At 59.6% G+C, this 57,252-nt stretch carries 53 protein-coding genes (2 of these 53 running past the window's edge); 23 read left to right on the top strand and 30 right to left on the bottom strand.

What is annotated here, in order from left to right; genetic code table 11:
• A protein-coding gene (gene ettA, locus GPL81_RS21485; RefSeq protein ID WP_096515042.1) for an energy-dependent translational throttle protein EttA crosses the window boundary here: on the bottom strand, positions 1-440 show its start. Its footprint begins 1,225 nt before the window's first position; 440 of the gene's 1,665 nt are visible here — the first part of the coding sequence; the start codon lies at positions 438-440; its stop codon lies beyond the left edge, outside the window.
• A gap of 286 nt (positions 441-726) precedes the next feature.
• Here ettA and GPL81_RS21480 point away from each other — a divergent pair, with 286 nt between their 5' ends.
• Positions 727-4,575, top strand: a complete 3,849-nt coding sequence (locus GPL81_RS21480; RefSeq protein ID WP_160108362.1) for a sensor domain-containing protein — start codon at positions 727-729, stop codon at positions 4,573-4,575.
• Between the two features lie 248 nt (positions 4,576-4,823).
• Entirely contained in the window at positions 4,824-6,077 is a 1,254-nt protein-coding gene (glyA, locus tag GPL81_RS21475; RefSeq protein WP_008022534.1) for a serine hydroxymethyltransferase, read from the top strand.
• 91 nt (positions 6,078-6,168) lie between these two features.
• On the opposite strand, the gene yjiA is transcribed toward glyA, so the two are convergent.
• From yjiA to GPL81_RS21460, 3 genes are all read right to left on the bottom strand, one after another.
• Positions 6,169-7,140: a GTPase gene (gene yjiA, locus GPL81_RS21470; protein WP_160108361.1), complete on the bottom strand. Its 972-nt coding sequence runs from the start codon at positions 7,138-7,140 to the stop codon at positions 6,169-6,171.
• A gap of 163 nt (positions 7,141-7,303) precedes the next feature.
• Positions 7,304-7,501, bottom strand: a complete 198-nt coding sequence (locus tag GPL81_RS21465; protein ID WP_096515036.1) for a YbdD/YjiX family protein — start codon at positions 7,499-7,501, stop codon at positions 7,304-7,306.
• A gap of 14 nt (positions 7,502-7,515) precedes the next feature.
• Complete coding sequence (locus GPL81_RS21460) at positions 7,516-9,582, bottom strand: carbon starvation CstA family protein (protein ID WP_160108360.1); 2,067 nt, start codon at positions 9,580-9,582, stop codon at positions 7,516-7,518.
• A 157-nt stretch (positions 9,583-9,739) separates the two neighbouring features.
• Between GPL81_RS21460 and GPL81_RS21455 the strand changes: the two genes are divergently transcribed.
• On the top strand, positions 9,740-10,108 hold the full coding sequence (locus GPL81_RS21455; RefSeq protein ID WP_160108359.1) for a PilZ domain-containing protein: 369 nt from the start codon (positions 9,740-9,742) through the stop codon (positions 10,106-10,108).
• A gap of 101 nt (positions 10,109-10,209) precedes the next feature.
• Here the strand turns inward: GPL81_RS21455 and radA are convergent, their stop codons facing one another.
• Entirely contained in the window at positions 10,210-11,577 is a 1,368-nt protein-coding gene (radA, locus tag GPL81_RS21450; RefSeq protein WP_160108358.1) for a DNA repair protein RadA, read from the bottom strand.
• 567 nt (positions 11,578-12,144) lie between these two features.
• Here radA and mscL point away from each other — a divergent pair.
• Positions 12,145-12,558: a large-conductance mechanosensitive channel protein MscL gene (gene mscL, locus GPL81_RS21445; RefSeq protein WP_160108357.1), complete on the top strand. Its 414-nt coding sequence runs from the start codon at positions 12,145-12,147 to the stop codon at positions 12,556-12,558.
• Between the two features lie 42 nt (positions 12,559-12,600).
• Here mscL and GPL81_RS21440 read toward each other — a convergent pair whose 3' ends face one another.
• Positions 12,601-13,377: a ferredoxin--NADP reductase gene (locus tag GPL81_RS21440; protein WP_160108356.1), complete on the bottom strand. Its 777-nt coding sequence runs from the start codon at positions 13,375-13,377 to the stop codon at positions 12,601-12,603.
• A gap of 324 nt (positions 13,378-13,701) precedes the next feature.
• Between GPL81_RS21440 and GPL81_RS21435 the strand changes: the two genes are divergently transcribed.
• Both GPL81_RS21435 and GPL81_RS21430 read left to right on the top strand, forming a co-directional pair.
• A complete protein-coding gene (locus GPL81_RS21435; RefSeq protein ID WP_160108355.1) occupies positions 13,702-14,433 on the top strand; it encodes a helix-turn-helix transcriptional regulator in 732 nt (243 codons plus the stop codon).
• 165 nt (positions 14,434-14,598) lie between these two features.
• Positions 14,599-15,723: a methyltransferase gene (locus tag GPL81_RS21430; RefSeq protein WP_160108354.1), complete on the top strand. Its 1,125-nt coding sequence runs from the start codon at positions 14,599-14,601 to the stop codon at positions 15,721-15,723.
• Positions 15,724-15,799: 76 nt separating this feature from the next.
• Here the strand turns inward: GPL81_RS21430 and GPL81_RS21425 are convergent, their stop codons facing one another.
• The 3 genes from GPL81_RS21425 to GPL81_RS21415 all read right to left on the bottom strand — a co-directional run bounded on the left by GPL81_RS21425 (position 15,800) and on the right by GPL81_RS21415 (position 18,482).
• On the bottom strand, positions 15,800-15,967 hold the full coding sequence (locus tag GPL81_RS21425) for a DUF2474 domain-containing protein (RefSeq protein ID WP_096515022.1): 168 nt from the start codon (positions 15,965-15,967) through the stop codon (positions 15,800-15,802).
• Positions 15,968-16,047: 80 nt separating this feature from the next.
• A complete protein-coding gene (gene cydB, locus GPL81_RS21420; protein WP_160108353.1) occupies positions 16,048-17,055 on the bottom strand; it encodes a cytochrome d ubiquinol oxidase subunit II in 1,008 nt (335 codons plus the stop codon).
• Between the two features lie 2 nt (positions 17,056-17,057).
• On the bottom strand, positions 17,058-18,482 hold the full coding sequence (locus GPL81_RS21415) for a cytochrome ubiquinol oxidase subunit I (protein WP_160108352.1): 1,425 nt from the start codon (positions 18,480-18,482) through the stop codon (positions 17,058-17,060).
• A 482-nt stretch (positions 18,483-18,964) separates the two neighbouring features.
• On the opposite strand from GPL81_RS21415, the gene GPL81_RS21410 reads away from it, so the two are divergent.
• Positions 18,965-20,206 carry an MFS transporter gene (locus GPL81_RS21410; RefSeq protein ID WP_160108351.1) on the top strand — a complete coding sequence of 414 codons (1,242 nt, stop codon included), beginning with the start codon at positions 18,965-18,967 and terminating at the stop codon, positions 20,204-20,206.
• Between the two features lie 5 nt (positions 20,207-20,211).
• Here GPL81_RS21410 and GPL81_RS21405 read toward each other — a convergent pair whose 3' ends face one another.
• Both GPL81_RS21405 and GPL81_RS21400 read right to left on the bottom strand, forming a co-directional pair.
• Entirely contained in the window at positions 20,212-20,763 is a 552-nt protein-coding gene (locus tag GPL81_RS21405; protein ID WP_160108350.1) for a DJ-1 family glyoxalase III, read from the bottom strand.
• Positions 20,764-20,830: 67 nt separating this feature from the next.
• Positions 20,831-21,268, bottom strand: coding sequence for a DUF4879 domain-containing protein (locus GPL81_RS21400; RefSeq protein ID WP_160108349.1), 438 nt, complete (start codon positions 21,266-21,268; stop codon positions 20,831-20,833).
• 217 nt (positions 21,269-21,485) lie between these two features.
• On the opposite strand from GPL81_RS21400, the gene GPL81_RS21395 reads away from it, so the two are divergent.
• Together GPL81_RS21395 and trmA are read left to right on the top strand one after the other, a co-directional pair.
• Positions 21,486-22,781: an NCS2 family permease gene (locus tag GPL81_RS21395; protein WP_121105741.1), complete on the top strand. Its 1,296-nt coding sequence runs from the start codon at positions 21,486-21,488 to the stop codon at positions 22,779-22,781.
• The gene (trmA, locus tag GPL81_RS21390; protein ID WP_160108348.1) at positions 22,778-23,857 is read left to right on the top strand and encodes a tRNA (uridine(54)-C5)-methyltransferase TrmA; all 1,080 of its coding nucleotides are present in this window, start codon (positions 22,778-22,780) and stop codon (positions 23,855-23,857) included. The genes GPL81_RS21395 and trmA overlap by 4 nt, the downstream gene beginning before the upstream one ends.
• Before the next feature lie 59 nt (positions 23,858-23,916).
• Here the strand turns inward: trmA and GPL81_RS21385 are convergent, their stop codons facing one another.
• Positions 23,917-24,123, bottom strand: coding sequence for a tautomerase family protein (locus GPL81_RS21385; protein ID WP_096515004.1), 207 nt, complete (start codon positions 24,121-24,123; stop codon positions 23,917-23,919).
• 120 nt (positions 24,124-24,243) lie between these two features.
• Between GPL81_RS21385 and GPL81_RS21380 the strand changes: the two genes are divergently transcribed.
• From GPL81_RS21380 to GPL81_RS21370, 3 genes are all read left to right on the top strand, one after another.
• Positions 24,244-25,155, top strand: a complete 912-nt coding sequence (locus GPL81_RS21380) for a LysR family transcriptional regulator (RefSeq protein ID WP_160108347.1) — start codon at positions 24,244-24,246, stop codon at positions 25,153-25,155.
• Between the two features lie 138 nt (positions 25,156-25,293).
• Positions 25,294-25,734 carry a type II 3-dehydroquinate dehydratase gene (gene aroQ, locus GPL81_RS21375; protein WP_096515000.1) on the top strand — a complete coding sequence of 147 codons (441 nt, stop codon included), beginning with the start codon at positions 25,294-25,296 and terminating at the stop codon, positions 25,732-25,734.
• A 5-nt stretch (positions 25,735-25,739) separates the two neighbouring features.
• On the top strand, positions 25,740-26,594 hold the full coding sequence (locus GPL81_RS21370; RefSeq protein ID WP_160108346.1) for a shikimate dehydrogenase: 855 nt from the start codon (positions 25,740-25,742) through the stop codon (positions 26,592-26,594).
• An 86-nt stretch (positions 26,595-26,680) separates the two neighbouring features.
• On the opposite strand, the gene GPL81_RS21365 is transcribed toward GPL81_RS21370, so the two are convergent.
• Complete coding sequence (locus tag GPL81_RS21365) at positions 26,681-27,355, bottom strand: TetR/AcrR family transcriptional regulator (RefSeq protein ID WP_160108345.1); 675 nt, start codon at positions 27,353-27,355, stop codon at positions 26,681-26,683.
• A 102-nt stretch (positions 27,356-27,457) separates the two neighbouring features.
• Entirely contained in the window at positions 27,458-29,359 is a 1,902-nt protein-coding gene (quiC, locus tag GPL81_RS21360; protein WP_160108344.1) for a 3-dehydroshikimate dehydratase QuiC, read from the bottom strand.
• A 578-nt stretch (positions 29,360-29,937) separates the two neighbouring features.
• On the opposite strand from quiC, the gene GPL81_RS21355 reads away from it, so the two are divergent.
• A complete protein-coding gene (locus GPL81_RS21355) occupies positions 29,938-31,275 on the top strand; it encodes an MFS transporter (protein ID WP_160108343.1) in 1,338 nt (445 codons plus the stop codon).
• A gap of 125 nt (positions 31,276-31,400) precedes the next feature.
• On the opposite strand, the gene GPL81_RS21350 is transcribed toward GPL81_RS21355, so the two are convergent.
• From GPL81_RS21350 to GPL81_RS21340, 3 genes are all read right to left on the bottom strand, one after another.
• Complete coding sequence (locus tag GPL81_RS21350; RefSeq protein ID WP_096514993.1) at positions 31,401-32,279, bottom strand: DMT family transporter; 879 nt, start codon at positions 32,277-32,279, stop codon at positions 31,401-31,403.
• A gap of 113 nt (positions 32,280-32,392) precedes the next feature.
• Positions 32,393-33,208, bottom strand: coding sequence for a sugar phosphate isomerase/epimerase family protein (locus tag GPL81_RS21345; RefSeq protein WP_160108342.1), 816 nt, complete (start codon positions 33,206-33,208; stop codon positions 32,393-32,395).
• 279 nt (positions 33,209-33,487) lie between these two features.
• Positions 33,488-34,264, bottom strand: a complete 777-nt coding sequence (locus tag GPL81_RS21340; RefSeq protein ID WP_160108341.1) for an IclR family transcriptional regulator — start codon at positions 34,262-34,264, stop codon at positions 33,488-33,490.
• A gap of 174 nt (positions 34,265-34,438) precedes the next feature.
• Here GPL81_RS21340 and GPL81_RS21335 point away from each other — a divergent pair, with 174 nt between their 5' ends.
• From GPL81_RS21335 to GPL81_RS21320, 4 genes are all read left to right on the top strand, one after another.
• Positions 34,439-36,187 (top strand): FAD-dependent oxidoreductase, encoded by a 1,749-nt coding sequence (locus GPL81_RS21335; RefSeq protein WP_160108340.1) that lies wholly within the window; start codon positions 34,439-34,441, stop codon positions 36,185-36,187.
• Between the two features lie 117 nt (positions 36,188-36,304).
• Entirely contained in the window at positions 36,305-37,174 is an 870-nt protein-coding gene (ypfJ, locus tag GPL81_RS21330; RefSeq protein WP_160108339.1) for a KPN_02809 family neutral zinc metallopeptidase, read from the top strand.
• A gap of 148 nt (positions 37,175-37,322) precedes the next feature.
• Positions 37,323-38,216 carry a KPN_02809 family neutral zinc metallopeptidase gene (ypfJ, locus tag GPL81_RS21325; RefSeq protein WP_160108338.1) on the top strand — a complete coding sequence of 298 codons (894 nt, stop codon included), beginning with the start codon at positions 37,323-37,325 and terminating at the stop codon, positions 38,214-38,216.
• Positions 38,217-39,188 (top strand): alpha/beta hydrolase, encoded by a 972-nt coding sequence (locus tag GPL81_RS21320; protein ID WP_160108337.1) that lies wholly within the window; start codon positions 38,217-38,219, stop codon positions 39,186-39,188.
• Positions 39,189-39,240: 52 nt separating this feature from the next.
• Here GPL81_RS21320 and GPL81_RS21315 read toward each other — a convergent pair whose 3' ends face one another.
• From GPL81_RS21315 to GPL81_RS21305, 3 genes are all read right to left on the bottom strand, one after another.
• Entirely contained in the window at positions 39,241-39,834 is a 594-nt protein-coding gene (locus tag GPL81_RS21315; protein ID WP_160108336.1) for an HAD family hydrolase, read from the bottom strand.
• Positions 39,831-40,700, bottom strand: a complete 870-nt coding sequence (tesB, locus tag GPL81_RS21310) for an acyl-CoA thioesterase II (protein WP_160108335.1) — start codon at positions 40,698-40,700, stop codon at positions 39,831-39,833. The genes GPL81_RS21315 and tesB overlap by 4 nt, the downstream gene beginning before the upstream one ends.
• A 106-nt stretch (positions 40,701-40,806) precedes the next feature.
• Positions 40,807-41,376 (bottom strand): GNAT family N-acetyltransferase, encoded by a 570-nt coding sequence (locus GPL81_RS21305; protein WP_160108334.1) that lies wholly within the window; start codon positions 41,374-41,376, stop codon positions 40,807-40,809.
• A 91-nt stretch (positions 41,377-41,467) separates the two neighbouring features.
• Between GPL81_RS21305 and GPL81_RS21300 the strand changes: the two genes are divergently transcribed.
• Positions 41,468-42,388 (top strand): histone deacetylase family protein, encoded by a 921-nt coding sequence (locus tag GPL81_RS21300; protein ID WP_160108333.1) that lies wholly within the window; start codon positions 41,468-41,470, stop codon positions 42,386-42,388.
• A 291-nt stretch (positions 42,389-42,679) separates the two neighbouring features.
• A complete protein-coding gene (locus GPL81_RS21295; protein ID WP_160108332.1) occupies positions 42,680-43,921 on the top strand; it encodes a TIGR03862 family flavoprotein in 1,242 nt (413 codons plus the stop codon).
• A gap of 107 nt (positions 43,922-44,028) precedes the next feature.
• Here GPL81_RS21295 and rhlE1 read toward each other — a convergent pair whose 3' ends face one another.
• Positions 44,029-45,366: an RNA helicase RhlE1 gene (gene rhlE1 / locus GPL81_RS21290; RefSeq protein WP_096514969.1), complete on the bottom strand. Its 1,338-nt coding sequence runs from the start codon at positions 45,364-45,366 to the stop codon at positions 44,029-44,031.
• 55 nt (positions 45,367-45,421) lie between these two features.
• On the bottom strand, positions 45,422-46,363 hold the full coding sequence (gene yedA, locus GPL81_RS21285; RefSeq protein ID WP_160108331.1) for a drug/metabolite exporter YedA: 942 nt from the start codon (positions 46,361-46,363) through the stop codon (positions 45,422-45,424).
• Between the two features lie 165 nt (positions 46,364-46,528).
• On the opposite strand from yedA, the gene GPL81_RS21280 reads away from it, so the two are divergent.
• Positions 46,529-46,981, top strand: coding sequence for an Lrp/AsnC family transcriptional regulator (locus tag GPL81_RS21280; RefSeq protein WP_160108330.1), 453 nt, complete (start codon positions 46,529-46,531; stop codon positions 46,979-46,981).
• Between the two features lie 110 nt (positions 46,982-47,091).
• On the opposite strand, the gene GPL81_RS21275 is transcribed toward GPL81_RS21280, so the two are convergent.
• From GPL81_RS21275 to GPL81_RS21265, 3 genes are all read right to left on the bottom strand, one after another.
• Positions 47,092-47,703 carry a 3'-5' exonuclease gene (locus tag GPL81_RS21275; RefSeq protein ID WP_160108329.1) on the bottom strand — a complete coding sequence of 204 codons (612 nt, stop codon included), beginning with the start codon at positions 47,701-47,703 and terminating at the stop codon, positions 47,092-47,094.
• Between the two features lie 22 nt (positions 47,704-47,725).
• On the bottom strand, positions 47,726-48,205 hold the full coding sequence (locus tag GPL81_RS21270; protein ID WP_096514962.1) for an NYN domain-containing protein: 480 nt from the start codon (positions 48,203-48,205) through the stop codon (positions 47,726-47,728).
• Between the two features lie 225 nt (positions 48,206-48,430).
• A complete protein-coding gene (locus GPL81_RS21265) occupies positions 48,431-49,225 on the bottom strand; it encodes a DUF2076 domain-containing protein (RefSeq protein WP_160108328.1) in 795 nt (264 codons plus the stop codon).
• 179 nt (positions 49,226-49,404) lie between these two features.
• On the opposite strand from GPL81_RS21265, the gene GPL81_RS21260 reads away from it, so the two are divergent.
• On the top strand, positions 49,405-50,079 hold the full coding sequence (locus GPL81_RS21260; protein WP_160108327.1) for a YciC family protein: 675 nt from the start codon (positions 49,405-49,407) through the stop codon (positions 50,077-50,079).
• A 66-nt stretch (positions 50,080-50,145) separates the two neighbouring features.
• Positions 50,146-51,225: an endonuclease/exonuclease/phosphatase family protein gene (locus GPL81_RS21255; RefSeq protein WP_160108326.1), complete on the top strand. Its 1,080-nt coding sequence runs from the start codon at positions 50,146-50,148 to the stop codon at positions 51,223-51,225.
• Positions 51,226-51,324: 99 nt separating this feature from the next.
• On the opposite strand, the gene GPL81_RS21250 is transcribed toward GPL81_RS21255, so the two are convergent.
• The 3 genes from GPL81_RS21250 to GPL81_RS21240 form a co-directional block, all read right to left on the bottom strand.
• Positions 51,325-51,759 carry a RidA family protein gene (locus GPL81_RS21250; protein WP_096514954.1) on the bottom strand — a complete coding sequence of 145 codons (435 nt, stop codon included), beginning with the start codon at positions 51,757-51,759 and terminating at the stop codon, positions 51,325-51,327.
• 37 nt (positions 51,760-51,796) lie between these two features.
• Positions 51,797-53,077 (bottom strand): flavin-containing monooxygenase, encoded by a 1,281-nt coding sequence (locus tag GPL81_RS21245; protein ID WP_246218962.1) that lies wholly within the window; start codon positions 53,075-53,077, stop codon positions 51,797-51,799.
• A 347-nt stretch (positions 53,078-53,424) separates the two neighbouring features.
• Entirely contained in the window at positions 53,425-54,480 is a 1,056-nt protein-coding gene (locus GPL81_RS21240; RefSeq protein WP_160108324.1) for an extracellular solute-binding protein, read from the bottom strand.
• A 375-nt stretch (positions 54,481-54,855) separates the two neighbouring features.
• Here GPL81_RS21240 and GPL81_RS21235 point away from each other — a divergent pair, with 375 nt between their 5' ends.
• Positions 54,856-55,770, top strand: coding sequence for a LysR family transcriptional regulator (locus tag GPL81_RS21235; RefSeq protein WP_160108323.1), 915 nt, complete (start codon positions 54,856-54,858; stop codon positions 55,768-55,770).
• A 126-nt stretch (positions 55,771-55,896) separates the two neighbouring features.
• On the opposite strand, the gene argE is transcribed toward GPL81_RS21235, so the two are convergent.
• Both argE and GPL81_RS21225 read right to left on the bottom strand, forming a co-directional pair.
• Positions 55,897-57,060 (bottom strand): acetylornithine deacetylase, encoded by a 1,164-nt coding sequence (argE, locus tag GPL81_RS21230; RefSeq protein ID WP_160108322.1) that lies wholly within the window; start codon positions 57,058-57,060, stop codon positions 55,897-55,899.
• A protein-coding gene (locus tag GPL81_RS21225) for a DUF1028 domain-containing protein (protein WP_160108321.1) crosses the window boundary here: on the bottom strand, positions 57,053-57,252 show its 3' portion. Its footprint extends 478 nt past the window's final position; only the last 200 of its 678 coding nucleotides appear in the window; the start codon falls outside the window, past its right edge; the stop codon is at positions 57,053-57,055. The genes argE and GPL81_RS21225 overlap by 8 nt, the downstream gene beginning before the upstream one ends.

Below are 57,252 nucleotides of genomic sequence, written 5' to 3'. Positions count from 1 at the left end.
GCGACTTCCAGCTGACGCTCCAGGTTGTGACCGTCGCTGGCTTGCAGGATCGCTTCCAGCTTGGCTTGCTCGGCAGCCAGTTTGTCGAAGTCGGCATCCGGATCGGCATAAGCCGCGTAGACCTCGTCCAGACGCGCCTGGGCGTCCTTGATCACGCTGACCGCTTCCTCGACCACTTCACGCACGGTCTTGGTCGGATCAAGTTGTGGCTCTTGCGGCAGATAACCAATGTTCAGGTCCGGCATCGGACGGGCTTCGCCGTCGAACTCGGTGTCGACGCCTGCCATGATCTTCAGCAGCGTGGATTTACCCGAACCGTTGAGGCCGAGCACGCCGATCTTGGCGCCGGGGAAGAACGACAGGGAGATGTTTTTCAGGATTTCCCGCTTCGGCGGAACAACTTTGCCCAGCCGATGCATGGTGAATACGTATTGAGCCATGGAGAACCTAGGGTCAGTGACTGATGAATGAATAGAGCGCAGGCGATGCCTGGCCAGACCTTGCGCGTTGACCGCTTGATGGAAACCAATGCGTGCGCGCTGAAAAAAGCCTGATTTTAGGAACTGGAACGCTCCCGCGTAACCGGCAAAGCTACCTTAATGACGAGAGGCAGTCCAGCCGAGCGGGGCTGGCACTTTGCCACAACTCAAGGCATGCTAGCCGCCCTTCGGGCGTCCGGCTTATAGTGCATGTCGCGCCAGTCCAGCCAAACCGCAGGATTACAGTTTGTCCAATGTCCCTCCGTCCCTGACCCCCAGTGTACCGACAGCGGCACCTGGTTCGCCCCTGCGCGGGACTCTGAAAGGTGCGCTGGCGACACTCGTTCTGTTGTTGCTCGCACTGCTGTTCTGGCAACTGCTGGACCAACTGCGTGAGACCCGGAAAACCCAGCGGCAGTACACCATCGACTACACCGCCGACCTGGCCGCGCAAGTCAGCCAGAACATGGCGCTCAACGCGCAGATTGCCCTCAATCTGCTACCGATCGTTGAACAGCCGCAAAGTACCGACGAACAGCAGGAGCTCCTGCGCAAGCTGCAAAAATCCTTGCCGGACCTGACCAGCCTCGCCCTGCTCAGCCCCTCCGGGACCATCCTCAAGGACAGCGCCACCAATAGCGAAGACGCCGACTACTTGAGTGAACTGGTCCGGCGCAGTCATGCCCAACCTCATTACTTCAGCAATGCCATTGATGGCTCGGTGGTGCATCTACTGTTGCATCAGGTCAGCGGCAGCACTCGTGGCTACTGGGCCTTGCGCCTCAAACCAACGTTTTTTTCGTCATTGACCCGACTGAACGAGACCGATGGCCGTCCGCAGTGGCTGGTGGAGAACCGCTACAACCACCAAATCATCAGCCGCGATGAAGCACTGCCGCTGGTCAACCCGGGCACGCTGACCCAGGACGACCTGGGCAATAGCGTACTGACCGTTCCCCTGAGTAGCAGCGACTGGCAACTGCGCGGTCTGTTCGATCGCCAGCGTGTGCTCGAAGAGCTGCTGCCGGCCTTCATCGGCAAATGCCTGCTGGGCCTGGCCTTTTCCATGCTGCCGTTTATCGTCCTGCTGAACATGCGCCGACGTCAGCGCCAGTTGCATGAGGGTCGTCGGCGTTATCAGGAAATATTCGAAGGCACCGGCGTTGCGTTGTGCGTACTCGACATGTCCGGCCTCAAGAGCACCTTCGACAAGGCTCGACTGCAAGGCAATGAGCAACTGCAACCTTGGCTCGAAGATCCGCAACAACGCCTGCAGTTGCTGCTGGCGCTGCGTATTACCGAAGTCAACCAGGTGGCCTTGCAGCTGCTCAATGTCAGCACCTGCGGGCAAGCCTGGGACTTGCTGATCGACGGCAACCCGCTCGATGGCAGCGCCATCGGCAATCAAGTGCTCGAAGCGGTGTTCAACCAGCAGCAACAACTTGAGCTGGAGATCAAACTCCAGGATGCCACGGGCCGCGACCAGCACCTGTGGCTGGTGCTGCGCCTGCCGCAAAGCCCCGAAGACTATAAAGCGGTGATCCTGAGCATCACCGACATCACCAGCCGCAAGCTCATCGAGTTGTCGCTGCAGGAACGCGAAGGATTCTGGTCCGATGTGGTGCGCACCGTCCCCGATCACCTCTACGTGCAGGACGTGATCAGCCAGCGCATGATCTACAGCAACCACCATCTGGGCCAGACCCTGGGCTACAACCGCACCGAATTGCAGCAGATGGGCGAGTACTTCTGGGAAATCCTCCTGCACCCCGACGACGCCGACTACTACCACCGTTCGCGCCAGCACCAGCGGCAGGGTGGCTACAGTCAATTGATGCAATGCCAGTTGCGCTTCCGTCACCGGGACGGCGAATGGCGCCGCTTCGACATTCGTGAACAGGCGCTGGCGCGAGACAGGCACGACCAGGTGACCCGCATCATTGGCGTGGCCAAGGACGTCACCGAGCAGATCGAAGCCAGTGAGTCCCTACGCGACAGCGAACAGCGCTACCGGATGCTCGCCGAAAGCATCAGTGATGTGATTTTCTCCACCGACAACCGCATGACGCTCAACTATGTCAGCCCATCGGTGCAAGCCGTTCTGGGTTACGACGCCGAGTGGATTTTCCAGAACGGTTGGCAATCGACCATTGCCAACCCGCAGCAATTGACGGGCATCCGCAGCCTGATGGAGCGCGTCAGCAAAGCGCTTGATCAACCTGAGCAACTGGCACTGTTGCGCAGTCAGGTACAGACCCAATTGTTCCTGTTCGACTGCCTGCGGGCCGACGGGCGCAAGATACCCATCGAGCTGCGGCTGGTGCTGGTCTGGGATGAACACGGCGCATTCGAAGGCGTGCTCGGGGTGGGCCGCGACATCAGCCAGCAACGCCGCGCCGAAAAAGACCTGCGCATGGCCGCTACGGTTTTTGAACACTCGACTTCGGCGATCCTGATCACCGACCCCGCCGGCTACATTGTCCAGGCCAACGAGGCCTTCAGCCGCGTCAGCGGGTACGCGGTGGAACAGGTGCTCGACCAGTTGCCGAACATGCTGACCGTCGACGAGCAACAGGAAACCCATCTGCGCTACGTGCTCAAGCAACTGAACCAGAACAGCACCTGGGAAGGCGAAGTCTGGCTCAAGCGCCGCAATGGCGAGCACTACCCGGCGTGGGTCGGCATTACCGCGGTGCTGGACGACGAAGGCGATCTGGCCAGTTACGTCTGCTTCTTCAGCGACATCAGCGAACGCAAGGCCAGCGAGCAACGGATCCATCGCCTCGCCTATTACGACGCCCTGACGCATCTGCCCAACCGCACACTGTTCCAGGATCGCCTGCACACTGCGCTGCAAGCGGCCGACCGGCAAAAGTCCTGGGTGGTGTTGATGTTCCTTGACCTCGACCGCTTCAAGCCGATCAACGACTCCCTGGGCCACGCCGCCGGCGACCGCATGCTCAAGGAAATGGCTACCCGCCTGCTCGGTTGCGTCGACGATGACGACACCGTGGCACGCATGGGTGGCGACGAGTTCACCTTGCTCCTGCAACCGCGGGTCAACCGTGAGATCGCCTTGAACCGGGCCATTCACGTGGCGGAACAGATTCTCGCCAGTCTGGTGAAACCGTTCGTGCTCGAAGGTCGCGAGTTCTTTGTCACGGCCAGTATCGGCATCGCCCTGAGTCCGCAGGATGGCAACGAACTCAGCCAGTTGATGAAGAACGCCGACACCGCCATGTACCACGCCAAGGAGCGCGGCAAGAACAACTTCCAGTTCTATCAGGCGGACATGAACGCCAGCGCCCTGGAGCGTCTGGAACTGGAAAGCGATTTGCGCCATGCCCTGGAACAGAACGAGTTCGTGCTGTTTTATCAGCCGCAATTCAGCGGCGACGGCAAACGCCTGACCGGTGCCGAGGCTCTATTGCGCTGGCGTCATCCGCGCCGTGGTCTGGTCCCGCCGGGAGACTTCATTCCGGTGCTCGAAGAACTCGGTCTGGTCGTGGATGTGGGCGATTGGGTGATCAGCGAAGCCTGCCGCCAGCTCAAGACCTGGCATCAGGCCAAAGTGCGCGTCCCGAAGGTGTCGGTGAACATTTCGGCGCGGCAGTTCTCCGACGGCCAGCTCGGTACGCGGATCGCCACCATCCTCAAGGACACCGGCCTGCCGCCGGCGTGCCTGGAACTGGAGCTGACCGAAAGTATCCTGATGCGCGAAGTCAGCGAAGCGATGCATATTCTCGATGGCCTGAAGAACCTTGGGTTGAGTATTGCGGTTGACGACTTCGGTACGGGTTATTCATCGCTCAACTACCTCAAGCAGTTCCCGATCGATGTGCTGAAAATCGACCGCACTTTCGTCGATGGCCTGCCGTCCGGTGAACAGGACGCGCAGATCGCCCGGGCGATCATCGCCATGGCCCACAGCCTCAACCTCGCGGTCATCGCCGAGGGCGTCGAAACCCACGAGCAGCTTGATTTCCTGAGGGAGCACGGCTGTGACGAGGTTCAGGGTTATCTGTTCGGCCACCCGATGCCGGCGAACAAGTTCGAACTGCAGTTCAGCAATGATGCGCTCTTCATGTTTGACTGAGGTTTTGCAGTGAGGCGGCCGGCCTCATCGCTGGCAAGCCAGCTCCCACAGGGTCCCGCTGTGGATCAATATTCATGGCTGAAACACGGACATTGTGGGAGCTGGCTTGCCAGCGATAGGGCCTGCACAGGCGCCGCATATCAGTCATGAAGCCCACTTGTCTGCGACATGATGCCGTTTCATATGCCATCTAAAACCCGATGGGGTAGAATGCCCCCCTTTTCTGCCCCCGATCCTTGAGGACCGCCATGTTCAGCCGTGATTTGACTATTGCCAAGTACGACGCCGATCTCTTTGCCGCCATGGAGCAAGAAGCTCAGCGCCAGGAAGAGCACATTGAGCTGATCGCTTCGGAAAACTACACCAGCCCCGCGGTGATGGAAGCTCAAGGCTCGGTACTGACCAACAAGTACGCCGAAGGTTACCCGGGCAAGCGCTACTACGGTGGTTGTGAGTACGTCGACGTCGTCGAGCAACTGGCTATCGATCGCGCCAAAGAGCTGTTCGGCGCCGATTACGCCAACGTCCAGCCGCACGCCGGCTCGCAAGCCAACAGCGCCGTTTATCTGGCCCTGCTGTCGGCCGGTGACACCATCCTGGGCATGAGCCTGGCCCACGGCGGTCACTTGACCCACGGTGCCAGCGTTTCCTCTTCGGGCAAGCTGTACAACGCCATCCAGTACGGCATCGACGCCAACGGCCTGATCGACTACGACGAAGTCGAGCGCCTGGCCGTCGAGCACAAGCCGAAAATGATCGTGGCCGGCTTCTCTGCCTACTCGCAGATCCTGGACTTCCCGCGCTTCCGCGCAATCGCCGACAAGGTTGGCGCCTACCTGTTCGTCGACATGGCCCACGTGGCCGGTCTGGTCGCCGCTGGCGTCTACCCGAACCCGGTTCCGTTCGCTGACGTCGTGACCACCACCACCCACAAGACCCTGCGCGGTCCACGTGGCGGCCTGATCCTGGCTCGCGCCAACGCCGACATCGAGAAGAAGCTGAACTCCGCAGTATTCCCGGGTGCCCAGGGCGGCCCGCTGGAGCACGTGATCGCGGCTAAAGCGATTTGCTTCAAGGAAGCGCTGCAGCCTGAGTTCAAGGCTTACCAGCAACAAGTGGTGAAAAACGCCCAGGCCATGGCCAGCGTGTTCATCGAGCGCGGTTTCGACGTGGTCTCCGGCGGTACTGAAAACCACCTGTTCCTGCTGTCGCTGATCAAACAGGAAATCTCCGGTAAAGATGCCGACGCCGCTCTGGGCAAGGCATTCATCACCGTAAACAAAAACTCCGTGCCAAACGACCCACGCTCCCCGTTCGTCACTTCCGGCCTGCGCTTCGGCACTCCGGCTGTGACCACTCGCGGCTTCAAGGAAGCAGAGTGCAAGGAACTGGCCGGCTGGATCTGCGACATCCTGGCCGACCTGAACAACGAAGCGGTGATCGACGCCGTTCGTGAGAAGGTCAAGGCCATCTGCAAGAAGTTGCCGGTATACGGTGCTTAATTAGCCCCGCTAAACCGCAGCAATAAAAAAACCGGCCAGAGATGGCCGGTTTTTTTTGCTCGCGACAATTGCAGATCCTGACTATTTGACGCTACTCGGCCGCAACACGTGCAAAGCCTTCACGAATTTTCTCTTCCGGCAAATCATCGGCGATGAACACGATTACGCTTTCTCGCGCCTCATCGTTCTCCCACTCCGTGTCCCAGTCGAACCCATAAAGCTTCAGCACGCCCTGAAACACCATGCGGCGTGGTTCGCCCAGGATGTTCAGCACTCCCTTGTACCGCAGCAATTGCTTGCCATGGTCTTCCAGCAGCTCGTTCATGAATTCGCTGAGTTTGTCGATATCCAGCGGTTTGTCGGTGCGTAGCACCAAGCTGGAAATGCGGTCGACGGAGGGTGCGGTGCTGACTGGTCGCAAGCTCACACCTCCACCAAGGTCGGCATTGAGATTGAAACCACGCACGTCGAGCAGTTCGGCCAGATCGATCCTGCCGTGGTCTACCACACGAATGGGCGCGCGGCGGTTGATGCGGGTCAGGCGCTCACTCAATGCAGTGAATGTCGGCTCGTCCACCAGATCCCGCTTGCTGATTAGCAGGCGGTCGGCGAAACCGATCTGCGCCTGGGCGATGGTCTGGGTCAGGTGCGTGCCTGCGTGCGCCGCATCCACCAGGGTGATGATGCCGTCGAGGATGTAACGCTCGCGCAGCTCTTCGTCGATGAAGAAGGTTTGTGCGACCGGCGCCGGATCGGCCAGACCGGTGCACTCGATCACCAGACGGTCAAAAGCGATTTCCCCGCTGTCCAGGCGTTCGAGCAGCAGGTACAGAGCCTTTGTCAGGTCGGTGTGGATGGTGCAGCAGACGCAGCCATTGGACAGCGTCATCACTTGCACCGGCTCGTCACCCAGCAATTGGGTGTCGATACCGGCGTCACTGAATTCGTTTTCGATCACGGCGATTTTCAGGCCGTGCTCGGCTTTGAGCAGGTGGCGCAGCAAGGTGGTTTTGCCTGCGCCGAGGAAGCCGCTGAGGATCGTTACAGGGATGGGAGAGGACAAACTGGATCTCCTGTTTCGCAATAATTGGAAAGAAACACAAAACCAATGTGGGAGCGGGCTTGCCCGCGATAGCGACTTGACATTCAACATCATTGTTGACTGACAGTCCGCCATCGCGGGCAAGCCCGCTCCCACAGGGTATTGCGTCAACCTGGCTGCCGGATCAACAGCACTTCGGCCCACCCTTGCCACCGTAACGGGCTTCCTGGCGCTCGCGGAAGAACGCTTCGTAGCTCATCACCGGTTTGTCCGGGTGTTTGCTGTGCATGTGCTCGACGTAATTGTCGTAGTCGGGCATGCCGACCATCAGGCGCGCGGCCTGACCGAGGTATTTGCCGAGGCGACTCAGGTCATTGAACATGCTGCATTCCTCGATCAAGCATCCGGCAGCGCCTGGAAGGGCGATTCTTTATCCGTACGTTCTTTTTTACCCCAGGCGGCAATGCCGACCTTGAGTGCATAGAACAGGATGCTGAACACCACAAACAGGAACAGTGCGGTCAGCGTGGCGTTGGTGTAGGCGTTGAAGATCACGTGCTGCATCTGCGTGATGTCCTTGGCCGGGGCGAGGATCTGACCATTGGCCAGGGCATCGCTGTATTTTTTCGCCAGCGACAGGAAGCCGATCGCCGGGTTGGCGTCGAACAGCTTGATGAAGCCGGCAGTGGTGGTGCAAATCAGCAGCCAGACCGCTGGCAGCAAAGTCACCCAGATATAGCGTTGGCGTTTCATCTTGATCAGCACCACCGTGCCGAGCATCAGCGCGATACCGGCCAGCATCTGGTTGGAGATGCCGAACAGCGGCCACAGGGTGTTGATACCACCCAGCGGATCGATCACGCCCTGGTACAGCAGCCAACCCCACATGGCCACACAACCGGCGGTGGCGATCAGGTTGGCGGTCCAGGATTCGGTACGTTGCAGCGCCGGCACGAAAGAGCCGAGCAAGTCCTGCAGCATGAAACGTCCGGCACGGGTACCGGCGTCCACCGCGGTCAGGATGAACAGCGCCTCGAACAGGATCGCGAAGTGATACCAGAACGCCATGGTGTTTTCACCCGGCAGCACACTGTGCAGGATCTGTGCGATACCCACCGCCAGGGTCGGTGCACCACCGGCCCGGGCGAGGACGGTGGTTTCCCCGATGTTATGGGCCACCGCTTGCAGCGCCTCCGGTGTAATCGCGAAGCCCCAGTTGCTGACGGCTGTCGCCACTGCCACCACATCGCCGCCGACCACCGCCGCCGGGCTGTTCATGGCGAAGTACACGCCGGGCTCGATCACCGACGCGGCGACCATGGCCATGATGGCCACGAAGGATTCCATCAGCATGCCGCCGTAACCGATGTAACGAGCATTGGTCTCGTTATCCAGCAGCTTCGGCGTGGTGCCGGAAGAAATCAGCGCGTGGAAACCGGAGACCGCGCCACAGGCGATGGTGATGAACAGGAACGGGAACAGGCCGCCCTTCCACACCGGGCCGGTGCCGTCGACGAATTGGGTCAACGCCGGCATTTTCAGCTCGGGCATAGTGATCAGGATGCCGATCGCCAGGGCGACGATGGTGCCGATTTTCAGGAAAGTCGACAGGTAGTCACGGGGTGCCAGGATCAGCCATACCGGCAACGAGGCGGCGACAAAACCGTAACCGATCAGCATCCAGGTAATCTGCACGCCATTGAAGGTGAACGCCTTGGCCCACACCGGGTCGGCGGCAATCTGCCCGCCCAGCCAGATCGAACCCAGCAGCAGCACCACGCCGACCACGGAAATTTCACCGATGCGGCCCGGACGGATGTAGCGCATGTAAATGCCCATGAACATCGCGATCGGGATGGTCGCCATCACCGTGAAAATCCCCCACGGGCTTTCGGCCAGGGCCTTGACCACGATCAGCGCCAGCACCGCGAGGATGATGATCATGATCAGGAAGCAGCCGAACAGCGCAATGGTGCCAGGGATGCGGCCCATTTCTTCACGGACCATGTCGCCGAGCGAGCGGCCGTTGCGGCGGGTGGACATGAACAGGACCATGAAGTCCTGCACGGCACCGGCCAGCACCACGCCGGCGATCAGCCACAACGTGCCGGGCAGGTAGCCCATCTGCGCCGCCAGGACCGGACCGACCAGTGGCCCCGCGCCGGCGATGGCCGCGAAGTGGTGACCGAAAAGAATGTGTTTGTTGGTTGGGACGTAGTCCAGACCATCGTTATTGAGCACGGCGGGGGTGGCCCGTCGCGGGTCGAGTTGCATCACATTGTTAGCGATGAACAGGCTGTAGTAGCGATACGCGACCAGATAGATAGCCACGGCAGCGACCACAATCCACAAGGCGTTGATCGCCTCACCTCGGCGCAATGCCACTACCCCGAGGGCACAGGCCCCAACGATTGCCAGCACCAGCCAGGGTAAGTGGCGTAGCGGGCTATTATTATTTTTCATTTTATTATTCCAGCCAGAGTGGACAGAAAGACAACCACCCCGAGTTTAGCTCTCCTGACAACAAAGGCCATACCCCAACGTTGGTCTAGAGCCCTGTCCTGCTGGCAGGTTCTAACAAGGCGGGTCTATAGTCAGCGAACATCTAGAGGATTGCGCCATGAGCGAACACCCTGCCGATCGCCGCCGCTTCAAACGTATTGCGTTCGATGCCAAAACCGAGCTGAGCCAGGGGGCGTTCATCTGGCCGGTGAAGCTGATCGATCTGTCGCTCAAGGGGCTGCTGATCCAGCGGCCTGAACCGTGGCTGGGCAATCCGAAGCAAGATTTTTTTGTCGACATTCATCTGAGCGAAGACACCGACATCGAAATGGATGTGCAACTGGCCCATGAAGACCATGGCCAGCTCGGGTTTGTCTGCCGGCACATCAGCCTGGAGTCCATTGAGCGCCTGCGGCGATTGATTGAATTCAATCTGGGTGATCCGCAGGAGCTTGAGCGGGAGTTGGGTGCACTTATAGAGGTGTGAACGCCATCGTAGGAGCCGGCTTGCCGGCGAATAGGCCTAGAACCTTGTGGTGTTTTGCAGGCCGCTTTCGCTGGCAAGCCAGCTCCTACACAGAGGTGTGTTTATTCGAACAACGCGTCGAGCGCCTGCTCCAGCCGGGTGACCGCAATGATCTGCAACCCGGGCGGGGCTTCCTTCGGCGCATTGCCCTTAGGCACGATGGCACGCTTGAAACCGTGCTTGGCCGCTTCCTTCAGGCGCTCCTGGCCGCTTGGCACCGGGCGCACTTCGCCGGACAACCCCACTTCACCAAACACCAGCAAGTCATGGGGCAGCGGCCGGTTGCGCAAGCTGGACATCACCGCCGCCATCAATGCCAGGTCCGACGCCGTTTCCAGCACCTTTACGCCGCCGACCACGTTGAGGAACACGTCCTGATCGTGGGTGGGAATACCGCCGTGACGATGCAGCACCGCCAGCAACATCGCCAGACGATTCTGATCCAGCCCCAGCGTCACCCGACGCGGGTTGGCCAAATGGCTGTCATCCACCAATGCCTGGACTTCCACCAGCATCGGCCGTGTGCCCTCCCATGTCGCCATGACCACACTGCCGGGGACTTCTTCCTGCGCACGGGTCAGAAAAATCGCCGATGGGTTGGAGACTTCTTTCAGGCCCTTGTCAGTCATGCCGAACACACCCAATTCGTTGACCGCGCCGAAACGGTTTTTCACGGCCCGCAATAAACGCAAACGCCCGTCGGATTCGCCCTCGAAATACAGCACGGTATCGACCATGTGCTCCAGCACTCGCGGCCCGGCCAATGCACCTTCCTTGGTCACGTGGCCGACAAGGAAGATCGCCGTGCCACTCTGCTTGGCATAGCGCACCAACAAGGCCGCGCTTTCGCGCACCTGGGAAACGCCGCCCGGTGCCGATTGCAACTGCTCGGTGAAAATCGTCTGGATCGAATCTATCACCATGACCTTGGGTTTTTCCTGTCGGGCCGTGGCGATGATGGTTTCGATGCAGGTTTCGGTCATGACCCGCAGCTGGTCCTGAGGCAAGCCCAGGCGTCGGGCGCGCATGGCCACCTGTTGCTGGGATTCTTCACCGGTGACGTAGAGGGCCGGCATGCTCTTGGCCAGGTTGCACAAGGTCTGCAACAAAATGGTCGATTTGCCGATGCCGGGGTCACCGCCGATCAGCACCACGGAACCGTCGACGAGCCCCCCGCCCAATACCCGATCCAGCTCGCTGGATACGGTGGAAAAGCGCGGTATCTCTTCGACGCTGACTTCGGCCAGGGTCTTGATCTGCGCCTGTTGGCCGGCCCAACCGGTGCGCCCGCTGGGTGCCGCTGCCCCGCCGCTTTCCACCATGGTTTCGGTCAGCGTGTTCCAGGCGCCGCATTCGCCGCATTGACCGGCCCACTTCGGGAAGGTTGAGCCGCACTCGGTGCAGCCGTACATGCGCTTGGCCTTGGCCATCTGAACTCCCGGCAAAAACCGCGATGATAGCTCAGGTGAGACGGGTCGGCGCGACAGTGTTGCAGACGAGTCGTCGGTATTATCTTGTTTGGATGTCTTAATTTAGTTCATAAGTGGAAAGTTTCGAAAACCTGTACCACTGTACGGGCTGCCCCCTCAACTCCGACCCAAATAACTTGTACAAGCCTGCGACAATTACTGCTTTCACGTACAACTGAATATAAAAATGAATCCCAAACACTACTCATACTTAAACCCACCGGCCCGCTCTCGCTCAGACTTGAACTCCACGGGAACTTCAAGTGAAACTTGATTTATATTTTTGTTTATCCATTCACTCCAACCTCCTTATTTAAAAATCAAATAGTCCAAACTAAAAAAATAAACATGATCGTGAAATTATTATGCGAGTGCCTATCGCGATCGTCCTGCAGTGATGGCATTTTGTAAATTTTCCCAATGTACGGGTCGATGGCAGGCATCGTTGCAGGCAGGTGAATCGAGCAAGATGTGATTGGCTGATTTACACTGCCCTCACCAACCTCATCCGTAACAAGGAAATAACCTATGGGCGTGCTAAATGAGTTCAAGGCCTTCGCGGTCAAAGGCAATGTGGTCGACATGGCCGTCGGCATCATCATCGGCGCGGCCTTCGGCAAGATCGTTACATCGTTTGTGGGTGATGTGGTCATGCCTCCCATCGGGCTGCTGATCGGCGGGGTGGACTTCAGTGACCTGGCCATTACGCTCAAGGCCGCCAGCGGAAACGCCCCGGCGGTGGTGCTGGCGTACGGCAAGTTCATTCAGAGCATGATCGACTTCATCATCGTGGCCTTTGCAATCTTCATGGGCGTCAAGGCCATCAACCGCCTGAAGCGCGAAGAGGCTGTCGCCCCTACCCTGCCGCCAGTACCGACCAAGGAAGAAGAGCTGCTGGGTGAGATCCGTGACCTGCTCAAAGCCCAGAACAATCGACCTTGAGCGTTTGAGCGAAAAAAACGGCGCCTTGAGGGCGCCGTTTTCTTACCAGAAGTTTTCCACCGCCACCTGACCGGGTCGCCGGCTCAGGCTCAAGTGCATGTCACGCTGTTTGAGCAATTTGCGCGTGTCATCGATCATCTGCGGGTTGCCGCACAACATAACCCGCGAGTGCTCGGGTGTCATCGCCACCCCGGCAGCCCGCTCCAGCTCACCATTTTCGATCAGCGTGGTGATCCGGCCATTCAGCGCACCAGGATGTTGCTCACGAGTCACCGTGTTGATGAGCTGCAACTTGTGCGCGAATTCCGCCAGGTATTCACGCTGCCCGAGCTCCGCTATGAGCTTCTGATAGGCCAACTCCCGAGATTCGCGCACGCTGTAGACCAGGATGATCCGCTCAAACTTCTCCCACACCTCGAAGTCCTGGAGAATCGACAGAAACGGCGCCAGGCCAGTACCGGAGGATAACAACCACAGATCACGCCCCTCGGCAAAACGATCGAGCGTCAGGTAACCGAAGGCCTGGCGGTCAACCAGCAGTGTATCGCCGACGCCTAGCCGACTCAGTTCACTGGTGAACTCGCCTCCCGGCACGACAATGGAAAAGAACTCGAGAAACTCGTCAAAGGGCGACGACACCATGGAATAAGCACGCCATACGGTACTGCCATCGGCTTTTGTCACGCCCAACCGGGCAAATTGCCCTGCACGAAAACGAAAGCCCGAATCCCTGGTGGCGCGCAGGGTGAACAGGTTCGGGGTCAATGGCTGGACGTCGAGCAAACTCTGGCGAGTAAATTTCTCTTCGCTGGCAGTCATGGTGGGCTCCATTCAACAGATAACCGCAGTGTCTCGCAAAGCGAGCCCGATAAACACCGACGCTTTGTAGTGTCTTTGGCAAATACTCCGATTCTCATTACCTTGATATAAGCATTAACTGCTCAGTTCAAAATAAGATTAACACTGTCATTCAAATTAACTGCCTAGCGATGAATCACGGTTAGAACCATAAAATTTCATGAAAGACATTAATGAATTAAAAAATTCTCAACATACGTATCGGAAACATCCTACACTCCCTTTCTCGCTGATCATCTGGATCCAATCCGCGCCCTCAAGCTATCACGACTGTGGAGCCTCATGATGGAAAAATGGAAGGAGTCTCAACTTAAACAAATATCTTCTACTACCGAACTGGAGAGCGCTTACCGAATATCATTGAATTTCGTGAAAAATATCGGATTTAAATTTTTCGCCTTTTCAACGACTTGCCCAACAAAAACTGAGCACTTCCATACGGTGCGGTTCAATAATTACCCACAATACTGGAACACCGAATATGAAAAAAGGAAGTACGGATCCTTCGACCCAGTAGTGGCTCATTGCAATCAATCTATGCTACCCATTCTTTGGAGTGAAGAACTTTTCTGCGAGGTGCCATGGATTTGGGCGACACTTGAGCAGCAAGGAATACAGCATGGCTGGTCACAAGCCGTTCACGACGACGATAGCGGCTTCTGCAGTATTCTGAGCCTGGCCAGAAGCCATTGCCCGATCAGTCCGTGGGAGCTCTATGAAAACCTGGGTTTCTCCGTGTTCATTGGCCGTCACTTGCATAAGCTGGTCGTGCAAACCCTGCCCAAGGAACCGGCCAAATCGTCTACACCGCAATTATCGCCACGGGAAATCGACGTACTGAAACTGGCGGCAGCCGGCAAGACCGCTTATGAAAGCGCCCGGATTCTCAATCTCAGCGCCCGCACAATCAATTTCCATGTACAGGAAGCCATCCGCAAATTCGGGGTCAATAACAAGGTTTCTGCCGTTATCGCCGCCGTGAAGGCTGGTTATCTCAATAGCAACACGATGCGCTGAGCCGAAAAAACCTGCGAGTAATCCGATACAAAAAAACGTACTATTCGCGGTCCCATCCTGAGTGATGACGTGTGAGTTTCCCACGACGCAGTCCACTCGGACGGCCCCGCCCGCCAGGACGCCCCTGGGCACGGGATACCCGTTGATTACCCAGAGCCCCGCACCATGCCTTTGCTCGAAACACCTTTCGCCAGCCTTGACCTGATCCGCCAGCCCGAACAGCAGAACGAACCGCTGCAAGCTTTTGATGCGGCAGACGAGTACCTGCTCAATCACCTGGCCGAGCAGAAGCCCTCGGTCGACACGCGGGTCCTGGTGCTGAACGACAGTTTCGGCGCATTGGCCGCCAGTCTGGCCGGCAAGGTCAGGGTGACCAGTAGTGGCGACTCGTTCCTGGCCTTTCAAGGCCTGGAAAAGAACCTGGCCCGCAATGGCCAGGCGTTTGATGCGGTGCCGGCCATACCCGCCAGCGAAATACCGACGGGGCCGTTTGACCAGGTGCTGGTACGGGTGCCAAAGACTCTGGCGTTACTGGAAGAGCAACTAATCCGCCTGCAAGGCCAATTGGCTCCCGGCGCTCAAGTGATTGCGGGAGCGATGATCAAACATTTGCCACGGGCCGCGGGTGATCTGCTGGAGCGCTACATCGGACCGGTGCAGGCGTCACTGGCGGTGAAGAAAGCCCGGTTGCTGATTGCCACGGTTGAAGCCAAGGCACCGGCCTCGTCGCCCTACCCGACCCGATATCGTCTCGACACCCCGTCCATCGAACTGCTTAACCACGCCAACGTCTTCTGCCGCGAAGGCCTGGATATCGGCACGCGGGCATTTTTGCCGCACTTGCCGAAAAACCTTGGCGCGGTACGGGTTGCCGACCTCGGATGCGGTAATGGCGTGCTGGCCATCGCCAGCGCCCTGCAAAACCCCGACGCCCATTACACGCTGGTGGACGAATCGTTCATGGCGGTGCAGTCGGCCGCCGAAAACTGGCGCGCGGCACTGGGTGACCGCGATGTCATCGTGCGTGCCGGTGATGGCCTGGCCGGGCAGGATCCTCAATCGCTGGACGTAGTACTGTGCAATCCACCGTTCCACCAGCAACAGGTTGTTGGCGACTTCCTCGCCTGGCGGATGTTCCAGCAAGCCCGGGAGGCCCTGGTGGTGGGGGGTGCGTTGTACATCGTCGGCAATCGTCACCTGGGTTACCACAGCAAACTGGCGCGTTTGTTCCGCGGTGTCGAGCAAGTGGCAGCTACGCCGAAGTTCGTCATTCTCAAGGCCCGCAAGTAACGGGTTCGCAAAAAAAACCCTCCAGCCGGAGGGTCATCAATCCGCGCCTGAAGGCGACGGGACGGGATGTCGGTTTTCAGTGAGTGGTCAGGCCCGCGGCGTTCATGAACATGCGCATCAGGCTGGCCACGACGAACAACGCACCGACGCTGCCAACCCAGATCAGGGCCAGCCAGCCAAGCCGCTGCCACAGCGGCTTTTTTTCGGCTTCTTCAATGTCGTGCAGGGAATGTTTGCCGGTCATTGCTTAATACTCCGAGGAAGATGGCGCCTGTGAAGACGCCATCGCGAGCAAGCTTTGCTTCTACAGGTTTGATACGCGCTCTAGTGGTAACCGTCTCCGTGGGTAACCTTGCCGCGGAACACGTAGTAGCTCCAGAAGGTGTAGCCCAGGATGAACGGGATGATGAACAGCGTGCCCACCAGCATGAAACCCTGGCTTTGCGGCGGTGCAGCGGCATCCCAGATCGAGATCGACGGCGGCACGATATTCGGCCACAGGCTGATCCCCAAACCGCTGTAGCCGAGGAAGATCAGCACCAGCGTCAGCAGGAATGGCGTGTAGTGCGCATTGCGCGCCACCGCCCGGATCAGACCGTACAGGGTCACCAGCACCAGAATCGGCACCGGCAGGAACCAGAACAGGTTGGGCAAGGTGAACCAGCGCGCGGCGATTTCTGCGTGAGCCAGCGGCGTCCAGATGCTGACGATACCGATCACCGCCAGCAACACGAACGCCAATGGCCGCGCAAGATCATGCATCTGCTCCTGCAATTTGCCTTCGGTCTTCATGATCAACCAGGTGCAGCCAAGCAGCGCATAGGCCACTACCAACGCGGCGCCGCAGAACATCGTGAAGGGCGTCAGCCAGTCCAGTGAACCGCCGGCAAACTGGCGATCGACCACCGGCAGGCCATCGATGAAAGCGCCCAGCGCCACCCCCTGGAAGAACGTTGCAGCCAGCGAGCCGCCAATGAAAGCCTTGTCCCAGAGATGGCGTTTATCGTCCCGCGCCTTGAAGCGGAACTCGAACGCCACGCCGCGAAAAATCAGCCCGATCAGCATGAAAATCAGCGGTAGATAAAGCGCCGAGAGCACCACCGAATAGGCCAGCGGGAAGGCGCCGAACAACGCCGCCCCCCCCAGTACCAGCCAGGTTTCGTTGCCGTCCCAGACTGGCGCAACGGTGTTCATCATTACGTCGCGGTCACTCTTGCCCGGTATGAACGGGAAGAGAATGCCGATGCCGAGGTCGAAGCCGTCCATGACCACGTACATCATGATGCCGAAGATGATGATCACGGCCCAGATCAGCGGAAGATCAATACCCATGTTCAAATCTCCTTGGTCAGGGTGTGGTGCTCATCGTCGGCAGCGGACAGCGGACGCGCCGGTGTGCGCTTCTGGCCGGGACCTCCGTCGTTGGTTTCCTTGCCTTCGTCGATCTTCGGCCCTTTGCGTACCAGGCGCATCATGTAGCCCAGACCGGCACCGAACAGCGCGAAATACACCACGACAAACAGGATCAGGGTGATGCTCATCTGCATGAAACTGTGGTGGGAGGACGCATCCGCCGTGCGCATCAGACCGTAGACCACCCACGGCTGGCGGCCGATTTCAGTGGTGAACCAACCCGCGAGAATCGCGATCAGACCCGACGGCCCCATCCACAACGCCAGGTGCAGGAATGGCCGCGAGGTATAGAGCGTGTCGCGTTTGCGCAGCCAGAGGCTCCACAGACCGGTGAAAATCATCAGGAAGCCCAGGCCAACCATGATCCGGAACGACCAGAACACGATGGTCGAATTAGGCCGGTCCTGCGGTGGGAACTCCTTGAGCGCCGGCACCTGTTTATCCAGGGAGTGGGTCAGGATCAGACTGCCCAGGTAGGGGATCTCGACGGCAAATTTGGTCCGCTCTTCTTTCATGTCCGGCCAGCCGAACAGGATCAGCGGGGTCGCCTCGTTACCCTTGTTTTCCCAATGGCCCTCGATCGCGGCGATTTTGGCCGGCTGATGCTCGAGCGTGTTGAGGCCGTGGAAGTCACCGATGACCGCCTGAATCGGCGCAACGATCAGCGCCATCCACATGGCCATCGAGAGCATCTTGCGGATCGCCGGGTTGTCCTTGCCGCGCAGCAAATGCCAGGCCGCCGAGGCGCCGACGAAGAAGGCGGTCGCGACGAACGCCGCGGTGGCCATGTGCATCAGGCGATAGGGGAATGACGGGTTGAAGATCACCGCCAGCCAGTCGGTTGGAATGACCTGGCCATTGACGATCTCAAAGCCCTGCGGCGTCTGCATCCAGCTGTTGGAGGCGAGAATCCAGAAGGTCGAGATCAATGTGCCGATGGCGACCATGACCGTGGCGAAAAAGTGCAGGCCGCGGCCGACCTTGTTCCAGCCGAACAGCATCACACCGAGGAAACCGGCTTCAAGGAAGAAAGCCGTCAGGACTTCGTATGTCAGCAAAGGCCCGGTCACGGACCCGGCGAAGTCCGAGAAACGACTCCAGTTGGTACCGAACTGATAGGCCATGACCAACCCCGAGACCACGCCCATGCCGAAGTTGACGGCAAAGATCTTCGACCAGAAATGGTAGAGGTCACGGTAGGTGTCGTTGTGGGTTTTCAGCCACAAGCCTTCGAGTACCGCCAGGTAACTCGCCAGGCCAATGGTGATGGCAGGGAACAGGATGTGGAACGAGATGGTGAACGCGAACTGAATTCGGGCGAGATCAAGTGCCTCTAAACCGAACATAAGTCTTCCTCTGTCAGGTAATACGGCTGCTGGCCGGAAGCCTGCACCCACGGCCCCCACGGGTATGAAGTGTGGCAAATCTCTATTTGTTCTTTTTTTACACGCATCGCTACGCAGGGAATCTGGCCTTGCGACCGCCGGATCAATTCCCTTGAGGGGATTGATCTGGATCAAGCAACGTTGAAAGAGTAGTCCCATTTTTGGGGATGAACCGCGTGGTCTTTTGCCGCGTGACAAGTTGCCTCATGGTTGGGGTAACAGGCAGAAACACATCTCCCTGTGAGAGCGAGCCTGCTCGCGAATAGATCGGCACGTCCACCGTTGATGTTGACTGACACTCCGCCTTCGCGAGCAGGCTCGCTCCCACAGGATTTGTCTCGTTGCGGCAATCGATGTCTGGCTAACGAAATTTTCCGGCACCGCAACTTCCCGTTACAGGTTGGTGATAACCTCACCCTTCCTCTCCCCCAGACTCGCCTCAAATGCCCAGCCAAGAGCCTTTGCTGTTACGTCACCACCGTCCTTTCCTCGCGTTCTGGCTGGCCCGGATTTTTACCGCCAGTGGCTTTCAGATGCTCACCGTGGCCATCGGCTGGAATCTCTACCAACTGACCGGCAATGTGCTCGACCTGGGCCTGGTAGGGTTGGTGGAGTTCGCCCCACGTGTCCTGTTCATGCTGCACACCGGGCACGTCGCCGACCGCTACGACCGGCGCAAGGTCGCGGCGATCTGCCAGTCCTTGCAAGCGCTGATCGCCCTGTCGCTGGCTATCGGCAGCGCGACCGACCATGTCACCCGGGAAATGATCTTCATCCTCGCTTTCCTGCTGGGCGCCGCCCGCTCCTTCGAAATGCCGACCACCCAAGCCTTGCTGCCGAGCATTGTGCCCAGCGCCCTGTTCCCCCGGGCCGTGGCCGCCGCGCAATCGGCCCAGCAATCAGCGACCATTGTCGCACCGGCCCTTGGCGGTCTGCTCTACGCTTTCGGCAGCGTGTGGGTCTACGGCCCGACGGTGATCCTCTACCTTATTGCCTGCACCCTGATGCTCAATTTGCCGGCCCGCCAGACACCTTTGAACAAGGGCAAGGCCACGCTGGATTCGCTACTGGCCGGGATTCGCTTCATTCGCAGCAGGCCGGACATTCTCGGTGCGATCTCCCTGGACCTGTTCGCGGTCCTGCTCGGTGGCGCGACGGCGCTGCTGCCGGTCTTCGCCAAGGACATTCTGCTCACCGGCCCGTGGGGACTTGGCCTGCTGCGCTCGGCGCCGGCGGTGGGGGCGCTGTTGATGTCATTGTTCCTGGCGAGGTTTGCCGTGGAACGCAATGTCGGACGGGTGATGTTCACCGCGGTGGGCGTATTCGGCGTGGCGACCATCGCCTTCGGTCTGTCGACCTCGTTCTGGTTCTCGCTGGCCGTGCTGGTGGTATTGGGCGCGGCCGACATGATCAGCATGGTGATCCGTGCCTCTTTCGTGCAACTGGAAACCCCGGACGAAATGCGCGGCCGTGTCAGCGCGGTCAATGGTCTGTTCATTGGCGCCTCGAACCAGCTGGGCGAATTCGAATCCGGGCTGACGGCCCACTGGTTCGGCACCGTGCCGGCGGTCGTCATGGGCGGCATCGGGACGCTGGTGGTGACCGGCACCTGGATCAAACTGTTCCCGACCCTGGCCCGGCGCGATCGAATGCACGTACCGGTTGAGGAAGAAGCGAAGGCCTGAAGGGTCTAAACAACCAACTCCCCCGTCACTGTCGCCCGCATGGCTTGGCCGCACAACTGTTCCACCAGGGTCAGGGCAAATGCCAGCGCAGCGCCTGAACCCTGGGCAGTGATGCAGTTGCCATCGACCACCACCGGTTGATCCACAAAGTTACACCCCGACAGCTGATGACTGGCCGAAGGCAGGCACGTCATGCGCCGCTGACGCAGCACGCCATAGCTTTGCAGCGCCAGTGCCGGGGCTTCGGCGATGCCCGCGAACAGGCGACCGGCCGCGGCCTGGTCCTTGATCAGTTGCTGCAGGGGTTGATGGGCTGCCAGGTGTTGCGCCCCCACGGCACCGCCAGGCAGGACGATCAGGTCGAAGGGCTGGGCCAGCAAGTCCACCAGCATCGCATCGGTGGTAAGGCGGGTCCCCCGGGCGCAGGTGAGCATGCGCCGTCCTTCAATACTGGCTACCACTACTTCCACCTTGGCGCGGCGCAATACGTCGACCAGGGTTACGGTTTGCAGGTCATCAATGCCCTCTGCAAGGGTAATCAAAGCTCTAAAGGTCATGAGTGCAATCCACAGAATGATCCTTTAAGCGTAGTCAGCTTTCCTTACCCTTGTTCGAGGGCCGCCCTTACTTGATGTAAAGCTGTGTCGACATCGTGTTGCCCGGTGCATTGATCGACGTGTTGCTGAAGGTGAACGTGCCTTCCTGCTTGCCAGCCAGATCGAAAACGTACAGGTTGCCGACCGTTTTTCGACCCGCGACGCAATCGGTGAGGTTGCCGTTATCGAAGGCGCACACCGGCGTGCGGGATCCGTTCACCTCGAAGCCATCCAGCGCGACACGGGGCTGGCTGCCACCGTAGCCCACTTCCAGCACGAAAACCCTGATGTTCGGGCCACTGTGATTGCAGCGGGTCTGTGTCTGCCCTTCTTCAATGGTTTCAAAACCACAGCCCGGCGACTCGACCTTGAGCACTTTCAGTTGGGTCAGCGGCGGTGCCGAGGCCGCCGAGGCGGTTTGTGCCCCCAGGACCATGGCAATCAAGATCAATAGACACTTTTTCATGCAACCCCCCAAAAAAACCAGCGCGCAGTATGGCTGACTCAGGTTAAACGCAAAACATCGACGACGTTCACTGCCATAAGCAGCCATAAACCCACGCGGCTGGTATGATGCGCGGCTTTTTCCGACCCACAGTAAATTCCCAGGCGCCTGCAGCGGTCTGTGCTTTGCTGTTGAGGTCGATACATTCACGGCGCCGGGCGCGCCACGGGGAGCAGACATGCTGGAAAGGCTGTTTCAACTCAAGGCACACAACACCAACGTACGCACCGAGATTCTGGCGGGCGTCACGACCTTTTTGGCCATGGCCTACATTCTGTTCGTCAATCCGAGCATCCTCGGCGAAACCGGCATGGACAAGGGCGCCGTGTTCGTCGCCACCTGTCTGGCAGCGGCCATCGGCTCCACGGTGATGGGCCTGATCGCCAACTACCCGATTGCCCTGGCGCCGGGCATGGGCCTGAACGCCTTCTTCACCTACACCGTAGTCCTGCACATGGGCCACACCTGGCAAGTGGCGCTGGGTGCGGTGTTCATTTCGGCCGTGTGCTTCTTCCTGCTGTCGATCTTCCGCATCCGTGAGTGGATCATCAACAGCATCCCGCTGCCGCTGCGTTCGGCAATCGCCGCCGGTATCGGTCTGTTCCTGGCGCTGATTGCCCTGCACAACGCAGGCATCGTGGTCAGCAACCCGGCAACCATGGTCGGCCTGGGCGACCTGAAGCAACCGGCTCCGATCCTCGCGACCCTCGGTTTCGCGCTGATCGTTGCCCTCGAAGCCCTCGCCGTGCGTGGCGCAGTGCTGATCGGCATTCTGGTGGTGACCATCGTTTCCATCGTCATGGGCTTCACGCCGTTCGGCGGCGTGATGTCGATGCCACCTTCGCTGGCACCGACCTTCCTGCAACTGGATATCAAGGGCGCGCTGGACATCGGTCTGGTCAGCGTGATTTTCGCGTTCCTGTTCGTCGACCTGTTCGACAACTCCGGCACCCTGATCGGCGTCGCCAAGCGCGCCGGCCTGATGGGCAAGGACGGCCACATGCCGAAAATGGGCCGCGCCCTGATCGCCGACAGTACCGCTGCGATGGCCGGTTCCCTGCTGGGCACCTCGACCACCACCAGCTATATCGAATCCGCTGCGGGCGTGAGTGCCGGTGGCCGTACCGGCCTGACCGCCATAGTCGTCGCTATTCTGTTCCTGCTGGCGCTGTTCTTCTCGCCACTGGCCGCCAGCGTTCCAGCCTTCGCCACCGCACCGGCCCTGCTGTTCGTCGCCGTGCTGATGACATCCGGGCTGGCCGAAATAGACTGGGACGACATCACTGTTGCCGCGCCCGTGGTGATCACCGCGCTGGCAATGCCATTCACTTACTCCATCGCCAATGGCATTGCCTTCGGTTTCATTTCCTGGACCGCCATCAAGCTAATGTCCGGTCGCGGCCGTGAGCTGAACCCGGCGCTGGTGATTCTGTCGATTCTGTTCGTGATCAAGCTGGGTTGGTTCAACGCATGACTTTTGATTCCCAGGCCTACGCCCTACAGCTCGAAGACAAGGTCACGCGTCTGCGTGATCTGCTGGCCCCCTTCGATGCGCCGGAGCCGGTCGTCTTCGACTCGCCACTGCAGAATTTCCGCCTGCGCGCCGAATTCCGCCTGTGGCGCGAAGCCGGCGAACGCCATTACGCGATGTTTTCCCAGGAAGACAAACGTACGCCGATCCTGATCGAAGAGTTCCCGATCGCCAGCCTGCGCATCAATCAGTTGATGCCGCAGCTCAAAGCGGCGTGGCAGGCCAGTTCGGCCCTGAGCCACAAGCTGTTCCAGGTGGAGTTCCTGACTACCCTGGCCGGCGATGCGATGATTACCTTGTGCTATCACCGCCCGCTGGACGAGCACTGGCACGCGGCGGCCTCGAAGCTGGCGGCCGAGCTGAACGTCAGCATCATCGGTCGTTCCAAGGGCAAACGCGAAGTCATCGGCCACGATTATGTGGTGGAGAAACTGGAAGTCGGCGGTCGCACCTTCAGCTATCGTCAACCCGAAGGCGCATTTACCCAGCCCAACGGCACGGTGAACCAGAAGATGCTCAACTGGGCATTCGACGCACTCGGTGATCGTACCGACGACTTGCTGGAACTGTACTGCGGCAATGGCAACTTCACCCTGCCGCTGGCCACCCGCGTGCGCAAGGTGCTGGCCACCGAGATCAGCAAAACCTCGGTCAACGCTGCGTTGAGCAACCTCAGCGAAAACGCTGTGGATAACGTCACTTTGGTGCGCCTATCCGCCGAAGAACTGACCGAAGCGTTGAATGAAGTGCGCCCGTTCCGACGCCTGCACGGCATCGACCTGAAAAGCTACGAGTTCGGTAGCGTCTTCGTCGACCCGCCCCGCGCCGGCATGGACCCCGACACCTGCGAACTGACCCGGCGTTTCGACAACATCCTCTATATCTCCTGCAACCCGGAAACCCTGGCGGCCAACATCGCCCAACTGCACGACACCCACCGCATCACCCAATGCGCGATGTTCGACCAGTTCCCGTGGACGCATCACATGGAATCCGGGGTGTTGTTGACCCGGCGCTGATTGCAGATGTCACCCACAAAAAAGCCGTCATCACGACGGCTTTTTTGTTTTCGGCAAAATCACCCCGGCTGATTTTTCCGATACTCGGTCGTGGTAATGCCCTTATACCCCCAGTTATCCGTGTCGATTTCCTCGATCACGATATGGGTCAGCTCCGGAGGCTTGCCGAGGACGCGTTGCAGGGTTTCGGTGATTTCGGCGATGACCTGGGCTTTCTGCTCCCGGGTAACGCCGTCACGGGTGATACGTACGCTGACGAAAGGCATGCTGCTTCTCCTGCTCGGTTGATTCAGAAAGGCTTACCCATTGAAGCTCACTGTATCTGTGTGCGGGCATCTGTTAAATACTGGTTTACACACTTAATTTGATCCCCGGTGTAATCAATCATGCAGCGACAATTCGACGATCTTCAACTAGGCAGCATCGAGCTGTTTTGCCTGGCCGCCGAGGCCGGCAGTTTCACCGCGGCCGCGCTGGTGGCGGGCGTCACGCCGGCCGCGGTGAGTCGCTCGGTGTCACGCATGGAGGAGCGTCTGGGCGTGCGACTGTTTGCACGCACCACCCGTAGCGTCAACCTGACCGACAGTGGTCGACGCTACTACGAGGAATGTCGTCAGGCATTGGCACAGTTGGTGGAGGCCCAGCGCGAAGTCATGGGCCAACAGCAAGTGCCGTCCGGGACGTTGCGCATCAGTATTCCGACCACCTACGCACACCATCGAATCCTGCCGTTGCTCCCTGAATTTCGTGCGCGCTTTCCGGCGGTGAAGGTCGAGTCGCACATCAGTAATCGCAACATCGATTTCGTCGGTGAAGGCTATGACATGGCAATCCGCGTGCGCGCGATTCCTGACTCCGGCCTGATCGCCCGGCAACTGGAAGACGCCGCACTGGTGATGATTGCCAGCCCCGAATACCTCAAGCGTGCCGGCACCCCGCAAACCCTCGACGACTTGCAACAGCACGAATGCATCCAGTACGAACTGCCCAGCAGCGGTCGGCGCATCGCCTGGTTGTTCAATGACCAGGGCGTGCAGCGCGAAATTCTGGCCGAGGGCAACTTCAGCTGTTCCGACGATGTGTTGGGTGGCGTGACGCTGGCGAAACACGGTGCCGGTCTGTTTCAGACGTATCGCTTTATCGTCGAAAAAGAACTGGCCGATGGCACATTGGTGGAAGTGCTCAAACCCTATGGCGGGCGTTCGCGACCGTTTACGTTGCTCTATCCGCAAACCCGTCACATGCCCCTGCGATTGCGGGCGTTTATTGATTTTCTGGTGGAGCATTTACCACGCTGAAAGCGAAACCGTCCGATCACCGCACACAAACCGCTGGGAAGTTTCCGCTTCAATTGACCAAATTAACCATCTAGTACAATTTATCTCCACAGGCCGAACCCTTGGCCAACGCCAAAAACAATAAGTGGAGAAAAGTCGATGTCCCCCATCATTCTGGTGCTCAACGGCCCGAATCTGAACCTGCTCGGCACCCGTGAACCGGCGACTTACGGCCATGAAACCCTGGCGGACATTTCAGCCTTGTGCGGCCGTGCCGCCGAAGAGTTCGGCCTGGCGGTGGAGTTTCGCCAGACCAATCACGAAGGCGAATTGCTCGACTGGATTCACAACGCACGCGGCCGATGCGCCGGGATCGTGATCAACCCCGCCGCCTGGACACACACCTCGGTGGCGATCCGCGATGCCCTGATCGCCAGTGAACTGCCAGTGATCGAAGTCCACCTGTCCAACGTCCACGCCCGTGAACCATTCCGCCATCACTCCTTCGTATCCGCCATTGCCACTGCCGTAATGGCCGGGTTCGGCAGCCACGGCTATCGCCTGGCGCTGGAGCATTTCAGCCAACGTCTGAAAGGGTGAGCATCGTGAAACAGAACCAGACTGTATTGGCAGGACTGATCGGTGCCGGCATCCAGGCTTCGCGCACACCGACGCTGCACGAGCATGAAGGCGATGCCCAGGGTTTACGTTACCTCTATCGCCTGATCGACCTTGATCAACTGCAACTCGACAGCAACGCCCTGCCCGACCTGTTGATGGCTGCCGAGCGCATGAATTTCACAGGACTGAACATCACCTTCCCGTGCAAGCAGGCGATCATCCCGTTGCTCGACGAATTATCGCCGGAAGCCCGCGGCATTGGCGCGGTCAATACCGTGGTGCTGAAGGACGGCAAACGCATCGGCCACAACACCGATTGCCTGGGGTTTGCCGAGGGTTTTCGCAGAGGGCTGAAGGGCGTTGCCGTTGAACGTGTCGTTCAAATGGGTGCCGGTGGCGCTGGCGCAGCGGTAGCCCACGCGCTACTGAGCGAAGGCGTACAGCAGCTGAGCATTTTCGATGTGGATACGAGCCGCGCCCAGAGTCTGGCGGACAACCTCAATCAGCATTTCGGCGAGGGCCGTGCAGTGGCCGGCCATGACCTCGCTGGCACCTTGATTGAGGCTGACGGCCTGGTGAATACGACACCTATGGGCATGAAAAAACTGCCGGGCACGCCGGTGCCGGTAGAGTTGCTTCGAGCGCAACTGTGGGTGGCGGAGATTGTTTATTTCCCACTGGAAACCGAACTGCTGCGCAGTGCCCGTGCCCTGGGTTGCCGGACGCTGGATGGTGGCAACATGGCGGTGTTCCAGGCGGTGAAGGCGTTCGAATTGTTCAGCGGCGTGGTGCCGGATGCCCAGCGGATGCTGGCGCATTTTCAGAGCATGAACACCTGAAATACTGTAGGAGCCGGCTTGCTGGCGATGACGCTCTCAAAGACGCTATCGCCAGCAAGCCGGCTCCTACAAAAAGCAGTTCCCGGTCAGGCCTGTAGGTATCGCAAAACAGACTCGCAGATCATCTCGCGATGACGCTGCTTGATGCTTTCATCCGGCAGATCGATCTGGAAAATCTCGCCAAAGGTGTGGCGGTTCGACACGCGATAGAAGCAAAACGAACTGATCAGCAGATGCACATCCAATGGATCAAGACCGGCGCGGAACAGCCCTTGTTCGGCGCCACGACGCAGAATCTCGCCCAATGAATCAAGAATGGTGTTGTTCATCGCCTTGATCGCATCGGAGCGTTTCACATATTCGGCGTTGTGAATGTTCTCGATGCTGACGATGCGCACGAAATCGACGTTGCGGTCATGATGATCGAAAGTGAACTCCACCAGCCGCCGAATCGCCTCCACCGGGGCCAGTTCGGCCAGGTGCAATCGGTTTTCTGTGCTGCGGATATCGCCATAGAGCTTTTCCAGAACCTCGACGTAGAGCTGTTCCTTACTGCCGAAGTAGTAATAGATCATGCGCTTGGAGGTGTGGATGCGTTCGGCGATGGCATCGACGCGCGCCCCGGAAAGACCTTGTTGAACGAACTCGACAATCGCTTCTTGAAGGATGTTCTCGCGAGTTTTTTCCGGGTTGTTCTTGCGACTCTTGCGCGGCTCGACAGGTTGCTCTGGCGCTGCGGGGAGTTCTGAAGTCATTGTCATTGCGGGCTCACGGCCATCACTGCACAGGTGGGCGATTATGAGCCGCGCCGCACAGTGAAGGAAGCCGTGCGGCAACGGTTTGTCGACGTGATTACGATTTTCCTACAACTTTGTCTGACGTACGGCACCACTTCGCGATTTCGCCATGGCCGCCAGGCGCACCGCGACGTTGGCTGCGCCGTAACCGGCATAGCCGTTCCTGCGCTGAATAATCTCGAAGAAGAACCGCCCCTCGAATGGCTCGGTGTAGACATGAAACAATTCGCCACCTTGCGCATCGCGGTCGTAAAGCACGTTGTAGTAAGCGAGCTCACTCAGGAATTCGTCATCGAAATCGAACCGGGCCGCCAGGTCGTCGTAGTAGTTCAGCGGAATATCCAGCAGCGGCACACCCGCCTCTTTCGCGCGGCTGACTTCGGCAAAGATGTCGTCGCAATCGAAAGCGATGTGATGCACCCCAGAGCCGCGATAACTCGACAACGCGTGTGAGATCGCGGTGTTGCGGTTCTCTGAAATGTTCAGCGGCAAGCGAATCGAACTGTCCCGACTGCGTAGCGCGCGACTTTTCACCAGACCATAAGGATCGGGCAGAACCACTTCGTCATCGGCCTCGAAATCCAGCAAGCTCTTGTAGAACAGTACCCAACTGTCGAGGCTATCGGCAGGCAGCGCCATGGCCATATGGTCGATCCGCTTGAGGCCGCCTCGGGCCACGGCGCCAGGCAATAGATTGAAGTCGGTGCCATAGACGTCGGCCTCCTGATCCACCAGGTAAATCAGGCTGCCGTCCGGCGCGCGCACCGCGGCAAGCTCCAGTTCATTGGGGCCGACCAGTCCGCGATAGGGCTGGCCTTTGTAGGCCACGGCCCGCGCCAGAGCGCTGGCACTGTCCTTGACCCGCACGGCAGTGGCGCATAGCGACGGGCCGTGTGCTTCGAAGAAACTGTGACCGAACGAGTAAGGTTCGGCGTTGAGGATCAGGTTGATATCACCCTGGCGCAGCAGGCTGACGTTCTTGGAGCGATGCTGGCCGGCCTTGACGAAGCCCAGCCGTTCCAGCCAGTGGGAGAGTTTGGCGCCGAGGCTTTCGTCCACGGCGAATTCGAGAAACTCGATGCCGTTGTACTCGCTGGCCTTCGGTGTCTCGAACAAAATGTCGAGGTTGTTCGATGGCTGGGTTTGCTGCGCCAGACGCTGCCGGGTTTTCTCCTCCAGGTACAGCAATGAGCGCAGGCCGTCGGCGGCGTTGGCCCGTGGCGGTGCGGCGCGGAAACCGTCATTGAAGATCTCCAGCGACAGCGGTCCGGTGTAGCCACTCTTGATGATCGGAGCGAGGAAGCCCGGCAAATCGAATTCGCCCTGGCCCGGGAAGCAGCGGAAGTGCCGACTCCACTCCAGCACGTCCATGGCCAGGATCGGTGCATCGGCCATTTGCACGAAAAAGATCTTGTCGCCGGGAATCTCGGCGATGGCACTCGGATCGCCCTTGAGCGACAGCGTATGGAAGCTGTCGAGCAACACGCCGAGGTTCGGGTGATCAGCCTGACGGACGATATTCCACACCTGTTGCCAGGTGTTCACATGCCGCCCCCAGGCCAGTGCTTCATAACCAATACGAAGGCCACGCGCGCCGGCGCGTTCGGCCAGCAGGCGCAGGTCATCGACCAGAATCTGTTCATCACCGATGGCGTCGGCCGAGGCGTTGCTGCACACCAGCACCAGGTCAGTGCCCAGTTCCTGCATCAGGTCGAATTTTCGCTCGGCCCGCTCCAGATTGCGCGACAGGCGGTCACGGCGGCAACCTTCGAAATCCCGGAAGGGTTGAAACAAGGTGATGGCGATCCCGAGATCGGCGCACATCTGCCTGATTTCCCGAGGGCTGCCGTCGTAGTAGAGAAGGTCGTTCTCGAAAATCTCGACACCGTCAAAGCCGGCGGCGGCAATGGCTTCGAGTTTTTCCGGCAGGGTACCGCTCAAGGACACGGTGGCAATGGAACGCTGCATATTTCGACTCCCGGGGTGGAGGCAATCTTGTTAAGGGCATTGCGCGCTTTTTAATGTAGGAGCCGGCTTGCTGGCGATGGCGTCCGCGAGATCGCCTTCGCCAGCAAGCCGGCTCCTACAGGGATTGCGTTTATCTTGGATTGAATTATTGGCTGCGCGATCCAACACAGCAATTCAAAGTGTACTATCCGGTTAGTTTTGCGTGCGATTATCGAACACAATGGACTTTGGTGAATTGACGATTTTTTGTTCGCTGCGCAACATCAACACCACATTGAGTCCGGTCCTCAAATGCCGGCTTCAGTTAACCAAGACCCAGAACACCACATAAAAATTTCAAAAAAACGGGTATACGCTCATGCGCTCATTCAACGCCTTGCTCGCTCGAACCACCGTCATTACGCCTTGCCTGGCGTCCATCCGAACCTTGCGCACCGCCGGCATCACCGTGCCGCTCGCTGAATAACCCGTCAGTCGACGAAACCAGCCGATCAGTCCCGCGCCCACCGCATCGATTGATCACGCGCCCTTGAAGTCCAGACGAGCTTCGCTTGTCAGTCATTGAACGGATGGCACAGATGAATCCTACTCAAAGCTCTCGCATGGCTCCGGCCATGAGCGCCGCCACTGGTGGCATCGGCGACAAAATCCGCGGTGCCATGGCGGTTGGCAAAACCCGCTGGGGCATGCTGGCGCTGGTGTTCTTCGCCACCACCCTGAACTACATCGACCGCGCCGCGCTCGGCGTCATGCAGCCGATCCTCGCCAAGGAAATGAGCTGGACGGCGATGGACTACGCCAACATCAACTTCTGGTTTCAGGTGGGTTATGCCATCGGTTTCGTGCTGCAAGGCCGCCTGATCGACCGGGTCGGCGTCAAGCGCGTGTTCTTCTGCGCCGTGCTGCTCTGGAGCCTGGCGACAGGCGCCCACGGCCTGGCTACTTCGGCCGTCGGTTTCATGGTCTGTCGCTTCATTCTCGGCTTGACCGAAGCCGCCAACTATCCCGCCTGCGTGAAAACCACGCGCCTGTGGTTCCCGGCCGGCGAGCGCGCCGTGGCCACCGGCATTTTCAACGCCGGGACCAACGTCGGCGCGATGTTCACGCCGATGCTGCTGCCGCTGATCCTGCACACCTGGGGCTGGCAGGCCGCGTTCCTGTGCATGTCGGCACTGGGCGGCATCTGGGTGTTGTTCTGGGCCTTGAAGTACTTCAATCCGGAAGATCACCCGAGCGTCAAACAGTCGGAACTCGAGTACATCCAGAACGAAGTCGAACCGGAACAAACCCGCGTACCCTTCTCGCGAATCCTGCGCATGCGCGGCACCTGGGCCTTCGCCCTCGCCTATTCGATGACCGCTCCGGTGTTCTGGTTCTACCTGTACTGGCTGCCACCGTTCCTCAATCAGCAATACAACCTGGGCATCAACGTGACCCAGATGGGCATTCCGCTGATCATCATCTACCTCACCGCCGACTTCGGCAGTGTCGGCGGCGGGATACTGTCTTCGTTCCTGATCGGCCGCGGGATCAACCCGATCAAGGCGCGACTGATGTCCATGCTCCTGTTCGCCTGCTGCATCATCGGCGTGATCATGGCGGCCGGCTCCAGCAACTTGTGGGTGGCGGTATTCGCGATTTCCCTGGCCATCGGCGCGCACCAGGCCTGGACCGCGAACATCTGGAGCCTGGTGATGGACTACACGCCCAAGCACATGATGAGCACGGTGTTCGGCTTCGGTGGCATGTGCGCCGCCATTGGCGGGATGTTCATGACCCAGTTGGTCGGCCACATCCTGACCGTCACCAACAACAACTACACCGTGCTGTTCACCCTGATCCCGGCGATGTACTTCATCGCGCTGACCTGGATGTACTTCATGGCACCGCGCAAGATTCCAACCGTTACCGAATAAAATTCAGCGCAATACCCTTGTAGGAGCGAGCCTGCTCGCGATAGCGGACTGTCATTCAACACTGATGTTGCCTGACCCACCGTCATCGCGAGCAGGCTCGCTCCTACAGTGTTTTGTGGTGGCTGCTATTTGCGGCTTTGCTGCCACGCCGCCGCCAGTCCACTGCAACAAATCACAGCAATACCGATCACGGTGGTCAGAGTCGGCGTGTGGGAAAACAGCCACCAGCCCAACAGGCCGGCAAACACGATCTGGCAATAGCTGAACGGCGCCAGCAAGGCTGGCGCGGCATGGCGGAATGCCTGGGTCAGGAATAGATGCGCCGTCATCCCGCAAGCCCCCAGCGCCAGCATCATTGCGCCATGCATCAGGCTCGGCAGTTGCCAGAAGAACGGCACCAGCGCACTCATCACCAGGGTGTTGCACAACCCGGCGAAAAAGTTGCTGGTGGTCGGACTGTCGATCTCGCTGAGCTTGCGTGTCAGCAACTGATAGAAGCAGAAAAACAGCGCCGAGCAGAACGGCAGCAACACCGCAGGCGTGAACAACTCACCACCGGGGTGAACGATGATCAGCACGCCGCCGAATCCGAAAATCACCGCCAGCCATTGCCCGCGCGTCACCCGCTCCTTTAGCAGCGGCACCGACAGCGCAGTGACCAGTACCGGTGCCAGGAAGTTGACCGACGTGGCCTCGGCCAACGGGATGTACATCAACCCGGTGGTGAAAAACAGGCTGGTACCCAGCAGGCACAGTGCCCGGGTCAGCTGAAGCAGCGGTCGCTTCGTGCGCAGGACCCGCAGCCCGGATTGCGGCAGAAAGATCCCGGCCATCAACAGGGTATGGACCACATAACGGGCCCACACCACCATGACAATCGGATAGAACCCGGACAGGTATTTTGAAATGGCGTCGTGGCTGGAAAACAGGAAGGTGGCGACAACGATCAGCAGAATCCCTTTGAAGGGCTGATTGACGCCGGAGAGCGGGGTGCTGACGGTCATTGGATTTCCTTTGCATTAAAAATCAAAAGCATCGCGGGCAAGCCTTGCTCCCACAGAATTGAGGTGATCCTTGTGGGAGCAAGGCTTGCCCGCGATCAGGTGCGCAGCACCGCTTACAGCCGCGCCAACAATTCCCGGGTTTTATCCAAAGCCATTCGCGCCCGGTCCAACCCACTCACCCCCTGCTCCAGCAGTCGCACCGTGGGGATCTCCAGGCTCAATGGAATGTTAGCCGGCAAACAACTCAACAATCCTGTCAAATCACAATCACCATCGCCGGGAAAGCGTCGCTCGTTGCGCGCCTGACGCAAGATCTCGGCCATGTCAGCCGGTCGCTGTCCCGCAACATCACACAACTGCGCATAGCGCAAACGTGAAGGCGCAACCCTGGCCAGATCTTCCAGCCGTGAACCCGAACGGTCGAAGTGGAACGCGTCCACCAGCACTGCACCGTTTTCGCGCCCGGCGCGCTCGACGATGCGCACGGCTTGTTCAAGATTGCGCGCGTCGGTCCAGGGCATGAACTCCAGGTGCGGATGCAAGCCATAGGACACTGCCAGATCGCACAGTTCGGCAAAGTTCTCCGTCATCCGTTGCTCGTCAGAATCATTACCGGCCACCAGTAATTCGCTGGCACCGAATTCGGCACCGACCGCCAGAATGTTCTCGAACTCGGCTACGACGGTTTCCGGCTTCAGCCGCAGGATTTCAACATCCAGCACACGAATGCCGGCGTCACGCAGACGCGCCAGGGTCTGGCGTCGTAATTCAGCATCGGCCACCAACGGAAAATGATGTTCCTGCGGCGTCGCCGGCACCAGGCGCAAACCGACATGGCTGTAACCGGCTCGCGCGGCCACCTCGACCATGTCGGGCGGTGACAATTCCAGCACGGTCAGGCTGGCCAGGGAAAAGACGCGTTCACTCATGGCCTGGCCTCGATCAGGGCGATGCGAAGGGGTGAACTCATGGGGCGGCCCTCTTGCGGTTATTGTCGGAAGAATGAATTCCAACAATTTAGAACCAAGTTCCAAATTCTTACACAAGTAGTCGCAGATAGTGTTCGAACACCGCACATTTTTAGGGCAAACCCATACCCTGTGGGAGCGGGCTTGCCCGCGATAGCGGAATGTCAGCCGACATAAATGCTGAATGTGAGCCCCTTATCGCGGGCAAGCCCGCTCCCACAAGAGCCGTATGTCCACCAGCTAAGTGAACAATTCCGACGCCACACTCGCTGCCGATAACTCCTCGGTAAACGCCAACAACAACGGCGCCAGTTCATGCAACCGCGCCCCCGGCATCCGCGCACTCGGCCCGGCAATGCTGAGCACACCGATCACCCGTCCATCACCGGGATGACGCACCACCGCGGCAATCGCCGAAGTACCCACCGCCGAACTTTCCTCGACGCACGCATAACCTTGCTCGCGCGCCAGACGCAGGCGTTCGAGCAGTTCGATGTTTGAACGCGGTGCATTCGGTCCCAACTCCAGCGGCCGATCCGCCGCCTGGCGCTCCACCAGTGACAAAGCTTCGGCATCGCTCATGCACGCCAGCCAGGCATGCCCGGATGCGGTGTAGAACAGCGGTGCATCACGGCCCATGTCCGGGTCGTAACGCAAACCGGAACGAGCGCCCTGGGACTTGGCGATCCAGGTCTGCCGCTCGCCTTCGATCACCCCCAGACGCACCAGTTCACCGGTTTCCTGGGCCAGGCGATCGAGCACCGGCTGCACGATATCGGCGCCACTGCTCGACAGGTACCGGAACCCCATCGCCACCAGTTTGGTCGACAAGTGGTAACGCAGGTTTTCCGGATTCTGGCGCACATAGCCGAGGCGAATCAGCTCGGCGAGCAGCCGGTGAGTGGCGCTTTTGGGGATGTCCAGTTGCTCCGCCAGCGTCTGCATCGGCAGGCCGCGAGGGTCGCTGGTGAGACTTTCAAGCACACTGAAAACACGTTCGATCTGACTGCCGGCCATGGGTGTCTCCACGCAAATTTTGCCGATTCTAGAAGACATCCGGTGGATTACGAAATCTGGAACTGAATGTCCGATAACCGCCCATTTTATGGACATCGTCCTTGCCCGATTCAATCAACCTCTTATATTTTTCGGAATCAAATTCCAAAATAATAAACCGCTGGAGCCCGAAAAATGCCTGCCGAGCCGCAATTTCTTCCTGACGTTGACTGCGATGTACTCGTTGTCGGTTCTGGTGCGGCCGGTTTATCCGCGGCTGTGACGGCGGCTTACCATGGCCTGAAAGTCATCGTGGTCGAAAAAGATCCGGTGTTCGGCGGCGCTACCGCCTGGTCAGGCGGCTGGGCCTGGGTGCCGTGCAATCCCCTGGCCCGTCGCGCCGGCATCGTCGAAGACGTGGAGTTGCCGCGGACCTACCTGAAACACGAGTTGGGCGAGCAATTCCAGCCAGCGATGATCGACGCATTCCTGGAGGCCGGCCCTCGGATGGTCGCGTTCTTCGAACAACACACTTCGTTGCAATTCGCCGACGGCAATGCGATTGCCGACATTCATGGCGATACACCAGGCGCCGGTACCGGTGGACGCTCGGTGATCGCCGCGCCGTACGACGCACGAAAAGTCGGCAAGTTGCTTAAGCGCCTGCGCACGACCATGCGGGAAACGTCCTTCATGGGCATGCCGATCATGGCGGGTGCAGACCTCACGGCGTTTCTCAATCTGACCCGTTCGCTGTCGGCAGCCTGGCATGTCACCCGGCGATTTACCCGTCACCTGCTCGACCTCGTCCTGCACAGTCGGGCAATGCAATTGGTCAACGGCGTGGCACTGGTGGCGCGCCTGGCAAAATCCGCCGAGGACCTTGGTGTGTTGCTCTGGGAATCGGCGCCGGTCACCGACCTGCTGCGCGAAAGCAATCAGGTGCACGGCGCGGTGGTCAGCACCGCCAAGGGACCGATACGGATCAAGGCACGCAAGGCCGTGGTGCTGGCGGCCGGTGGTTTCGCCAATGACATCGAGCGGCGCAAGGCGCTGTTCCCGCGCACGCCCACCGGTCATGAACACCTGGCCCTGCCGCCACTCGGTGTGTCCGGCGATGGCCTGCGACTGGGTGAAAGCGTCGGCGCCCACGTGGACAACAACATGCAGTCCCCCGTTGCCTGGGCGCCGGTTTCCCGGGTGCCACACAGCGACGGCAGCACAGGCCACTTCCCCCATATCATCGAGCGCGGCAAACCGGGAATCATCGGCGTACTGAGCAACGGCCAACGCTTCGTCAACGAAGCCAACGGCTACTACGACTACGTGATGGCCATGATCGCCGCCGCGCCAGAGGGTGAAGAGGTCGCCTCCTGGCTGATCTGCAGCCATGCATTTCAACGGCGCTACGGCTTGGGCATCTCTCGGCCGTTTCCCGTGCCGCTGTCATCCTTCATCCGCAGTGGCTATCTGAAAACCGGCAACACACTCGAAGAACTGGCGTCAGCCTGCGGCATCGACCCAAGCGGCTTGCGAAACACCGTGTCGGACTACAACCGGCATGCACGCAACGGCGAAGACCCGCAATTCGGCCGCGGCTCGACACCCTACAACCGCAAACAGGGTGACGCATTACAGCAACCGAACCCGTGCGTCGCGCCGATCGAACAGGGACCGTTCTATGCCGTGAAGGTCGAGCCAGGCTGCTTTGGCACCTTCGCCGGGTTGAAGGTCAACGAACATGCCCAGGTCCTGGATGACTCGGGCCGGGCCATCGCAGGGCTGTACGCGGCGGGCGGCGACATGGCCAGCATCATGGGCGGGCACTACCCCGCCGGCGGCATCAACATCGGCCCGGCACTGACCTTCGGCTACATCGCCGCACGCCACATCGCAGGAATCAGCCCGGACTTCGCGCCGGTGGGGGATGCGTTCGACCAGTAACCCGGAAACCGCCACGACCTCACTAACTCTTACACATTTCTCCCACACCCTTTTGCCTGTGCGGTTATTCATGGAGACGGCGATACCCGCCCCATCAATCCATGAGAGACCGCAAACATGTTATGGAACAAGGCAAGACGCAGCGACAACGTAAACGACACTCGCAAGGGCAAGGATGCCCGCACGCTCACAGGGAAAACACTGAGTGTCGGGCTGGCCGCGGCTGCTCTGGCAGCCGCAGGGCTTTACTCCACGCTCGACACCACATCCGGCGACATTCCCCTTGCGCCCTCGAACATAGCGACCCCATCCGCCGCCCCCCTCGCGATCGAGACCGCCGAAGACCTGCAATTGAAGTTTGTCGAATCGGTACTGGGCGAGACCGAAGACACCTGGAAACAACTTTTTGAGCAATCGGGAAGGCGCTACCCGAAGCCCTCGCTGACGCTGTTTGAACAATACGTGGACACCGGGTGTGGGTTCGCCAGCTCGGTCAGTGGTCCCTTTTATTGCCCAAGCAACCAACAGGTGTATCTCGACCTCGACTACTTCACGAGGCTCGAGCAGCAGTTTTCAGTGGTCGGAGACTTCGCTCGGGCCTATATCATCGCTCACGAAGTCGGGCATCACGTCCAATTGGTACTGGGAATGTCCGGTCCGCTTGAAAAGGCCTTGCTGGACCAGCAAACCGTCACTGGAGATGGAGGCCTGGAGGTGCGCGGGGAGTTGCAGGCCGATTGCCTGGCCGGCGTCTGGGCACACCATGCACAACAGCGCCTGGACTGGCTGGAAGCTGGCGATATCGAAGCGGCATTGCATGCGGCAACAGTGTTTGGTGACGACAACCTGCAACGCTCCCAAAATGCCGTCGTCAAGCCAGAGACGTTCAGCCACGGTACCTCACAGCAGCGCGTGAACTGGTTCAAAACCGGTTTTGAAACCGGCCGCACGGACGCTTGCGATACCTTCACCGCAGTAGATCTGTAGGACCCGCCCGTCAACGAAACCCCTAATGTCACGCCATGCACAGAACCGCCGCCGCACAAGGCTGTCTGACGACCGGACTGGCGCCGCTCCCACTGAGCAGCAACACTCATCGCACGGAGCTTTACCCAGAACAGAAGAGGATTCCCACATGCTATGGAAAAAAGGCCGACGCAGCGACAACGTGGTCGATGCCCGTGGCGATGATGTCGGCGGCGGTGGCGGCGGGATGCGCTTCGGTGGCGGCAAGGGCCTGAGCCTGACGGCGATCCTTTTGATTGTCGGGATCGGCTGGATCACCGGCCAGGACCCGATGCAGATTCTTGGGCAACTGACCGGGCAAATGGGCGAGCAATCGGCACCGGCCACCAATCAGACCCGCAAGGCGCCGCCGGCCAATGATGAAGGGGCGGAATTCGTTCGATCGATCCTGGGCGATACCGAAGATACCTGGCGGCAGATTTTCCAGCAGGCCGGTCGTCAATATAAGGACCCGACCCTGGTCCTGTTCAGCAATCGGGTCAATTCCGCCTGTGGCCTGGCGACGTCGGCGACCGGCCCGTTTTACTGCCCGGCAGACCAGAAGGTGTACCTGGACATGGCGTTCTTCCAGGAGATGTCACAGCGCTTTTCCGCCGCTGGCGATTTCGCCCAGGCCTACGTGATCGCTCATGAAGTCGGACACCATGTTCAGACCTTGCTCGGCGTGTCCGCGAAGATTCAGGCAGCCCGCCAGCAAGGCCGGCAGATGGAAGGTGACGGCGGCTTGCTGGTCCGTCAGGAATTGCAGGCCGACTGTCTGGCCGGAGTCTGGGCCAACAATGCGCAAAAGCGTCTGAACTGGCTGGAGCCGGGCGACATCGAAGAAGCACTGAATGCCGCCAATGCCATTGGCGACGATCGACTTCAGCAACAGGGTCAGGGCCGTGTGGTGCCGGACTCGTTTACCCATGGTACGTCGGCGCAACGGGTGCGCTGGTTCAAAACCGGATTCGCCCAGGGCCAGGTCGGCCAGTGCGATACCTTCGCGGCGAAAAATCTGTAAATGAAAAAATGGTTGTTGGTGTTGCTGTTCACTTGCGCAAACCCTTGCACAAATACCTGGGCTGCCGAGCATGGTGTCAAGGAACTCAGTCCCGGCCGCCTGTTGTTGAAATCAGGCGAGATGGCGGTAGGTCTCGGCCCCGCCCCGGCAAAAATCGAACGGGTATTGATCATCGTCCACGGTCGCCAGCGCAATGCGCAAACCTACCTGCAGAGCGGCGAGCACGCGGTCGAACTGGCCGGGCAAAACGCAACGACGCTGGTGATCGCCCCGCAGTTTCTCAATGAAACCGACGTCGCACTGCACCCGGTGGCCGACACGGTCTTGCGCTGGCAAGGCAATGAATGGATGGCCGGCGGCGAATCCACCGCGCCGTTTCGCTTGAGCTCGTACGAGGCACTGGACGAAATCATCGCCCGCCTGGGTAATCGCCAGCAGTTTCCGGACGTGAAGCAAATCGTCGTCGCCGGTCACTCCGGTGGCGCTCAGGTGGTCCAGCGCTACGCCTTGCTTGGCCACGACCAGCCCGCTCTGGAAGCCGCCGGTGTACGTGTGCGCTACGTGATCGCCAATCCGTCTTCCTACGCGTATCTCGATGAGCGCCGGCCAGTGGCCTTCAACCACGCCGGTTGCCCGGGCTTCAATCGCTGGAAATACGGACTGACGGATTTACCCGCCTATGCCGAAGGACAAACTGCCGCGCAATTGCAGGAAAAATACCTCAAGCGAGACACCGTTTACCTGCTGGGTCAGCAGGACATCGACCCCAATCATCCGGCGCTGGATAAAAGCTGCGAGGCCAAGGCTCAAGGCCCGTATCGATTGGCTCGTGGACGCTTTTACTTCAATTATCTGAAACGGCTGAAACCGCAAGGGTTGCATCAGCAGTTGATTGAAGTGCGCGGGGTCGGGCATGACGGGGATGGGATGTTTACGTCGCCCGAGGGGCAGAAGGCGTTGTTTGGCCAATGAGATTTGAGCTGTTTGATCTGACGCCATCGCGGGTAAGCCCGCGATGGGTCCCTCAAGCCGAAAGCATTTCCCGCAACTCGACACAATCGGCCGCATGCCAATCCGCCAGATCCGGCCACGGATTATCCGGCAAATTCACCAGCACCGTCCGCGCCCCCGCCGCTCGACCACAATCCAGATCGAAGCGGTAATCGCCGACCATCACCATCTCGCTCGTCGGCACGCCCCAGGCCTGCGCCAGTTTCAGCAAACCACCGGGATGCGGTTTTGGCGGCGCCTCATCGCGACCGAGCACATCCTCCACCGCGAAGCAGTCGGCCAGGCCGATGGCCTCCAGCGTGACGTGCGCCAGCTCACGGGCATTGCGCGTGAGAATGCCCAAGCGATACCCGCGCCCGGCCAGCTCACGCACCAGGTCCACGGCACCCGGTGCCGGTTTCGAACCGAGGGCCAGGTCGCGCTCGTGCTCCAGCAGCCACGCATGCTTGGCCGCGGCTTCATCGGCCGGCAACGCGGCGAGGTGAGTCAGGATGTCGTGTTCGGCCGGGATCGCCAAGGCCACGCGAATCGCCGCGAAGTCATGCACGGCCACCGTCAGGGTGCCGTCCATGTCGAACACCCAGTGGCGTACATCGGCCAGGCTCATGCCCAATCCTTGCGATGGCGGATCAGGCCTTCCTGAGTGACCGAAGCCACCAGTTGCCCGGCACGGTTGAACACGCTGCCACGGCAGAACCCGCGGGAGTTGCCGGCCCACGGGCTGTCCATGACGTACAGCAACCAGTCATCGGCGCGCAGGTCGGCGTGGAACCACAGTGCATGGTCGAGGCTGGCGACCTGCATGTCCTTGTGCCAGACGGATTTGCCATGGGGTTGCATCGAGGTGGTCAGCAGGCCGAAGTCCGAAGCGTAGGCCAGCAAATATTTGTGCAGCGCCGGGGAGTCGGCCAAGGCACCGTCGGCACGAAACCAGACGTGCTTGATCGGATCGGAAGGTAGCGGATTGTAGGGGTCTTTCTCGGTGATTGGCCGAAACTCGATCGGTTTCGGGCACAGCAGTTTTTCGCGCATTTTCTCCGGGATCAAATGCGCGCGCTGCTGGGTGAGTTCCAGTTCCGACGGCAGGTTTTCCGGACCGACCACTTGCGGCATCTGGCTCTGGTGCTGGAAACCCTCTTCGTCGTACTGGAACGAGGCGCTGCAGGTAAAGATCGGGTGGCCCTTCTGGATCGCCGTTACCCGGCGCGTGCTGAAACTGCCGCCATCGCGGACCCGGTCAACCTGGTACACCACTGGTAACCCGGCATCGCCCGGGCGCAGGAAATAACCGTGCATCGAATGCACGTGGCGCGTCTCTTCGACGGTCTGACTGGCCGCCGACAGCGACTGGCCGAGCACCTGACCACCGAACAACTGACGAAAGCCCAGATCCTGGCTGCGACCGCGGAACAGGTTTTCTTCGATCGGCTCCAGGGTCAGCAGGTCCACCAGATCATCCAACACTTGGCTCATTCAGACTCTCCTCACACAACGCAATGCCGCGCAGTTCTGGCTGCGTCGGTCAATTCAGTTTCTGGCCCGTGCCAACATGAGGGCCATTGTAAACGTCCGGGCCAGGTTATCCATGCAAGGTTTGCAGCCATTGTTCACGGCTGATCCGATACAGCACGTGATGACGCAGGGGATGATCGACGGCGAGTTTCGGGTGTTCGAAGTCATCGGCAGGGTCATGGTGCATACCGATGGCCTGCATGACTTTTTGCGATGGCAGGTTGCGGTCAGCGGTGAACGAGACGACCTCGCTCACCGGCAGGCGGTCAAAGGCGCAGCGCAGAGCGGTCCAGGCGGCTTCGCTGGCGTAGCCAAGCCCCCAGTGCTCGCGCGCCAAGCGCCAGCCGATCTCGATGGCCGGGGTGAACGGCGTGTCGAAACCGACCACACCGAGGCCTGTAAAGCCGATGAATTGCCCGGTATCCTTGCGTTCCAGTGCCCACAGGCCAAACCCGTGCTCGGCAAAATGACCTCTAATTCGCCCGATCAATGAAGCACTTTCCAGACGACTCAAGGGCGCCGGGAAATAGCGCATGACCTGCGGGTCGGCACACATCGCCGCGAAATCCGGCAAATCCTCGTCGCGCCACTGGCGCATCAACAATCGCGCGCTCTCGAGTTTCAGTATCGGCTCCATCGTCCCCCGTCCCCTCCGCATGGATGTCGCAAGTCTACAACGCTGGTAGGATCCTTCACTCACTCCAGTACACCTTATAGACAAATCAGTCATGCCCCTGCCGCTGATCTATCACGAAGACTACAGTCCCGAGTTTCCGGCGGATCACCGCTTCCCCATGGACAAGTTTCGCCTGCTGCGCGATCACCTGGTGGAAAGCGGCCTGACCCGTGACGCAGACCTTCTGCGTCCGGAACTGTGCCCGCCGGATATTCTGGCCCTCGCCCATGACCCTTCGTATATCGAACGCTATATGGGGGGTGAATTGTCCCGCGAGGATCAACGACGCCTTGGCCTGCCTTGGAGCGAAGCCCTGGCCCGACGCACGGTGCGGGCGGTGGGCGGTTCGTTGCTGGCGGCCGAGCAGGCGCTGGAACATGGCCTGGCCTGCCACCTGGCGGGAGGCACCCACCACGCGCATTACGATCACCCTGCCGGGTTCTGCATCTTCAATGACCTGGCCGTGATCAGCCATTTCCTGCTGGAAAGTGGCCGGGTGAATCGGGTGTTGATCTTCGATTGCGATGTGCATCAGGGTGACGGCACTGCACGAATCCTGCACAACACCCCGCAAGCGGTGACCGTCTCCCTGCATTGCGAAAAGAATTTTCCTGCACGCAAGGCCGAAAGTGACTGGGACATCCCGTTGCCCAACGGCATGGGCGATGACGATTACCTGAAGGTCGTCGACGATGCGCTCAATTATCTGCTGCCGCTCTACCAACCGGATCTGGTGCTGTACGACGCGGGCGTCGATGTGCATAAAGATGACGCGCTGGGTTACCTGAAACTGACCGATGAGGGTGTGGCGGCCCGCGATGAAAGCGTGATGCGCCATTGCCTGGGCCGCGATATCCCGGTGGTCGGGGTGATCGGTGGCGGCTACAGCAAGGACCGCCAGGCCCTTGCGCGACGGCACGGCATCCTCCATCACAGCGCACAGCGGGTCTGGCAATCATCAGGTTGTCATTGAGTTGTGGATGCTTTACCCACAATGCCTGTGGAGCTGCCTGTGGATAACCTGAGTGAAAGGGACTACAGCCCTTGCAGATCATGGGCTACAGAGCGGCGGTTGTTTTTTAACCACTCTCAAAATCACCAACGCTCCCTGTAGGAGCGAGCCTGCTCGCGAAAAACTCAACGTCACCGCTGGGCATCTGGTTACCCGCGTAATCATTCAAGACCATCGCGAGCAGGCTCGCTCCTACAGAGGGCTGGGCTGATAGAATGCCCGGCTTCATTCGCCAAAACCGCAGCGCACTCCATGACCCAATCCCCGACCTCCGCCCCTTCCCGCGTCGCCATCATCGGCGGCGGCCCCGCCGGACTGATGGCCGCAGAAGTGTTGAGCGGGGCCGGGATCAAGGTCGACCTGTACGACGGCATGCCTTCGGTGGGGCGAAAATTCCTCCTGGCCGGCGTCGGCGGCATGAACATCACCCACTCCGAAGCCTACCCCGCCTTCCTCTCGCGCTACGCCGAACGCGCGCCGCAGATTGCGCCGTTGCTACGAGGCTTCGGTGCTGATGCGTTGTGCCAGTGGATTCATGACCTGGGCATCGAAACCTTTATCGGCAGCTCCGGCAGGGTCTTCCCGACCGATATGAAAGCCGCGCCTTTGTTGCGTGCCTGGCTCAAGCGCCTGCGAGAAGCTGGCGTTGTTATCCACACCCGCCATCGTTGGCTCGGTTGGAATGAGTCCGGTGGTTTGCGCATCGACAGTCCCGACGGGGAAAAAACCGTCCGGGCAGACGCCACCCTGCTCGCCCTCGGTGGCGCAAGCTGGGCGCGCCTGGGCTCGGACGGTGCGTGGAGGCTGCCACTGGAGCAGCACGGTGTCGGACTGGCGCCATTGCAACCGAGCAATTGCGGCTTCGAGGTGCAAGCCTGGAGCGAATTGATGGTCAGCAAATTCGCCGGCGCCCCGCTGAAAAACATTGCCATCGGTTTGAACGACGACATTCCACGATTGGGCGAATGTGTGATCACCGCGACGGGGATTGAAGGCAGCCTGATCTACGCCCTGTCGGCGCCGATCCGCGAGGCCATCAACCTGAATGGTTCGGCGACGATCCATATTGATCTGTTGCCAGGCCGGCCTGTGGATAAAGTCCAGGCCGCACTGAGCAAACCAAGGGGTTCGCGATCGATGTCCAAGCATCTGCACAGTCAGTTGGGAATCGACGGGGTGAAAGCTGCGCTATTGAGAGAGCTGACAACCGCCGACTGTTTCGCCGACATGGCGCTGCTGGCCAAGGCCATCAAAGCCCTTCCACTGACATTGGTAAAAACCCGGCCATTGGACGAGGCCATCAGCAGCGCGGGCGGGGTGAAGTTCGAAGCGATGGATGAGCGTTTGATGCTCAAGCAATTGCCTGGCGTGTTCTGCGCCGGGGAAATGCTTGATTGGGAGGCGCCGACCGGCGGCTATCTGCTGACTGCGTGTTTCGCCAGTGGGCGTGCGGCCGGACTTGGAATGATTGAGTGGTTGCAGCACAAGGCCTGAAGACCGAGGCGCGTCCATCGCGAGCAGGCTCACTCCTACAGGCAAATGCATTCCAACTGTAGGAGCGAGCCTGCTCGCGATGGCGGCCTAACAGACGCCGCAGCTAATCAAGGCTTCCGCTTACGCGGTCCGGTATTGAACACCGGCACTTTACGCACAGGCTTGACCGAAGGCTCTGGCGCCGAAACCTCGCCGCTATCGACCCACTTCCCAAGATTACGCTTGCCGCCACCACCGGACGCCTTCGGCTTCTTCGGTTTCTTCGGCTTTTTCACGACCTGACCACTCGCATCCGTATCCGGCACCCGGTGCTCAGGCTCGAAGTCCGGTTCGTTCTGGCGCTTCAAGGTCTGGCGGGTCAACATCTCGATGGCCGACAGAAGATTCACTTCATCAGCGCACACCAGGGAAATCGCCTCGCCGGTCGATCCCGCACGCCCGGTACGACCGATCCGGTGGATGTAATCCTCAGCCACGATCGGCAAGTCAAAATTGACCACCAGCGGCAGGTCTTCGATATCCAGGCCACGGGCCGCGACATCGGTGGCCACCAGAATCTGCACGTCGCTGGCCTTGAAACGGTCCAGTGCACGCTGACGGGTCGCCTGGGGTTTGTCACCGTGGATGCCGTCGGCGTTGATGCCCAGGCCCTGGAGCTTTTCCACCAGCGCGTCCACGCCGTTGCGGGTCTTGGCGAACACCAGCACCTGCTTCCACTTGCCCTTGCGCATCAAGTGCACGAACAGTTCCGGCTTGCGCTTCTTGTCCACCGTCACCACCCACTGCTTGACGGTGTTAGCCGCCACGTTGCGAGGGCTGACTTCGATGCTCAGCGGATCGTTGAGCATTTGCCCGGCCAGCAGGCGGATGTCATCGGAGAACGTCGCGGAGAACAGCAGGGTCTGGCGCTTTTTCGGCAACGCCTTGTAAATGTTCGCCAGCTCTTCAGAGAAGCCCAGATCGAGCATGCGGTCGGCTTCGTCCAGTACCAGGGTTTGCAACTGGTTGAACTTCAGCGCGTTCTGGCGAAACAGGTCGAGCAAACGGCCCGGGGTCGCGACCAGCAGGTCTACGCCGCTGCGCAGCTTCATCATTTGCGGATTGATGCTGACACCGCCGTACACCGCATAGGTGCGCAACGGCAGGTTCTCGGCGTACTGACGCACGGCTTCGTGAACCTGCTCGGCCAGTTCGCGGGTCGGCACCAGGATCAGTGCACGCACCGAGTTGGCGGTGACTTTCGGCCCTTCCATGGCCAGCAGTTGCAGGAGCGGCAAGGCGAAGCCGGCGGTCTTGCCAGTACCGGTCTGGGCGGCGGCCATCAGGTCGCGACCGGCCAGCACCGCTGGAATGGCTTGCGCCTGAACCGGTGTCGGCGTCTGGTAGCCGAGCTTCTCGAGAGAGCGCAGCAAGGGTTCGATCAGGCCAAGAGTGGCGAAAGTCATGGGAATACCGTAGGAAAATTCAGCGCGGACAAGATGCAATGGCGCGCAGTTTACCCTAATTCACACGGGATTCAGTCGGCACCACCTTCGGCACGACCTTCGCCACCGGTTGCTCTGGCGTACGGCGCCACTGTGGCAGGCCAATCAACACCACGGCGCTGATGATCACCAGCATCGCCAGTGCTTCTTCGATACCAATGGTCTCGCCGACAAACACGATCCCCAGCAACACCGCCACCGCCGGATTGACGTAGGCATAACTGGTGGCCGCCGCCGGACGCACGTGTTTCAACAGGTACATGTAGGCATTAAACGCGATGATTGAACCGAACACGGTCAGGTAAGCCAACGCGGCCCAGCCCTCGATCGGAGGAACCTTGTCCAGGTGCTCGCCGCTGATCGCGCTGCCGATCAGCAACACTACGCCCCCCACCAGCATTTCCACGGCACTGGCCATGGCGCCCTGAGGCAACGGCAAGTGTTTGCTCCAGACCGAACCGAACGCCCAGGTGGCCGCGGCAAAAATCAGCAGGGCAGCGCCCAACGGGCTCGATTGCAGGTTGGAACCGAGGTTGAGCATGGCAATGCCAACCATCCCCAGCACAATCCCGGCCCATTCGAGACGAGTATTACGCGCGCCCCAGAAATAGCCACAGAGCAAGGTAAACAGCGGCACCGTCGCCACTGCCAGGGCCGCGACCCCGGAGGCCACGCCCGTGTGCTCGGCCACACTGACCGCACCGTTACCGCACGCCAGCAGCAATATGCCGATGATGCCGGCGGCTTTCCATTGCCCCCAGGTCGGTGCCGGCGCGCCGCGCCAGCGCAGGAAGGCGTACATCAAGCTACCCGCGATCACGAAACGAATGCCGGCGAGCAGCAAGGGCGGCCAATACTCCACGCCGATGCGGATGACCAGGTAAGTCGAACCCCAGATCACGTACAAGGCGAAAAAGGCAGCGATCAACGGTAAGGGGAAGCGACGTAGGCCGGACATGATGGGCAGCTCACAGGCAGTACAAGTGAACGGCTATTCTAGAAAGGCTGGCGCTGGAAAATAAGTTACAAAACCTGTTTAAAGCGCCGGTACACTTTTCAAAACACGGAGTTCAGGGCTATATACCGTGCTTTCGAAAGTCGCTCATGTTCAGGAGTCACCACGATGGATAAGTACGACCGCATGCTGCTCGGCGCCCTGCTGGAAAACGGTCGCGCGTCCTACGCGGATCTTGCGCGCAAGGTCAATCTTTCCGCCCCTGCAGTGGCTGAGCGCGTGGCCAAGCTCGAAGCCAGCGGCGTGATCACCGGCTATCAGGCAAAGGTCGACATGGCCAAGCTCGGCCTGCCGATCCAATGCGTCATCGAACTGCGCCTGAACCAGCACGGCAACCAGAAAGCCTACGACGACCTGATCAAAATCCCGCAACTGACCGAATGCCACCGGGTGACCGGTGATCCTTGCGTGATCATGCAGGCGGCGGTGGGCTCGATGCCGGAGCTTGAGGAGCTGATCAACCGAATCGCCACGTTCGGGTTCAGCAAGACATCGATCGTGTTGTCGAGCGCAATAGAAAAGCGCGTGCCGTTGGGGCAGTTGGAAGTGAATGGCAAATAAAATACCTGTGGGAGCGGGCTTGCCCGCGATAGCGGACCATCAGCCAACAAAGATGTTGAATGTGATGGTCTCATCGCGGGCAAGCCCGCTCCCACAGGTTCTGTTGCGTTTCAAAAACCGCGATAACGCTTGAGGTGCTCACCCACCTTCGCCGCCGGCACTTTCTGCAATTTGCACAGCAAATCATGGGACAGCTCATGCAGCCCGTGTTTCTGACGCAATTCTTCGGCCAGATGCGCCAGCAGGTTGGCGGCCATTTCCGCATCGGCCATGGCCCGGTGGGCCTTGCCGGTGTGGGGCAGGTTGGCGAAGGTGGTGAGGGTGCCGAGTTTGTGGTTCGGCGCCGCGGGCATCAGGCGACGGGCCAGCAGCAGCGAGCAGGCAAAGTTTTGCAGGCGGGTGCGCTTGATCCGTCCCAGCTCGAAATCCCAGAACTTCTGGTCGAACGCGGCGTTGTGCGCCAGCAACGGCGTGGTGCCGACGAACTCGTTGACTTCGTTCATCACCTGCTCCGCCGAGGGCGCGGTGCGCAACATGGCGTTGCTGATACCGGTGAGTTGTTCGATGAAGGCCGGGACACGCACGCCGGCGTTCATCAGGCTCTGGTAACGCTCGACGATGCGCCCCTGTTCAAGCATCACCACGGCAATTTCCGTGGCTCGACAGCTGCTGCTCGGTGAGATCCCGGTGGTTTCAAAGTCGATGACTGCGATGCGTTCCAAACCTGTTTCAACTCCGTAAAAATCAATTCTTGAGCAGCAAGGCGCCTTCGATGGGTACGTAACGGCTGGCGGCGCGGATCAGCGAGTTGGCAGTCAGGCCCGGTACGCCATAGGCCACCGCCTGCACACCGTGCTTGCTGATGATGCGCTCCAGCAACATGTCGAAATCACCGTCACCCGAGGCCAGCACCACTTCGTCGACATGGTCTGCCGCGTCCATGATGTCGAGGGTGATGCCCACGTCCCAGTCACCCTTGGCCGAGCCGTCGCTGCGCTGGATATACGGCTTGAGCTTCACGGTGAAACCGAGGTTGCGCAGGATCTGCTGGAACTGCTGCTGTTTGCTGTCGCCACGATCGATGGCGTAGGCGTAGGCCTCGACGATCTGCCCCTGCTTGCTGATCTCGGCCCACAGCGCGGCATAGTTGAAGTGACAACCGTAAGCCTGACGCACGGTGTAATAGAGGTTCTGGACATCGGCGAACACAGCGATTTTCTTCACCGCAACATCCCCTTGGTGCGCAGGCAGGATCAGGCACCGGGCCCGAAAAGTCGCCCAGTATGCCAGCCTGAAGGAGTGTTGTGGCGAGGGGTTCATCCCCGTTGGGCTGCGAAGCGGCCCCCTGCGTCCGTCCAGACTGACCGAACTGGTCGGATTTACGACTGCTGCGCAGCCGAACGGGGATAAATCCCCTCGCCACAGTGTTACAACACCTGAAACGTTGAATCAGACGAAGGAATCGTCATCACCGCCAAAGAACGATGAACTGTCATCACTGTAGTCGGCGTCAGTAAAGCCACCCCGGTCATTACCGTAGGAATCGTTACCGGCCATGCGTTGGTCATCACCCCAGCCATTGTTGCCCTGGTCATTGACCTGGGCCGGTTCTTCCTTGATGACTTCGACGATTTCCTGCGGTTGCTGATTGTGATGGAACAGGCTGCTGATGCCTTGGGCCAGCATCACGCCACCCGCCACGCCCGCCGCGGTTTTCAGTGCGCCGCCGAGGAAGCTGCTGCCCGCCATCGGTGCCGCTTGTTGCGGTGCATAGTTTTGCTGAGGAAAGCTTTGCTGCGGTGGCGCACCGAAGTTTTGCTGTGGCGCCTGCGAATTGAACGAAGACCGTCCCGGCTCACGCCAGCCACCACCGCTCGACACAGGTGCGCTCTGGCTCGGCGCAGGCTGCTGATCACGGGAGCCGCCACCGAAAATGCTCGACAGGAAACCACCGCTGCTCGGCGCAGCAGGGGCCGGCGCGGCTGCCTGCGCCCTGGCTTGTTGCAGATCGGCCTGCAATTGCAGGATCTGCTGGTTCAGCTGTGTGTTCTGTTCGTCGAGGCGCTTGATCGCCGCCTCTTGCACCAGAATCGCCTGGGTCATGAAATAACCTGCCGCGGGTTGGCGGGTCAGGTGTTCCTTGATCCGCGCCTCGGCCTGGGCGTCGCGCGGGGCTGATTCCGTTTCGGCCTGTTGCAGCCGGGAAAACAGTCCATCGATCAGGGTTTGCTCTTCGCTGTTCATGGCGACCTCGTAGATTGCCGGGGAAATCGTTGTCCTTTTCCACTTAAGGATAAGGTGCCCGACCTTAATGGAGGCTGAAACAAGTTGTTTCAATGACCTTTACCGAACGTTTACGTTTGCGCCCCCCCGCACATCATCGGTTAAAGTGAGCCACTGCTTCCAACCTGCGATACCGACTGATGAATCCGTTCGACGTACTGCGTGACTCCCTGTACTTCTTCAAGCGCAATCTGGGCCAGATCGTGCAACTGTGCCTGCCGCTGGTGATTATCGAGGCCCTGTTGCAACAAGTGGTCGACCACTCCACCGAACCGGACAGTTTCCCCGGCGTCAGCGTGATCGTCGGCCTGCTGGTTTATCCGCTGTACACCGCTGCACTGATTCTGTTCCTTGATGCCCGCAGCCGTGGCGAATCGCCAAGCAACCGCCAGTTGCTGTCGCGCTCCGCCTACCTGTGGCCGCGCTTCGCGCTGTTGACCGCCCTCAATACCCTGCTGATTCTGCTTGGCCTGTCGCTGTATTTCCTGCCGGGTATCTACCTGATGGTGACTCTGGCCTTCGGCGAGTACCTGCTGGTGCTACGTGGCCTGGCGCCACTGGCGGCCATGAAGGAAAGCCTGCGCCTGACCCGCGGACACTTCCTGCGCATCCTGGTGTGCATTCTGTGCGTGATGGGGCCGTTATGGCTGCTCAAGGGCGCAACGCTGGCGGCGTATCCCGAGCCGCAGAACCCGGTGATCTCGCTGTTGATCGACAGTGCTCACAGTTTCCTGCAACTGTTCACCAGCGTGGTGCTGTTCCGTCTGTTCATGCTGATCAGCGATGTGCCGGAAAAAATCGACGGGCCACTCTGACCTTGGGCGACCGCCCGTCCGTCGGGTATGCTCGGGGTCAATTTCCGTAACGCGATAAGCCGAGCCATGACCCGACTGCTGCGCTACACCGTGCTGGGATTGCTGATCGTGATCGGGCTGACCGGTGTGATGATCTACAGCCTGACCTGGCGCCCCGAAGCCCGGGAAGTGTTGCCGGTCAGTTGCAGTACCCGGGCGCCGTCCCTGGCCCCCGGCCAGGCGCTGAAGGTGATGACCTGGAACGTCCAGTACCTGGCGGGCAAGCGTTACGTGTTCTGGAATGACCTGGCGGCCGGCGCCGACGACTCCCCTACCCCCGAAGACATGGCCTTCAGCCTCGATGAAGTGGCGCGGGTGATTCGCGACGAGCAACCCGACGTGGTGCTGTTACAGGAGCTCGATGACGGCGCCAAGGCCAGCGACTATCAGAACCAGCTCAAACTGCTGCAGGAACGGGTCGCCGATCTGTATCCGTGCAGCGTCCACGCCTTTGACTGGAAAGCTGACTTTGTCCCGGATCCGCATATCTTCGGCAGCGTGGGCCGGCAATTGGCAACCCTGAGCCGCTACCAGATCGAGCATGCCCAGCGCCTGCAATTACCAGTCGCCCCGAGCAATCTGATCAGCCGCCAGTTCCAACCGAAAAACGCCTTGGTGGTTGCCTACCTGCCGTTGAGCGATGGCGGTCAGTTGGCCGTGCTCAACACCCATCTGGACCGCGTGACGCAACCCGACGAGACACTGCAAGCGCAAATCTCGGCCGTGGCCAAGGTCCTCGACAAATACGAAGGCCGCGGGACGCCGTGGCTGATCGGCGGTGATTTCAATCTGCTGCCGCTGGGGCAATACCAACGCCTGCCCAACGAACAGCGCACGCCCTACTCCGCCGACAGCGCGCTGCATGTGCTGTGGGACAAGTACCCGATGATCCCCACCAACAACGAAGCCAGTGGCATTGACCGCGCCCGCTGGCTGACCCACTACCCGAACGACCCGGGCCTGAACGGCCCGGACCGCACCGTCGATTACCTGTTTTACAGCCCACGCATCAAGCGGGTCGAGGCGATGGTCAGGCAGGACGATACCTTGCGTATATCCGATCACCTGCCGGTGATTGCGCGGTTCCTCCTCCCGGCCTCCCCTTGACCTGATTTGACCTGTGGGAGCAATGCTTGCTCGCGATAGCGGTGTGTCAGCCTGCATTGATGTTGGATGTGCCGACGTCATCGCGAGCAAGCTTTGCTCCTACAGGGATTGCGTCGATTTCCAGTCATCCGGGATAACGGCGATCACATCGATTTCCATCAGCCACTGAGGCTGGCCGAGCCCGGAAATCACCAGCCCCGTGGAGATCGGGAAAACCCCCTTCAACCACTTGCCCACCACCTGGTAAACCGGCTCGCGGTAACGCGGGTCGATGATGTAGGTGGTGGTTTTGACGATATGCGAAAGATCGCTGCCCGCCTCCTCCAGCAGCTGTTTGACGTTTTTCATCGCCTGTTCGGCCTGGGCCGCCGGATCGCCAAGACCCACCAGGTTTCCTTCGAAATCGGTGCCGATCTGACCCCGGACATAAACGGTGTTGCCAGCCCGTACGGCCTGGCAAAGATCATTATCCAGAGACTGGTTTGGATACGTGTCTTTGGTATTGAACATGCGAATTCGAGTGTGAGTAGGCATCAACAGACTCCCCTGAAGCTTGATTTATGATCGGTTCTTAACGCTGCGACGGGTCGCGGTATTCCAGGTATTGGCGCTGCGTGGCAATGTGGCCGGCGACATGTTTGGCGTCGTGCCAAACGCCCCAGATAAAGCTCGATCCGCGACGCGACAGCCACGGCAGGCCCACGAAATAAACACCGGGCTCGCTCGAGACACCGCGCTGATGACGCGGCTTGCCCTTATCGTCAAACGCATCGACCTGCAGCCAGCTGTAATCGACGGCGTAGCCGGTGGCCCAAATGATCGAGGTGATACCCGCCTCCGCCAGATCCAGCTCAAGGATTGGATGGGTGATGCAATCCGGGTCGGGAAGCATGAACCGGGCTTCGGGCTCTTCTGGAAGGTCAAGACCGTTGCGCGTTACATAGGCGTCCGCCGCATCCAGCAGCGACAGGTAGTTCTCGTCGCCGGCAGCGACGTTTTGCGCCAGATCCTGCTGGAACGTCACCACGCCGTCGTCGAAGGATTTGGTCAGCCCCACCAGCGTGACGCCCTGCCTGGCCAGCGCCCGGAAATCGACGGTCTGCCCGCCGCGCGCACCGCTGACCGCGATGGTGACGTGCTCACGCCCCGGCTGCATGACTTCGGCATCCCAGAGCCCCAGAACCCCCAGCCACCAGCAGAAGTCACGGTTGCGATAGGCGCGAGGCGGACGGTCATGCTGACCGACAGACAGATAGACCTGTTTACCGGCGCGCTGGAGTTCATCAGCGATCTGAACACCGGAAGAGCCTGCACCAACCACCAGCACGCCGCCCTCCGGCAGTTGCTGCGGGTTGAAATATTGAGCGGAATGAATTTGCGTGATCCGGTCGTCTTTCGGGGCAATCGGGGGAATGACCGGGCGCTGGAAAGGGCCGGTGGCCGCCACCACGCGATTGGCCTCGATCACCCCTTCGGAGGTTTCGATGGTGAAGCCTGGGCGATCGGCGTTGCGTACCACTTTCTTGACTTCGACACCGGTACGAATCGGTGCTTCGAATTTCTCGGCATAGGCTTCGAAATACGCCGCTACACGATCTTTGGAGGCAAATGCATCGGGCTCGAGGTCTTCGAATGCCAATCCGGGGAAGCGGTCATGCCAGACGGGGCCGTTGGCAACCAGGGAATCCCAACGCCCGGTGCGCCACGCTTCAGCGATGCGGTTACGCTCCAGAACGAGGTGGGGAACACCCAGTTTGCTCAAGTGCTCACTCATGGCGACGCCAGCCTGGCCGGCCCCGACAACAAGCGTATCTACTTCTATCTTGTTAACAGTCATGCTTGTGTCCTTCATTGAGGCAACTATGGCGCACCAAGTTGCTACAGATCAGTTGCATTTATTAGTTAGTTCCACGCTTACAACTTTTCTTGCGGGGGTGGTTTTATTCTGTTCGGTAAATGCAAATAGCGAAAATATGATTTTTATAGTTGTTAGCCAGAAAAAAACTGCCTGACAACAAAACTAATTATTTGTTTTATTGAATATGTATTGACACGAGCCCTGTAGGAGCAAGCTTGCTCGCGATGGACGTCAACGATTACGCGTTTTGCCAGAATGAACGCGTTGCCTGGACGTTTTTCGCGAGCAAGCTCGCTCCTACAGTTTTAAGGAGCGAGCTCAGTTCCCGGGCACAGAACGGCTTAGCGTGCAGCCCAGGCGTTGAAGCGTTCCTCAAGCTCTTCGCCGTGATCGACCCAGAACGTGGCATCCACTAACTGGCCTTCAGCCAGATTGGCCTGGGCTGTGGGCAGCTGGGAAAGGGTATCCGCTGGCAGCTGCGCCAGCACATCCTTGCGGATCGGGCCGTAGGGAATCTGGCTGGAGAAGGATTTCTGGCCGCTCGCCTGGCTGGCAAACACGATGAAGCGTTCGGCCAGCGCCTTGTTCGGACTGCCGCGAACGATGGCCCAGTGATCAGGATCGTAAAGGTGACCGTTCCACGAAATCGCAAGTTTCGAACCTTCCTTCTGCGCGACAGCGATACGGCCGTTGTAGGCGGCAGACATGACGACGTCACCTGCTGCCAGCCATTGAGGCGGCTGGGCACCGGCTTCCCACCACTGAATCGAGGGTTTGATCTGGTCAAGCTTGTGGAAGGCCCGGTCCACGCCCTCCTTGGTGCCCAGGACTTTGTAAAGGTCTGCCTGTTTGACGCCATCGGCGAGCAGCGCCACTTCCAGCGTATATTTGGCGCCCTTGCGCAGGCCGCGCTTGCCAGGAAATTGCTGCAGATTCCACATGTCTGCCCAGGACGTTGGCGTCGTCGAAACCTTGCCTGAGTTGTAGGCCAGCACCATCGACCACACGTAACTGGCCACGCCGCACTCGCTGACAGCGCCAGGCAAGTAGTTACCGGCTTCGCCGATCAGCGCCGGGTTCAGCTTCTCGAACAACCCTTCTTCACATCCACGCAAAAGTTCGGGGCTTTCAACTTCGACGACATCCCAGCTGACCTGGCCAACATCGACCATCGCCTTGACTTTGGAAAGTTCGCCGCTGTATTCCCCGACCACCACCTTCCCAGCACCACTGCTTTCAAAGGGTTTGAAATAAGCACCCTCTTGCGCTGCTTTTGTCGCTCCACCGAACGATATAACCGTAAGGCTTTCTGAATGTGCAACGACTGGCACTGTGAATCCAAGTAACGCTGTTAAACCAGCGATCGTTTTAACGCTCGAAGATGAATATTTGAACATAGAAGCGCCCTCACTTTTTAATTGTGATTAGTTACTGAGGCAGTCACGACCATGCGGCCGTAAATGTGCGCATATCCATCCGCGCGATGACATCTTGTTGTTTTAATTCGCACCCTCTTCAAGTGTGCGGCCAGAGGTCGAACACGCTACGCTTCCTGCCCGACCGCCAGGGTGGCCGGGTTTTTTCGGAGGATGCAGAGATAGTGCGTCAACCGTGCGCAGAGGAAAATTATTAAAAATATGCTCCGGGTATAAGAAAAAACTGGGCAAGCGCTTACCCAGTCCGGAACCGTCATAAGGTAAGGTTCAGTCAAGCATTCGCGCGACATGGGCCATCCAGGCTTTCACCGCGAACACAAAAATAAAGAGGTGCGTGTGGCTTCCTACACATTGCGACAACTCAAGTACTTCGTCACAACGGTAGAAGCCGGCAGCGTGGCGGAAGCTTCGAGACAGCTCTATATCGCGCAGCCATCGGTTTCGACAGCGATCAAAAGCCTGGAAGAGTCTTTCAACGTCCAGCTGTTCATCCGTCACCATGCCCAGGGCGTTTCCCTGACGCCCACCGGCACGCGCTTCTACCACAAGGCGCAGGAGCTTCTGCGCATGGCCAGGGAGTTTGAACAGAATGCGTTGGCGGACAACGATACGGTGTCCGGACAAATCGACATCGGTTGCTTCGAAACGGTGGCCCCGCTGTATTTGCCACAGCTGATCGCCGGCTTTCGCCAGCTGTATCCGGGCGTGGACATTCGCCTGCGCGACGGCGAGCAGCAGGAGCTGGTTCAAGGTTTGACCGCAGGCACTTTCGACGTCGCCTTCCTCTACGATCACGGTCTCGACAGCACCATACAAACCACGCCGCTGATGCCGCCGCAGAAGCCTTACGTCCTGCTGCCTGAAGGTCATCGCTTCGCCGACCAGAAAGAGGTATCGCTCAGGGATCTGTGCGGGGAGCCGATGATTCTCCTGGATGTGCAACCGAGCAGAACCTACTTCGTCAGCCTGTTCCACGAACTGGACCTGACGCCGAACATCGTATTCAGCTCGCCTTCGATCGAGATGGTACGCGGCATGGTGGGCCAGGGATTCGGGTTCTCTATCCTGGTGACCCGCCCGCACTCGGAGTGCACTTACGATGGGAAAAAAGTGGTCATCGTCGATATCAAGGAACCGGTCTCAACCTCCGGACTGGCGTCCGCCCACCTCAAACGCAGCCAACTGACCAAGCCGGCGCAATTGTTCGTGGATTTTTGCCGCGAGCAGTTGAGCCAAAATATTGCGCACTAGAACGGGCCTGTAGGAGCTGGTTTGCCGGCGAAGGCGATGTGTCCGGCAACATCAATGCTGAACCTGCCGACCTCTTCGCTGGCAAGCCAGCTCCTACAGGGATCGGCGATGTTCGAGTGATCGTTGTCAGTCAGCGGCACACAGGTAGTCAGCCAATCGAATCAGCATCGCATCACAGCCATTCAACTGATCCAGCGCGATGAACTCGTCGGGTTTGTGCCCTTGATCCATGCTGCCAGGGCCACAGACCACCGTGGGTATGCCAGCCTCGTCAAACAGCCCGCCCTCGGTGCCGAACGCGACCGTTCCAAACGCCGATGATCCGCTCAAGTGTGCCAGCAGTCGCGCCGCCTCGCTTTCGGGTGAGGTGGCCAATCCGGGATACGCACTCAACGGGCGCAAGCGGATATCCGTGTCGGGTTGCACCGCCCGCATCTTTGGCAGGACCTGCTCCTGGGCGAATACCTGCAACTGGTTCGCCACCTTTTGGGCATCGAAGTCCGGCAGCGCCCTCACCTCAAAATCGAACTCGCATTCAGCGGGAACAATGTTCAGCGCCCGGCCACCCTTGATGACACCGGTCTGCACCGTCGAATACGGAGGATCAAAGCGCTCGTCGTGGTGATCAGGATGCGCCAGCTCCGCGCCAATTGCGCCGAGCCGGCCAATCAACTGCGCCGCGTACTCGATTGCATTGACCCCATAAGGCGCGTAAGCGGAATGGCAAGCAGCACCGCGTACCTCGCAGCGCATCGCCAATTTGCCCTTGTGGCCCAGCACAGGCTTGAGCTCGGTCGGTTCGCCGATCAAACACAGTCGGGGTTTGTGTGGCCGCTTCTGCAACTCGGCAAGCATCGGCCGTACGCCCAGGCAACCCACTTCTTCATCGTAGGAAAACGCCAGGTGCACCGGCGCCAGAAGCGGACGCCGTACAAACACAGGGACCGCCGCGAGCACCGAGGCGATGAAGCCTTTCATGTCCGCCGTACCACGGCCGTAGAGACGCCCATCCCTTTCAGTCATGCGGAACGGATCGACCGTCCAGGCCTGACCGTCAACCGGCACCACGTCGGTGTGACCGGAAAGCACCACTCCGCCTGATTTGAGCGGGCCGATGGTGGCGAACAGATTGGCCTTGGTGCCCTCGTCGTTGTAGAACAGCTCACTCTGAACGCCATGCCCCGCCAGGTATGCCTCGATGAAACGGATCAGCTCGAGGTTGGAGTCGCGGCTGACGGTGGCGAAGGCAATGAGACGCTCCAGAAGCTCGCGACTGGACGCATTACTCATCCCCAGGCACTCCATAGCTCGGCGCAGCTGTCGGGTCGAGCGCGCGAGTCAGGTAGTCCTGCATTTGCGGTCGATAGGCCTGCCAGAGCCCATCAAGCTGTCCGATGGGATCTTCCTCGGCCCAGTCGACGCGCAAGTCGATGATCGGCCATGTGTAATCGCCCACCACCTTGAGCGCTGCGGAGTGAACAG

It is taken from the genome of Pseudomonas izuensis (assembly GCF_009861505.1).
GTDB lineage: Bacteria > Pseudomonadota > Gammaproteobacteria > Pseudomonadales > Pseudomonadaceae > Aquipseudomonas > Aquipseudomonas izuensis.
The sequence above is the reverse complement of the archived record's forward strand: the minus strand, read 5'-3'. Positions and strand labels throughout refer to the sequence as shown.

Coding starts and splice junctions, on each gene's coding strand:
- glyA (WP_008022534.1), top strand. CDS start 4,824: ATGTTCAGCCGTGATTTGACTATTGCCAAGTACGACGCCGATCTCTTT.
- GPL81_RS21465 (WP_096515036.1), bottom strand. CDS start 7,501: ATGTTCAATGACCTGAGTCGCCTCGGCAAATACCTCGGTCAGGCCGCG.
- GPL81_RS21460 (WP_160108360.1), bottom strand. CDS start 9,582: ATGAAAAATAATAATAGCCCGCTACGCCACTTACCCTGGCTGGTGCTG.
- GPL81_RS21455 (WP_160108359.1), top strand. CDS start 9,740: ATGAGCGAACACCCTGCCGATCGCCGCCGCTTCAAACGTATTGCGTTC.
- radA (WP_160108358.1), bottom strand. CDS start 11,577: ATGGCCAAGGCCAAGCGCATGTACGGCTGCACCGAGTGCGGCTCAACC.
- mscL (WP_160108357.1), top strand. CDS start 12,145: ATGGGCGTGCTAAATGAGTTCAAGGCCTTCGCGGTCAAAGGCAATGTG.
- GPL81_RS21440 (WP_160108356.1), bottom strand. CDS start 13,377: ATGACTGCCAGCGAAGAGAAATTTACTCGCCAGAGTTTGCTCGACGTC.
- GPL81_RS21435 (WP_160108355.1), top strand. CDS start 13,702: ATGGAAAAATGGAAGGAGTCTCAACTTAAACAAATATCTTCTACTACC.
- GPL81_RS21430 (WP_160108354.1), top strand. CDS start 14,599: ATGCCTTTGCTCGAAACACCTTTCGCCAGCCTTGACCTGATCCGCCAG.
- GPL81_RS21425 (WP_096515022.1), bottom strand. CDS start 15,967: ATGACCGGCAAACATTCCCTGCACGACATTGAAGAAGCCGAAAAAAAG.
- cydB (WP_160108353.1), bottom strand. CDS start 17,055: ATGGGTATTGATCTTCCGCTGATCTGGGCCGTGATCATCATCTTCGGC.
- GPL81_RS21415 (WP_160108352.1), bottom strand. CDS start 18,482: ATGTTCGGTTTAGAGGCACTTGATCTCGCCCGAATTCAGTTCGCGTTC.
- GPL81_RS21410 (WP_160108351.1), top strand. CDS start 18,965: ATGCCCAGCCAAGAGCCTTTGCTGTTACGTCACCACCGTCCTTTCCTC.
- GPL81_RS21405 (WP_160108350.1), bottom strand. CDS start 20,763: ATGACCTTTAGAGCTTTGATTACCCTTGCAGAGGGCATTGATGACCTG.
- GPL81_RS21400 (WP_160108349.1), bottom strand. CDS start 21,268: ATGAAAAAGTGTCTATTGATCTTGATTGCCATGGTCCTGGGGGCACAA.
- GPL81_RS21395 (WP_121105741.1), top strand. CDS start 21,486: ATGCTGGAAAGGCTGTTTCAACTCAAGGCACACAACACCAACGTACGC.
- trmA (WP_160108348.1), top strand. CDS start 22,778: ATGACTTTTGATTCCCAGGCCTACGCCCTACAGCTCGAAGACAAGGTC.
- GPL81_RS21385 (WP_096515004.1), bottom strand. CDS start 24,123: ATGCCTTTCGTCAGCGTACGTATCACCCGTGACGGCGTTACCCGGGAG.
- GPL81_RS21380 (WP_160108347.1), top strand. CDS start 24,244: ATGCAGCGACAATTCGACGATCTTCAACTAGGCAGCATCGAGCTGTTT.
- aroQ (WP_096515000.1), top strand. CDS start 25,294: ATGTCCCCCATCATTCTGGTGCTCAACGGCCCGAATCTGAACCTGCTC.
- GPL81_RS21365 (WP_160108345.1), bottom strand. CDS start 27,355: ATGACAATGACTTCAGAACTCCCCGCAGCGCCAGAGCAACCTGTCGAG.
- quiC (WP_160108344.1), bottom strand. CDS start 29,359: ATGCAGCGTTCCATTGCCACCGTGTCCTTGAGCGGTACCCTGCCGGAA.
- GPL81_RS21355 (WP_160108343.1), top strand. CDS start 29,938: ATGAATCCTACTCAAAGCTCTCGCATGGCTCCGGCCATGAGCGCCGCC.
- GPL81_RS21350 (WP_096514993.1), bottom strand. CDS start 32,279: ATGACCGTCAGCACCCCGCTCTCCGGCGTCAATCAGCCCTTCAAAGGG.
- GPL81_RS21345 (WP_160108342.1), bottom strand. CDS start 33,208: ATGAGTGAACGCGTCTTTTCCCTGGCCAGCCTGACCGTGCTGGAATTG.
- GPL81_RS21340 (WP_160108341.1), bottom strand. CDS start 34,264: ATGGCCGGCAGTCAGATCGAACGTGTTTTCAGTGTGCTTGAAAGTCTC.
- GPL81_RS21335 (WP_160108340.1), top strand. CDS start 34,439: ATGCCTGCCGAGCCGCAATTTCTTCCTGACGTTGACTGCGATGTACTC.
- ypfJ (WP_160108339.1), top strand. CDS start 36,305: ATGTTATGGAACAAGGCAAGACGCAGCGACAACGTAAACGACACTCGC.
- ypfJ (WP_160108338.1), top strand. CDS start 37,323: ATGCTATGGAAAAAAGGCCGACGCAGCGACAACGTGGTCGATGCCCGT.
- GPL81_RS21320 (WP_160108337.1), top strand. CDS start 38,217: ATGAAAAAATGGTTGTTGGTGTTGCTGTTCACTTGCGCAAACCCTTGC.
- GPL81_RS21315 (WP_160108336.1), bottom strand. CDS start 39,834: ATGAGCCTGGCCGATGTACGCCACTGGGTGTTCGACATGGACGGCACC.
- tesB (WP_160108335.1), bottom strand. CDS start 40,700: ATGAGCCAAGTGTTGGATGATCTGGTGGACCTGCTGACCCTGGAGCCG.
- GPL81_RS21305 (WP_160108334.1), bottom strand. CDS start 41,376: ATGGAGCCGATACTGAAACTCGAGAGCGCGCGATTGTTGATGCGCCAG.
- GPL81_RS21300 (WP_160108333.1), top strand. CDS start 41,468: ATGCCCCTGCCGCTGATCTATCACGAAGACTACAGTCCCGAGTTTCCG.
- GPL81_RS21295 (WP_160108332.1), top strand. CDS start 42,680: ATGACCCAATCCCCGACCTCCGCCCCTTCCCGCGTCGCCATCATCGGC.
- rhlE1 (WP_096514969.1), bottom strand. CDS start 45,366: ATGACTTTCGCCACTCTTGGCCTGATCGAACCCTTGCTGCGCTCTCTC.
- yedA (WP_160108331.1), bottom strand. CDS start 46,363: ATGTCCGGCCTACGTCGCTTCCCCTTACCGTTGATCGCTGCCTTTTTC.
- GPL81_RS21280 (WP_160108330.1), top strand. CDS start 46,529: ATGGATAAGTACGACCGCATGCTGCTCGGCGCCCTGCTGGAAAACGGT.
- GPL81_RS21265 (WP_160108328.1), bottom strand. CDS start 49,225: ATGAACAGCGAAGAGCAAACCCTGATCGATGGACTGTTTTCCCGGCTG.
- GPL81_RS21260 (WP_160108327.1), top strand. CDS start 49,405: ATGAATCCGTTCGACGTACTGCGTGACTCCCTGTACTTCTTCAAGCGC.
- GPL81_RS21255 (WP_160108326.1), top strand. CDS start 50,146: ATGACCCGACTGCTGCGCTACACCGTGCTGGGATTGCTGATCGTGATC.
- GPL81_RS21250 (WP_096514954.1), bottom strand. CDS start 51,759: ATGCCTACTCACACTCGAATTCGCATGTTCAATACCAAAGACACGTAT.
- GPL81_RS21245 (WP_246218962.1), bottom strand. CDS start 53,077: ATGAAGGACACAAGCATGACTGTTAACAAGATAGAAGTAGATACGCTT.
- GPL81_RS21240 (WP_160108324.1), bottom strand. CDS start 54,480: ATGTTCAAATATTCATCTTCGAGCGTTAAAACGATCGCTGGTTTAACA.
- argE (WP_160108322.1), bottom strand. CDS start 57,060: ATGAGTAATGCGTCCAGTCGCGAGCTTCTGGAGCGTCTCATTGCCTTC.